Genomic DNA, 57,671 nt, shown 5'->3' on the forward strand with positions numbered 1-57,671 from the left:
TGCTGCGGAAACCAGCAGATACGCATATGCGTAATAATGAAGCGAAAGCACGGTGATAATCGCGACCGGGCCGTATGCCAGCCAGTCGGGAACATTGATGCCGAGACTCATCAGGAAGCCTGGCGAACCGCCGATGCGTTCGGTCTTGAACATGGTCAGCCATGCCTGCGATTTACACCAGCTCGGGATCATATAAGGAATGATAACTGCCAGCGAGAAGAACGGCTTGAAGGGAAGATCCGTGCGGACCATCAGCCATGCAAGAACCGATCCGATCAGGATGGCGAAGAACGATACGCAGACACCGATCAGCAGCGAATTGAACAGCGGCTGGAGCAGCATCTGCTTGGTCAGTGCGCTGCCGAGCAGGCGCTGCCAGTAATACAGTGTGAACGATCCCGCTGTGCCGCCCGCCAGTCGTGCATCCTTCTGTGCCAGCGTAAACGAGGTCGAAATCATATCCAGCAGAGGAAGAACGATCAAGTAGGTCAGCAGCACAATCGCGATCAGCACGATCAGGTTATATGGGTTGGTGACAACCGCCTTGATCTGGTTCTTTAACCTTCTGGATTTGGAGTAGTTCTGATCTTTTGGTTTCATTTCAGTTTTGCCCCTCCTTCAAATTCCGATTGTATTGTTCCACCGCGGTCACCACTTCGGGCAGCGAGCCGATCTTGACATCCGGCTCATACCCCATGCCGCGGTACTTTTCGTCTTTGTGATAAATGCGAGGGTTATCGATCTGAATCATCAGCGGCCATCCGGCGTTTCGCACACCGCGCACATCGCGGGAGATGGTATCTCCGACGTAGGCCGCCTGTTCTTTCCCGATTCTCATTTCGTTCAGCGCGATCTCGAAAATCTCCGGCCGCGGCTTGCGGATACCGCAGACGCTGCTCATCGTAATCGTTTCAAAATACTGCGCTATGCCGTGTTCCTCCAGAATGCGCGGTACGAAGGTCGTGCTCATAATGTTGGAGATTACACCCAGCCGATACCCGCGCTGCCTGAGAGCCTCCAGCGTTTCCTTCAGCCCCTCACGTTTGACGATGTGCTTGCGGTATCGGTCGAACATGTAGCAGAGCTCCTCGCCCAGTCCCGCAAGTTTTTCTGCCGGAATGTCAAAGTCCTTCAGGAAGAACTTCTGCCAGATCACATCCGGCGGCAGCTCGATCAGTTCCTGTTCGGTATAGGCCTTGTATGCTTTGGCGCCTGCATTGATGTGCTCCAGAAGCTGCTCCGGCGTTTCTGCTGTGTAAATATGATTCATATGAAGGAAGCACCACAGTCGGCGGATATAATCGCGGTCACTCTCCGGGGTAGCGTCCTGTGTATGTACGGTTCCTCCAATATCGAAGAAAACAGCTTGTATCATAACAACTCCTCTCTCTTCCCTTTTTTCTTTACTCCTGCATTTTCATTTGCATCACGTTTTACGCAAACGTTTTCATTTCCTGATTCAACCGTACCACTATCTCCCGGCTATGTCAATAAAAAATCACATTCTCCTATCAAAGTTTTATGATATTCACAATTTACATCCAGGTGTTTTCGTTAATTATGCACAGTTGCTTTTCTCTCCATATTCCCGTATACTGTAATCAACGCAAACGTTTCCGTAGAAATGAGAAAGAAGGATTCGTATGAAATATGATCTTATGCTGATCGGACCCGCCACGCGGGACATCAATATCGACTATACCGGTCAAGAAGTCCGCGAAATCGGCGGCGCTGTATTCTTCTGTGCATACGCTGCCGCAGCCGCTTCCGCAAACCTTTTCGCTTCAGTCAAGATCCATCCGGACGATACCGATGTACTGGATGCATTTCATCTGGACAGCGACCATATCGCCGTGCTGCCCGCCCAATGCACCACCCTGATGCAGAACACCTACTTCACCGCCGACCGCGAACGCCGCAAGGCCGAATGCCTGGCACAGTCGGATGCCATCACTCCCGATCAGATCCCCGATGTGGACTGCGGCCTGTATCATCTGGCCGGTCTGCTGTACGGCGATTTCCCCAACGAGCTGATCCCCGCGCTTTCCAAAAAAGGCAAGGTATCCGCAGATATTCAGGGATTTCTCCGGCACAACGAAAACGGCCTGATGAACTTCCACGACTGGAAAGACAAGCTGACCTATCTCCCCTATTTTGATTTTCTCAAAACCGATGCGGCGGAAGCCGAGATCCTCACCGGTCTGACCGACCGCCGCGCTGCTGCCAAGCAGCTTTATGAATGGGGCGCAAAGGAGATCCTGATCTCGCACAACAGCGAAATGCTGGTCTATGACGGCAAGGACTATTATACCTGCCCGGTCAAGGCACGCAATCTGTCCGGCCGTACCGGACGCGGTGATACCACCTTCGGTGCTTATCTTGCCAAGCGCATGATGGGCGTTTCCATCCCGGATGCGCTGCTGTTCGCTACCGCAGCCGTTTCGCTCAAAATGGAAACCCCCGGTCCGCTGCAGGGTCCCGAACAGGCTGTCCTCGACTATATCAAGGAATTTTACGCCTGAGTCCATCCGGAACCGCTTCGACACCCGGAACATATCTGATATTTTTCCCGCCTTCTGCCGTTATCCTTGTCTTTCCCCGGCAAATACGGTATTATATTCTTATTAAAACTACTATGGGAAGGAAGCGGCATCTATGCGACAGCACATTACCATCAAAGATATCGCCCGCATTGCCGGTGTTTCGACTTCTACCGTCTCCCGCGCACTCAGCAATTCGCCTGAACTGAGCGAGCAAACCCGCCAGCGGATCCTGGAAATCTGCCGACGGGAGGGCTACCGTGTCAATGCACTCGCACGCAGTCTGATCTGCAATAAAACCAACGTCATCGGCCTGATCGTTCCCGAGGTGACCAATCCGTTCTATGCCGAACTCTCTCTCGGCATCGAAACGCACGCACGCAGCCTCGGCTACAACATGATCCTGTGCAATGGGCAGAATGATCCCAAAGTGACCGAAGAGCTGTTCGGTTTCCTGATCAGTCATCAGGTTGACGGCATCATCCTTGCCAGCTCACAGCAGGATGCAGGAAGCATGATCCAGAATTTCGCTCCCCGACTGCCTGCCGTTCTGCTCGGAACGCCGGCACTCGTCAGCGGCGATGAGGTCAACTCGGTCTGCATTGATAATCTGGCAGGCGGCCGTCTGGCAGCAGAGCATCTGCTGGAGCTCGGCCACCGTGACATTGTCTATCTGGGCAACCGCCCCAACAGCCTGACGCACCAGCTTCGTCTGCGCGGCTTTACCGAAACACTGGAAAAAGCAGGTATCACCCCGCAGGTCATCGACAATCCGCATGGTTGCTCCTCGATCGACATCGGCTGTGCACTCAGCCGGGAGCTGTTCGCAAACGGCTGTTCCGCCACTGCGATCTTCGCCTCGACCGATTCCATGGCGCTCGGCGTATTGCAGGCAGCAGACGAATACGGCATCTCTGTCCCCGATGATATTTCCCTGCTCGGCTTTGACAACATCATTTATTCCGCGCTGCCAAAGATCGAGCTTTCCACCGTCGATCAGCGCAAGCAGCTTCTTGCAGAAGCCACCGTTGATCTGCTCACGCGCATCATTGATTCGGATGAGCAGGACGAGTTCACGCACCGCATGATCCGTCCGACACTGGTTTCGCGCAGCTCATGCCGCGCATCAAAAAAATAAATCCACAGCACTGCGCACCGACCGCTTTTCTCTCTTAACCCTTTTATCACACACAATACACCAACAGGTCAACCGCAGCGCTGCTGATTGAGAATGCCGCAGGATTCTGCGGCATTCTCATACACCAAAAGGAGGATCTCATGTACCGCATTGAAACCCATCTGCATACCACCTACATCTCCCGCTGCGGCTGGCTTGGCGCAGAGGCCATTATGAAGTATTATACCGCTTGCGGCTATGACGCGATCTGCGTCACCGACCACTACAACCGCGAATGCTTCGACTATGCCGAAATTGATCTGACCACCCCCGGCAGTAAAACGCAGGCCTTCCTGCAGGGCTATCACCGGCTGAAAAAAGTGTCCGAAAAATACAATATCCGCGTGTATGCGGGTGCTGAACTGCGTTTTGACGAATCGGACAATGATTATCTGCTGTACGGCTTTCACGATGCCCTGCTGGCCGATCCGGATCGCGTCATGCGCGAGGGTCTGGCGGCCTTTGCCCCGCAATACCGCGCAGACGGCGCACTGCTCGTGCAGGCACACCCGTTCCGCAAAAAATGCACCCCCGCTCCGGCGGAATATCTGGACGGCGTCGAGGTGCTCAACCTCAACCCCCGCCACGACAGCCATAACGATCTTGCGCTGGCCTATGCCAAGGAGCATCATCTCATCATGACGGCCGGATCGGACTGCCACCGTCCCGGTGATCAGGGTACGACCGGTATTCTGTCCGACACCCTCCCCGAAGACAGCTTCGGTCTTGCAGATCTGCTGCGTTCGGGCAACTATACCATCATCCGTCCCGAATGCACCGAGGATTGAGACAAAACGATATCATGTAAAAGCTGCTGTTGCCCCAACGCAACAGCAGCTTTTTTGTCGTACATCACGCTTTATTCCCGGTTCACCGCAAACGTTTTCTGTTTGTATTTCACCTTTTATTCTTCTTGTTTCATGCAGTTTGCCTTTTCTATTGTTCATTCTGCATAAAAGTATTTTTATTTCATTGTATATTCCGTATACGTTTGCGCTTGTTTTGCACAAAATAATCTGGTAGAATATCATCAGTAAAAAAAACAAGACTGAATTGAGGTAATTGTAATGCGTAAGAATTTTTCCAAGTTTCTGATGAACACCGCTATGTTTGAGCTGTCCTGCGATCCCGGCACCACTAAGCTGTTCACTGCACACCGCACCAGCCGCAAGTAAGCTGCTCCTCAGAAAACACAAACTCCGCAAGCGAAAACGCTTGCGGAGTTTTTTCTGTTCCGGGCAGCGGCAGCCGTCGGCTGCGCCCCCGTTTATGGTTTATCTTTCAAAGGATCATGCTGCAATGCGCTGCATGATGGTCGCCATCTCCGCGCGGGTGATGGTAGACTTCGGCGCAAATACCTTGCCCGGCTTGCCCTGCACCAGACCGGTCTTTGCACAGTAGGCTACGCCTGCTGCTGCCCAGTCGGCAATCGTGCCGCCGTCGGTAAACTGCTTGACGATACTGCCGTCTGCCGCGGTATCCTCACCGCTCAGCTTGCGCTGACGGGTCAGCAGCGTTGCGGCCTCCTGACGGGTGACGCTGCGGTCCGGCGAGAACTTGCCGCCGCCGACACCCTCCATGATGCCGGTCTTTTCCGCCCACGCGATAGCCGTGCGAGCCTGATGCGTTACCGGAACATCGCTGAAGCTGTCAGTCAGCTCGGTCTTGGGCTGACCTGCCAGATTGTACAGCGCCTGTGCGACCTGTGCGCGGGTCAGTGCCTTGCTCGCGCCGAACGTATACGCCTTATCGCCGGAGAGCAGACCGTTCTTGGTGACGTAATCCGCCGCCTTGTAGTACCATGCGTTCGCCGGAACGTCGGTATAATCGGTAACGGATTTGCCTTCGCGCAGGGTATTGCGGATCTCGTAGCTGTCCACTGCCTTGAAGCTGTTCCAGTTGTCCGCATCCTGCTTCTGGTAAGCGGTGCCCTTGATGGAATCCTCGCTGAACTCGATGATGGAGAATACCTGCTTATCCTCTTCATCGGTGTAGAAATCGGTGGAGTAGTCCGAACGAGCCGGAATGTACTCGTAGAACTTGTTGCCGACCGTGCCGCCGGTCAGATAGGTCGTGCCGTCACCGGTATTGACCTTAATGTCGTTCTTCACGGTAGAACGGATATAGATATGGTCATGGCCGTTGAGGAACAGGTCAACGCCCATGGCGTCGAGCGAATACTCGCTGTCGTTGATATAATAGTCGCGTACATCCATCGGATCATGGTTGGAGGTATACGGGCCTGCGTGCGTCATAACGATGCGCCATTTCTTGTCGGAAGCATCCAGCACGCTCTTGCACCACTGCAGCTCTTTCTTCATGATCTCTGCCTTCTTGTCGGCCGGCGTAACCTCGCCGTTCAGGATGACGAAGATCGCGTCGCCGTACTCAAAGTAGCCCATTGTGCGGTCAAACTGCGGATAGCCGGTGTTCGCGCCCGACATATTGAAGCGCTGTGCGAACGATACGAAATTCCAGTCGCCCTTCATCTCGTGGTTGCCCGCAACGGTAACGGTCGGATACTTGGCATAGTAATCGCCCATAACGTCAAAGCATGCCTCCCATTCGGTGGACTTATAGCCGTTCTGGGTGGTGTCGCCTGCGGAGATCATCAGATCCGGGTTCGGGCAGATCTTGAGTGCCTGGTCGATGGAGTACTTGAAGCTCATGTAGTTCTCTACGGACTCAGACTGCGGGTCCGAGTAGAAGATAACGCTGAAATTCTTATCCGAAGCGGACTTCGGTGCGGTGAACGACTTTTCCTCGCTCATGAAGCTGCCGCCGTCGCCTACGCGGTATACATACTCGGCAGACGGTTTCAGACCGGTGATTTCCACACGATGTGCGGCTTTTTCCTTATAGCCTGCGGTTACGGATTCTACATAAGAGGTGCCGGACTTGCTCTCCCACTTGGAAGTGCCCTTGACCTTGTACTGAATAACGCTCTTGGTGACAGCGGGGTCAGTCAGCCAGCTGAAGCGCAGGCCGCCCTGCTTGGTATCCGGCGTAATGGTGATCTGATCGGGTTCGCCCTTTACCTTGCCGTCATCAATATTCAGCACGATCGGCTCGGACTTGGTGTACGGCTTGGTTACGGTTTCCTTGTCGGTCTTAACCTCGATATAGTAGAACATATCGCCGGTCTTATCGGTCGGCAGAGAAGCGGTGTAGGTGCCATTCGATTCCTTCATGGCAACAGCGGTATCGACCTTGGAAGAATCATAGCCGTAGTACAGGGTCGCGCTCTGTACCTTGTCGCTGGTGACGATGCGGGCAGAGACCTCGGCCTTGCCTTTATGCGGTGCGGTGTTCAGCGCGCGGGAGATGATGCGCGTGCCGCTGACGGTGTAATCCACTGCCGGGAAGATAGAGGCATCATAGCCGCGCAGAACAGGCTGCTTGCCGGAGACACTCCAGTCCCAGACCTTGCTCATATCCCAGCCGAGTGCTTCATAGGTGGACTTATCCTGCATTTTTGCGGCGGAAACATCCTCCCACTTAATCGGCTGCTCGGTCGGCTCGTTGCCGGACAGCAGCGTGCCCTCCCATGCAATATTGCCGGTGATGTTGGTAGCTGCCTCGTCGTCGAGCTGACCGACGATCTTATCCACGTCCGCAACGCCGTTGATAACGGTCTGTGCAGAAACGCTGTCCTTGAGCGTTTCACCGGCGTTGAACGAGCCTGCAATACCGCCCGCATGACCTACCGTGCCGCTCTTTGCGATGGTATCGACCGTACCGGCTGCAAAGCAGCGTGCCAGATAGCCGCCGCCGTCCTGAATGCCGGCAACGCCGCCCGCATCATACGGAGCGGAAACGTCTGCGTTGACATAGCAGTCCTCAACATGACCGACGATCGGGCCTTCGCCCTCCTTCAGCTTGCCGCAGATACCGCCTGCGGTGTGCGAGTTGGACAGATCCAGGCACTTTACCTCACCGGTGACAACACAGCCGGTAATCGTACCGTAGTTGACGCCTGCCAGCGCGCCGACGTTCTGCTGACCGGTAACGTAGCAGTCGAGCAGCGCAACATCCTTGATATACGCCTGATCGTCCTGATTGCCGACATAGCCGAACAGGCCGGCATATTTCTTTTCATATTCTACGCGCAGTCCCTTGATCGCATGGAACTGACCGTCAAATGTGCCGGTAAAGCCCTGATCCTTTTTGGAAGCAATCGGCTTGAACCCTTTGACGCCGGTCATATCAATATCGGCAGTCAAAACATAATGTCCATCGCGGGGAGCGCCGTCCCTCCAGCTGCCGGACAGATAGAGCAGCTGGTCCGGGGTAGAGATTTCATAGCAGCCTGTTGCCTTATTATATACCGGCGGCTTTCCCTTGTCGCTGGCAGCAAAGGCTCCCGTCGGTAGCATCGTCAAAGCCATTGCAGCAGACAGCGCCAAACTGAGTATGCGTTTTTTCATGTATCTCGGACCCTCTTTCTTAAAATTCTGTTTCTTTCCCGATTCTGCAGCGAAATCTCATTCCTCCTCCCCGTGCAACAGATTCGTGTGGTTATGCATTCCGTTTTCTTTCTCGCAAACGTTTGCGTAACTTGTACTTATAATTCTATCCCTGTTCCGTCAGAAAAGCAATCTCACTTCTCACCAATCTTTTCAAGCAAAAATTATGCATTTCTTCCTCAACGCGTGTCCGCTGCTGTGCGCAGAAAAGCTCCCGCCGGAACCGATCAACCGTTCCAACGGGAGCTTTTCTGTAATTATCCCTGCTTGCGGGCAATGGCACGCAGAGCTGCCGCCGCAATATCCTCTGCAGTGAGGTTATACTGCTGCATAAGGAAATCCTGCGGGCCTACCTGACCGAAGCGGTTCTGGATGCCGATACGCTCCACCGGAACCGGATTCTTTGCGCTCGTCAGGTTGGTGATGGCAGAGCCGAGGCCGGTGCCGACCTGATGGTTCTCTGCGGTGACGATGCAGCCGGTCTCTGCAGCCGCACGGAGCACCAGCTCCTCGTCAAGCGGCTTCCAGGTGTGCATGTCGATCACGCGGGCAGAAATGCCCTTTGCTGCCAGTTGCTCCTCTGCCTTGAGTGCCTCGTCTACCAGAATGCCGGAGGCAATAATGGTTACGTCCTTGCCGTCGCGCAGCGTAACGCCCTTGCCGATCTCAAAATCCGAGCCATCCGCGTAAACCGTGGTGAAGCCCTTGCGGATCAGGCGCATGTAGGACGGACTGCCGCAGGCAGCCAGCTTCCTGGTCAGTGCCTTGGTCTGTGCAAAGTCGCACGAGTCGATAACGACCGCGTTCGGGATGTTCATGTACAGCGCGCAGTCCTCAAACGGCATGTGAGTTGCGCCGTTGAACGCTGCGCAGACACCCGGGTCGGAACCGATCACATGCACCGGCAGCTCAGAGTAGCCTGCTGCCAGAAATGCCTGATCGAACATGCGGCGGGCAGCAAAGCAGCCGAACGAGTGCGCGAATACGGTCAGGCCGGTGGCGGCCATGCCGGAGGCAACGCCCATGGCGTTCTGCTCCGCGATGCCTGCGTTAAAGGTCTGGGCCGGGAACGCCTTCAGCAGCTTTCCGGTGTTAATGCAGCCCATCAGGTCGCAGTCAACGTGCATCAGCTTGGGATTTTCCGCCATCATTTCGAGCATGGCTTCTACATAGCCGTCGCGATTGGCGCGGCTGTCCTTTTCATGCTTGCCGATCAAAGTAAAACTCATTGTGTTCCCCTCCCTTACTTTTCGTTTTTCACTGCAGCCAGAGCGGCTTCGGATGCGGCGATCGCTTCATCCCACTGCTCCTTGGTCGGCTGAGAAGAATGTGCGCCGGACGGCTCGGCAAAGGTTGCGCCCTTGCCCTTTACGGTGTTCAAAATCAGGCAGGTCGGCTTGCCCTTGCACGCCTTCGCCTGCTCGAGCGCGTTATAGATCTGCTCAACATCGTTGCCGTCGGCTACGTCAATAACATTCCATCCGAATGCGTCAAACTTGGCACCGATACCCTTGCCGTGGCTCATAACGTCGGCAACCGCGCCGTCCAGCTGACGGCCGTTGTTGTCCACGAGACAAACGAGGTTATCCAGCTTGTAGTGTGCGGCAAACTGCGCGCCTTCCCAGATCTGACCCTCGTCACACTCGCCGTCGCCTACGGCAACGTAAACACGGCTCGGACGATTCTGCGCACGATTGCCGAGCGCCGCGCCGATGGCTTCGCTCATGCCCTGACCGAGTGAGCCGGTCGTCAGGTCAACGCCGATGGTCTTACTGCGGTCGGTATGCGACGGGAAATTCGTGTTCGGCTGGTTGAGCGTGTACGCGCTCTCCATCGGGTAGTAGCCCTTGAGACCGAGCGTCGCATACATGACCGGGCCGCCGTGTCCCTTGGACAGAACGAACCAGTCGCGGTCCTCCCAGCGGGGATTCTTCGGGTCGATATGCATAACCTCGCCATACAGCACCGCCATAGCATCCGCCATCGACATCGAGCCGCCCACATGGCCGAAGCCGCGCGACGCGATCACCTTGAGCGTTTCCAGACGGATTTCCGCCGCAAACACACGCAGCTCGTGCAGTTTTTGCTTATCCATTGCTTTCCTCCTTGAAATTACGGTTTGCAGAACAAAACCCGCCCTTCCGCAATAAAAAGGACGGGTCTTGTTAGTTTTTATCGGTGATATTGCCGCTTTCGTATCGGTCTGCCGGTTAGACATACTCCATTTTGACATGGAACCGTCAGACCTTCCTTATGCAGCAGTTCTCACAGAATTTACTTTATGTTTTAGCCAATGCGCGCGATCTTCTTCGCCAGTTCCTTCTTCATTTCCATGTTGGACTGACGGGCGATCATAATGCGCTGTGCCTGCGGCGAGCCTGCGCCGTGCATGGACTCGGGCAGGTAGCCGACAGCGGCGGTGCCCATGGTCATGTTCTCGATCAGGCGCAGCAGACGCATGCGGTCCTCGGTCGGAACGGAAGCCACACCCTTGAGGTACTTCTCGATGTAATCGTGGGTTGCCGGGTTGCGGTAATCTGCCTCGGACGGCTGAGTAACCATGATGCCGCCGGCCAGATCCTGTGCCAGACGAGCGATCTCATACGGGAAGCGGGTGACATTCTGCTTGCATACGTTCGCCAGAAGCAGATCGATCAGGTAGTTGCCGGACTTGGTCTTGGTGCCCTGAGACGAGCACGCAATGCCGCAGCAGTACAGGGTTTCATTCAGGTGGGTCATCTCGATCAGCTTATCCTTAACATGAGAAGCCTTTGCAGAGCCAGCCATCTCACCTGCCAGTGCGGTAGCGCCGATGAGCACATCGCCTACACCAACCTTGCAGCCGCCATAGGACTGACGGTGATAGCCTGCAAAGCGCTCTACCATCATGCCGGCGAACTGGGTCTCGCCGTTGAGGAAGATCATGTCGTTCGGAATGAACACGCGGTCGAAAATAACCAGAACCTCGTGACCGCCGTAAACCTTGTTGCCGACATCAATGTCGTTGTATTCCTCGGTCTTGCGCGTGTCGCAGGACTGACGGCCCAGAATCAGGGTAATGCCTTCTGCGTCGGTCGGGCACGCGAAGGAAATGGCATAGTCCTCGTCACCCTCGCGCATGGAGATAGTCGGCATGACGAGCACATAGTGGCTGTTCAGATAGCCGGTCTGGTGTGCCTTCGCGCCGGTAACGTAAACACCGTCAGCGGTGCGCTCGACAACGTGCAGGAACAGATCCGGATCCGCCTGCTTGGACGGAGACAGACCGCGGTCGCCCTTAACGTCGGTCATCGCGCCGTCAACGCCCCAGTCGTTGTTCTGTACATCGGTCCAGAACTTGACGAAATTCTCGTGGTATTTGGTGCCGCACGCTTCATCGGTCTCGAACGTAGTCGAATAAACCGCATTTGCTGCATCCATGCCGACACAGCGCTGGAAGCACGCTGCGGTCTTCTGGCCGAGCAGACGCTGCATCTTTACCTTCTTAATGAGATCGTCCGTAGACTGGTGCAGATGGGTAAAACGATTTACTTTCTTGCCGGTCAGGTTGGAGGTCGCGGTCATCAGATCTTCGTACTGCGGGTCCTCTGCCAGCTCGTACGTTGCCGCAAACGAGTTGAGCGACGGACGAACGATCGGGTTGTCCACGACGTTCTCGACCTTCTTGCCGAAGCTGTACAGATTGAGGTGCAGCTTTCGCAGGGATTCGATGTACTGGTCTTTTGTCATCATGATATCATCTTCCTTGTCCTTTTTCTTTCTTTTCAATGGGAAAAAGCGCCGATTCACCGATTTTTATAACATATTTGAGGAGACATGAAGGGAATAGTCTTTGTAATGGGAAAGTTCGGTTTCTCGGCGCATATCCACAGAATTTATACGCCCATGAGCAGATGTGTGAGGTAAACACAGCAGCCGGAGAGCACGATCAGCAGCAGCAAAATCACATGAATATAGATGATTTGAAAACGTGAGAATGTCTTTTTCATCGTTATGACCTCCTGCTGTATGTTGAATCTTAATTGGTTACACCTTGAGTTTTTCACCGAAGCGCTTCTCGAATTCCTCGGCAAGTTCTTCGCGGAATTTCGGGTGTGCGATAGCAATCAGACGCTTTGCGCGCTCGCGGAGCGTTTGACCGCGAAGCTGCGCCACGCCGTACTCGGTGACAATGTAATTGACATCGCAGCGGCTGGTGGTAACCGGACCGCCGGTGGTAATGGTTGTAACAATCTTAGACGCAGACTCGTCCTTGGTGGTCGAGTGCAGCGCAATGATGGAGCGACCGCCCTTGGACAAGTTTGCGCCGCGCACAAAGTCCATCTGGCCGCCAATACCGGAAATCTGGCGCAGACCGATTGCCTCAGCGCAGACCTGACCCTGCAAATCCACCTCAACGCACGAGTTAATGGAAACCACGTTGTCGTTCTCCGCGATAACCGCCGGATTGTTGCAAACATCGACCGGAAGCATGTTGATAATTGGGTTATTATCCACAAAATCATACAGCTTGCGCGTGCCCATCAGGAAGGTTACGCTCACCTTGCCGACGTCGCGCTGCTTGCGCTTACCGTTGATGTTTCCATTTTCAAGCAGCGGCAGCACGCCGTCCGAAATCATCTCGGTATGCAGACCAAGGTCGTGCTTGTCGCCGAGGAACGAGCAGACCGCATCCGGCACCGCACCGATGCCCAGCTGCAGGCAGTCACCATCACGCACGAGTTCAGCGATATATTTGCCGATTGCACGGTCTTCCTCACCGATTTTCGGCGGCGCGGACTCCGGCAGCGGCTCCCACGAGCACAGGAAGCCGTCAATCTCGGATACATGAACGAAGCTCTCGCCATAGGTGCGCGGCATGTTCGGGTTGACCTCGGCAATGACCGTTTTCGCGGATTTGACCGCCTGTGCGCCGTAGTCGCAGGACAGACCGAGCGACACATAGCCGCGCTCGTCCGGAGGCGAGCAGGTAAACGCAAAAACATCAACCGGCAGCGTGTTGTCGCGGAACATACGCGGCACGTCCGAGAAAAACGCCGGAGTGTAGTCTGCACGGTTTTCCGCGATCGGCTTGCGGGCCGGACCGCCGACAAACAACGCGTTGTGGCGGAAATGACTTTCCATGCCCGGCTGCAGATACTCGCCCGAGCCAAGGTATACCATGTGTGCAACTTCCACGTTATGGAACTGCTCTGCCATTCGCGCCATCGTGCGCTGGAATACAATGGGTTCGCCAACCGCGTGACCGAACACAACGCGGTCGCCGTCATGGATCACACCAACCGCCTGCTCAGGCGTCATCGTGTGCTCTTTATAGTATGCTCTCCAATCCATTTCTCGTCCCTCCCGCGCTCAAAATGCCTTGCGGTAGATGTCGAGCAGATCGTCTTCTGACAGCTCCACATAGTTGTTGCCGAGCAGGCGCTGCTGGGTTTCGATGACATTCTTTGCAAAGACCGGCAGTTCATCAGCGGTTACCCCGTGTTCGTGCAGGGGATCCTTTTTCAGTACCTCGTCCATCAATTCGTACAGATTTTCGAGTGCAAATACCGGTTCAACATCCAGTTCTGCGCTCAGAAGTTCTTCCAGCTGATTCAACTTGCCGATGGGCTTCTTTTCCTGATACTTGCGCATTACGTCCGCGAACATCAGCTGATTTGCCTGACCGTGCGGAATGTGGTGCACGCTGCCGAGCGGATATGCCATCGCGTGAACAGCCGCACAGCCCGCGTGACCAAATGCGATGCCTGCATAGTTGGAGGCGCGCAGGAACTCAAGTGCATGCTTCTTCCACGCATCCTTGCCGCCGCTTGCTACCGCGTCCTTCCAGCAGGACAGGATCAGGTGCAGCGCCTTTTCGGAGAACAGCTCGCTCAGTGCGCAGGCGTTCGGAGAAAGGTAGCTTTCGACCGCGTGGACCATGGCGTCAATGGAAGAAGTTGCAAAAACCGGATACGGCAGGCTGAGCAGCATGCCTGGAACGAGCGCCGCCTCGTCCGCAAACATCGCCGGAGACACCAGACCAACCTTGACGCCCTTAGTCGTACGGTTGATGATGGAAATGTTGGTAACCTCAGAGCCGGTGCCACAGGTAGTCGGCACGATGATCAGCTCATGCTCCTTCTCGAGGTTTGCCATGCGGTCGTACAGATCGTCCACACGGTCGGTGGACTTGGCAACGGTCAGCACCTTTGCGATGTCGATTACTGTGCCGCCGCCGACCGCGATAATGCGGTCAAACTCCTTGCCGCGCAGGTCGTCGAGGATGGCGTCAACCATGACGTCGGTCGGCTCACCGCCGCCGAACTTTTCCTGAAAACAGGTGTGGCAGCCGAGATTCAGCGCCGCGATTGTCGGATTGTAAATATATTCATTTGTCAGAATCAGGTCTTTCGCGCCAAGGCTTAATTCCTTCGCCAGCGTGCGAAAATCGACGTATTCCGCAATAGAAGGTACGATTTTGAAGGCTTTCATGTTATTTCACCGCCTTAAATATCCGGGAAATACTTCGCGTCGGCCTTAGTTACCCACTCATACTCGGGCACAACGGTCGTCACGATGTTCTTGTCGTCCTGCAGGCGGATGCACCACAGGTAATACTCCGCGTAGCCGGGAGCCGCGGCCTGAGAATGGGTCACGTTTTCCGGCATGCCGGTCAGGTCGTTGTTCTTTACCTTAAAGGCATCATCGCCATATTCTGCCAGACCATAGCCGTTTTCCGGCAGGAACTTATAGTAGTACAGCTCCGGTTCAACGTGCTGATGCGGCGGATAAGAGGACCACTTTCCGGGAAAATGCACCACTTCACCGATGAAAAAGTTGGTTTCCGGGCAGTTGGAGCGGTCAAAGAAGGTGCGTACCAGACGGGTCGAGCACTCGTTCATCTGACCGGCGCCGCGCTCCTCGTTTGCGCACAGGCAGTCCTCCGGACGCAGCAGACGAGCTGCGAAATCACGCTTGTTTTCCGTGCGGGAAACGGCGATTTCCACATCGCTTTCGGCAGAAATTGTCACCTTGGTGTTCTGCGGAACGTGCAGCAGGATTGCACCCTCGTGGAACACATCACGGCGGGTAACGCTCTCGGACTTGCCGTTCCACTCGAAGGTCACGCTACCGCTCATCAGGTCGTAAACGACCTCCTGCGCGTAGTCGAAGTGCATCACGTCGCCCGCTGCCATCTTGACAACACCGAACTCCATGCCCATCATTTCCGGGTTCTCGACTGCGGAGACCATGCCGTTGTAGCCCTTATCGAAGGGGGCCTTGTGCGTATATTTCATAATTCTTGCTCCTCTTTTCTTTGCTCGATACCTTATTATATAAGCGATTATATAAGCGAAGCCGCCCGTCCGAAAACGGGCGGCTCATATTGAATCTGCGTTTAATTAGTACATGCGTGCTTCTGCCAGATGATCGTCGATGCGCTTGCGTGCAGCCTTTACCTCGTCAGACTTGGAGGTGGACGCTACGCCGATGTGCCACCAGGACTCGTAGCCCTCAGCCATGGTCTTGGGCAGAACCTTTGCGTCGATGATGCAGGAAACACTTTCCTTCTTGGCGTCCTGAACGGCCTTGCGGAATTCGTCCGGGGTCTTGGCGTAGAACGCCTTCATGCCGAAGCCTTCACCGATCTTGCCGAAGTCGGTGTAGCAGTAATCGCCGTCCAGCTTGCCGGTGGTCTCGTTGCGGTGACGCATTTCGGTCGCCAGAGAGCCAACGCCGTTGCCCATCTGCAGATTGTTGATGCAGCCGAACGCGCAGTTGTCGAATACAACAACGGTGATCTTCGCGTTCTCCTGCATTGCGGTCGGAATCTCGGAGTTGAGCATCATGAACGAGCCATCACCAACGAGTGCGTAAACTTCCTTGTCCGGCTCAGCCAGCTTGGCGCCGAATGCACCTGCGATCTCATAACCCATGCAGGATGCGCCGTATTCCATGTTGTAGGAGTTCGGTGCGTCGGTGACCCACAGACGCTCGAGGTCTGCCGGCAGCGAGCCTGCTGCTGCAACCACGATTGCGTCGTCGTCTGCCTCCTCGCGAAGAATGCCGACCGCGTTGGACTCAGTGATGGTGCCGCCGATCTGGGAAACGAAATCGTTCATGATCTTCTCGGTCCAGCTGGGAACGCACGGCACGAACTTGCCCTCGCCAAAGCCTTCGCCCTTGTACTGAACGCCCAGAACACGCAGACGCTCCTCTTCCCAAACCTTGCGGATATCCTGAATTTCGGTGGTGTAGCCGGACTTATAGCCGTCTGCCTTGAGCTTTTCCATGATAGCCTCGAGCGTTACCTTTGCGTCGCCGATGCAGCGGGTCGCGTCCAGCTTTTCCGCGTGGAACTCAGAGGTGTTGATAGCGAGAACCTTAATATCCGGGTTGCGGAACAGCACCCACTTGGAGCCGGTTACGAAGTCGTTGAAACGGGTGCCGACACCGATAACGAGGTCGCAGTCCTTGCAGAGTGCGTTCGCCGCCAGACCGCCGGTTACGCCGATGCCGCCGACAGCCAGTTCAAACGAATCCGGCAGGCAGGAGTGGCCGGCCTGTGTCTGAGAAACCGGAATGTTGAACGCCTTGCAGAAGTCCATTGCGGTCTGACCGGCCTCGGAGTAACGAACGCCGCCGCCTGCAATGAACATCGGCTTCTTGGAAGCCTTGATCATCTCAACTGCCTTCTCGATATCGTAGTCATCCGCTACGCGGCGTGCAACGTGATGTACGCGCTTCTGGAAGAAGTAATCCGGGAAGTCGAAGCTCTCACCCTGTACATCCTGCGGAAGCGAGATAACAGCGGTGCCACAGTTTGCGGTGTCGGTCAGGACGCGCATTGCGTTGACCATCGCGCTCATCAGCTGCTCCGGACGAGAAATGCGATCCCAGTACTTGGCAACCGGCTTGAAGCAGTCCGAAGCGGACATGGACAGGTCGTTCGGAACCTCGAGCTGCTGAAGAACCGGATCCGGCTGACGGGTTGCGAAGTAATCGGACGGGAACAGCAGCAGCGGGATGTTATTGATGGTAGCGGTCAGTGCTGCGGTTACCATGTTTGCTGCGCCAACGCCGATGGACGAGGTGCAGGCGATGATCTTGCGGCGGTTGTGCTGCTTTGCGTAGCTGATGGCGGCGTGTGCCATGCCCTGCTCGTTGCGGCCCTGGTAAACTCTCAGGTGGCCCGGATCCTCTTCCAGCGCCTGACCGAGACCGACGACCATGCCGTGACCGAAGATCGTGAACATGCCGTCTACGAAGGGTTCCTCTTTGCCGTCCATCTCGATGTACTGCTGATTCAGGAACTTTACGATTGCCTGACCGACTGTCATTCTGGTTTTGCTCATTGTGTTTTCCTCCTCAAATGCTTCTGCTCTTTTTTCTGCTCGCCGCCGCGCTTTCGCTTGGTCTCGGCGGTGTTTTCTTTTGATGATTTAAGTTTAGCATTTGAGCGTTTGCTTTTCTTCTAACATCTTGAGAAATCGCCTTTTTTCTTATATTTTTACGTTACATACGAATATTTTCACATTTTATTATAGAATCCAGAACTTTTCTCTCCCCTACCGCATTGTTTTCCGTGTCTGCCGTTCCCGCCTGCGGCCTGCGCTTTGCACCTGTTTTTTTAATATCTCGCTATCGTGCGGAAAACGCGGCATACTGTCATTACAGAATTTCGCATTTTCCGTCCTAAACAACAAACAAAAAAAGCATATATCTCAACATTTTATAAAAATACGCAATCTTTCTCCCGCCTTTATTTTTCACTCACAGGCTGCATTTTCACCACTTTTTATAGGTTGTTGCTGCCGTTTTCCGCGTATGCTGACCGTCTGTGCCGGTCAAATTATAGATTCTTGCTCAACTCTATGAAATACAAGAAGTTAGAAGAAAAACCGCGTCCAAGGGACTACAATAGAATCATCAAAGGAAAGCCGAACGCAAACGGCGAAAGAACGGATAACGGAGGAATAAATATGTTATTCACCATTTTTCTGTAGTAGTTATCCTTGCAAACATGGTCTTTACGCAGACCGTGCTGTATAAATAAGATAATTATGCTCCGGCAAACGATCATCACACACACTCTCTAATTTCACGCACATCTCCATTTCACCGGCGCAGCCACCCTCTCTCTCGGCTGCGCCATTCTTCTATTTGTAAGTAAGATAGAAAAACACCGTGCCAAGCGTTACTGCTCTGCATGGTGTTTTCCGTTTTACGATTCCTCTTCTTCACTTTTTACTTTTTCGCTGTGCGTGATGCTCTGCTTGAACGACTGCCGGAACTTACCAGGCGGTGTGCCGGTGTACTTCTTAAACATGGTGTTGAAGTGACAGATACTGCTGAAGCCGAGTGTATCCGCAATCTCGGCGATCGGGATGCCGGTATTCATCAGAAAACCCTGCGCCTCACCAATCCGGCGCTTCATCACATACTGCATAGGCGGCACGCCGAACTCCTGCTTGAACACATGCGCCAGATAATACTCGCTCACGCGCAGTCGCTCCGCCACCATACGCAGCGTGATCGGCTCACAGTGGTGTGCATCCAGATAGCGCCGCACGCGGTGCGCCAGCACAGACGGCATTTCACGCTGCTGCTCCTGCTGGTGGATACGACTGCGGAGCAGGGAATCGGTCAGATTCAGCATTGCCTCTGCCAGACTGCAGCACACGGCATGCAGCTTTCCCGCATCGGCGCTGAGCAGATACAGCAGGTGCATGGTCTCGCCTACCTGCCTGGCAAGCTGTCCGCACGAGACGACCGGACACTCCCCTTCCGCGATCAGGCAGTTGGGCGGCAGACCTTCTACATTGACATCGGTAATTGCGACGCTATACGACCGGATCTGCCGCACCTGATCGGGTTCCTCGCCGTGCAGCACACCCTGATTACAGATAACAATGTCGCCCTCTCCAATCGGATAATACCGATTATCCACCATGTACTGTCCTTGTCCGCTGCACACATAGAACAGCTCCAGACGGTTGTCGTGCATATGCGGAAGTATAGACTGCTGGTTGTTGTAATTGCGATCGATCGAAATGCAGTTGAAGAATGTTCCGCTCAGTTTACAAGGCTTGTTTCCCATGTATGCTCCCTCCCAAGAATCACAAGATTACGAAATCCTTCCCTCGATTTTCTTTCTTACCCTCGGAAAATCCTGCTGTTTTTTCCACAAGAACACGATAACGCTCTCACGGACTTTGTTTGTATAATAATCACAAGAAAAGCGTAAATGATTCAAAAACAGCAGTTTATATCGTTGTTATATTCGATATTTCAACGTTGTTCTTCTCTGTGTGCAGTTATTATATCATAGAAGCACAGAAAAAAACTTCTAACATACTGCTTTTTGAGCAAACGCGTCAATTCAGGTTTCAGAGTAAAAAAGGAGTGCAAGAAAAAATGGCAAACAAGGTAAGAATCGGTCTGCTGGGTGCAGGCAGAATCGGCAAGCTTCACGGCGAAAATCTGGCACATGCAGTGCCGAACGCAGACCTCTACGCAGTGGCTGATCCGTTCATGAACGATGCGACCCGTGCATGGGCAGCGGACATGGGTATCGAGAAGTGCTACGATGATCCCGAGATGATCTTTGGCGATCCGACCATCGAGGCCGTGTTCATCTGCTCCTCCACCGCAACGCATGCAGACTTCATCATGCGCGCTGCGCAGACCGGCAAGCACATCTTCTGCGAGAAGCCGATCGACACCAAGCTGGCAAAGATCGAGGAAGCACTCGCTGCGGTGAAGAAGGCAGGCGTTAAGCTGCAGGTCGGCTTTGTGCGCCGCTTTGACCACAACCACAAGGCCGTCCGCGATACGGTCGCTTCCGGCAAGCTGGGCAAGCCCAATCTCATCAAGGTCACCTCCCGTGATCCCGATCACCAGCCGATGAGCTATATCAAGGTTTCCGGCGGTATCTTCATGGACATGACCATTCACGATTTCGACATGGTCCGCTATCTGGCAGGCAGCGAGGTTACCGAGGTTACCGCTTACGGTGCAGCGCTCTCCGGTGCAGGCTACGAGGAATACGGCGATGTGGACACCGCCATTGTAATGATGAAGTTCGAGAACGGCGCACTCGGCGTGATCGACAACTCCCGTGCCGCTCACTACGGCTACGACCAGCGCACCGAGGTTCACTGCGACCAGGGCTGCGTGCAGGTTGCAAACGATCTGAACAACACCGCCATGATCTCCTCCGCCGCAGGCGTCGAGGTTGCAAAGCCGACCTGGTTCTTCCTCGAGCGCTACAACAACGCATTCATCGCAGAGGCAAAGGCGTTCACCGATGCCGTTCTGAACGACACCGACACGCTGGTTACCGGCTTTGACGGTCTGCAGCCGGTCAAGATCGCAATGGCAGCAAACCTGTCCATGAAGGAAGGCCGTCCGGTCAAGCTGAGCGAAATCGAGTAATTTATCCCCCGCATATCACAGGAAAAGAGAAGGAAAAGAGTTATTCGGCAAGCCGCCGCACTCGGCGGCGGCTTCCGTTTTTTGAGAAAAGAAAGAGGGGTTGCTCCTTATGAGTGAAAAGAACAACACTGCCTCCCTTGGCTGGGGAACCCGTATCTCCTATGGTTTAGGCGATACCGCCTGCAACATTGTGTTCGGTATGATCACCGCGCTGCTCACCCTGTTCTATACGGATTACTGCGGTATTCCGGTCGTTACCGTCGGTCTGGTCATGCTGATCTCGCGTATTTTTGATGGCTCGTCCGACGTTATCATGGGCATCATCGTAAGCAAGACCAAATCCAAATGGGGCAAGGCCCGTCCGTGGATCTTGTGGATGAGCGTACCGTATGTTCTGTGCGCGGTTGCGATGTTCTGTGTGCCGCACAGCAGCAGCACGACCGTTCAATTCTGGTACATTTTTGTTACTTATAACCTGTGCACCACCGTATGCTACACCGCAATCAACGTGCCCTACGGCACCCTGTCCACCATGATGACCCGCTCCTCGCACGAGCGCGACCTGCTGTCCGTTGTGCGTATGTCACTGTCTCCGATTGGCAAGATCATTGCCGTAACCTTCACCATGCCGGTCGTCAAGCTGTTCGGCAACGATCAGGCCGCCTGGATCAAGACCATGAGCATCTGGTGCGCCATCGCACTTGCTCTGCTTGTCATCTGCTTTGTCCGCTGCAAGGAAACCGTCAATTTCGAGGCCGCGCAGCAGGAGCAGCCCAAGGTTCCCGCTTCCCGCGCGCTGAAAGCCCTGCTGGGCAACCCGTATTTCTGGGCAACGCTCGTTCTGTGGACCGTCACCTGCGTACATACCACCATCATCGGCACCGATCTGCCGTATTACTGCAAATATGTTCTCGGCAACGATGAATGGTATTACAGCGTCATTTACACCTCCGAGATCGTCGCACTGATCGTTGGCGCGCTGATGTGTCCAATACTGCTGCAGAAATTCAACAAGCGCAACCTGTCGCTCGCCGGCTGTATCGTAGTTGTTATCGCCCATGCACTCATTATGGTAAACCCGATGAGCTTCCGGTGGATTCTGGTAATGACCATCATCCGCTCGCTCGGTCAGGCTCCGCTGACCTCTCTGGTATTCGGCATGATGGGCGACGTTGTAGAGTACGGTCAGTGGAAGAGCCATCTGCGTCAGGAAAGCCTGATCTTCGGCGGCGGTTCGCTCGGCTTTAAGATCGGCACCGGTATCACCAGTGCGGTTATGACTGCCATGCTCGAGGGCGCAGGCTTCCTCAGCTCGGTTACCGGCGGTGCTATGCAGCCGGCTTCCGCCCAGCAAATGATTTCCTCTATCTTTAAGTTCGGTCCGATTCTGGTCTGGATCGTTGCCATCATCGTCCTGCTGTTCTACAAGCTGGATAAGATTTACCCCACTATTATGAAGGAACTCACCGAGCGTGAAGCACGCGGTGAAATGTAAAGGAGACTGTCTTATGCTGAAACTCGGATATAACGAAGCAACCTGCAAGGAAAATTCCACAGTTGAAAACGACCTGCTGCTGTGTGAAAAGTACGGCTATGACTATATCGAGCTGCGTCTCGATATGCTGCAGGAGTATCTCAAGACCCACACCACAGACGATCTCAAGGCGTTTTTTGCAAAGAGCCATATCAAGCCGTTTGCATTCAACTCCATTGAAAACATCAACTTCTGCACGCCGGAGGAGTGGGAAAAGCTTGTAGAGCTGTTCACCTTCGGCTGCAAGGTGGCTCAGCAGATCGGCAATCCGTACATTATTGTTGTGCCGACTGTTACCAACGAGATCTGCACCAAGAACGAGAAGGAGATCTTCGACGACTCGGTGAAGGTGCTGAACGAACTCGCTGACATTGCTGAACCGTACGGCGTCAAGCTGTCCTTCGAGCCGATCGGTGACAAGAAATGGTGCGTCAACAGCGTTCGTCAGGCGCTCGAGATCGTAAACGCCGTCAACCGCGACAGTGTTGGTCTGACCGTGGACTGCATCAATGTTTACCTGCACGACAAGTGCGCGGACGTTGATTTCATCCGCAAAATTTCCAAGGAGAAGCTGTTCGTGTTCCACATCAACGACTGCGAGGACCTGCCGCTCGGCATCCTCGACCACTGCCACCGTCTGATGCCCGGTCTGGGTGCCATTCCGGTGCAGGAGGTTGCTGATGCGGTACAGGCAGTCGGCTACGACGGCCCTGCGTGCCTCGAACTGTTCCGTCCGGAATACTGGAGAATGCCTGCTGAGGATGTGATCCGCATGGGTGCGGAAACCACCCGTCCGTTCCTCGGCTAATTTTCCCGAATCGCAGATCAAATTCCACATTCAATTTATTCTCTCTTATTTATATTCAAGTCTCCAAACAGAATACAAATATAATTTTCTCCTCAAAAGGACGGAAGGTACTTGGGCCCTTCTGTCCTTTTGCTTTCCATCACATCAGACAATCCTGCAAAACCCCAAAGGGCGCTCCTTCGAGCGCCCTTTGGGGTTTTGGAAAGACCTGACTTTCGCCAGACCGATCGCACTTGTCTTTACCGCAGCGTGAGCACCATCAGCACAACTGCCGACACGCTCAGCACAAGGCCGATAATGCGCGTCAGCCGCGTTACACCGCGGATGCTCATCGCGTGAAAGCTCTCAAACGAGGTGACCGGATACGGAAACGCGATAAACGCCAGTCCCGCAACAAGCTGACCGGCATACGCACCGATCATGCGCAGCGGACTGTCACCGCCAAAAAATGCACTGATAACAAATCCGATGCCGCCCAGAAAGACCAGAAGATACAGTGCGGTCTTGAATCGCTTATCCAGCTTGATATACTGTTCGGTCTTTGCCGCACAATCCGCGCAGCACACCTCAAACGAGCGCGTGCGCACCTTTACCTTAGTCGGCTTTTCCGGCAGATCACCGCCGCAGTATACGCATTTTTCCTCCATAATGGTCCCCTCCTGCAAAATTTATTTCTGTCGGTAGGTCTGGAATGCCTCCAGCACCGAGCTAATCTGCTCGTCATTCAACAGCTTCGGCTCCTGACCGGCTGCCTTACAATTATAATAGAGCTGTGCGCAGAATTCGATCTGCTCGGACACATCCAGCGTGTAGCTGATATTGCCGCCGACGCACAGCAGACCGTGATTTCCGAGAATGCAGGCGTAATTATCGCCCATGCCGTCCAACGCCGCCTGTGCCAGTTCATAAGTGCCGAACGGCACATACGGAATGCACGGCACCTCTCTGCCCGAATACGCCACCAGATAGTGCAGCGGCGGAATGCTCCAGCCGAGACACGCCAGCGTAGTAGCGTAGCGCGGATGCGTGTGCACGACCGACTTGATGCCCGGGCGCTTCTGGTAGAAAATACGGTGCATGTCCACCTCGGAAGATGGCTTGCGGTCGCCGTCCGCCTTTTCGCCGTCGAGCGTCATAACGACCACATCGCTTGCGTCGGTCTTAAAATAGTCCATGCCACTCGGACTGATGGCAAACAGGTTCTCCTTCTCGTTGTAAATGCTCAGGTTGCCGAAGGTGCCTGCGGTCAGACCGCGCTTGAGCATTTCCTGTCCGTATACAACGATTTTCTCTCTTTCTTCCTGCAAAAGCATTGCGTTTCCTCCTTACTCCAGTGTGATGGACACATGATTTACCACCCGATCGGTTACTCCGTCAGCCAGAAACCGATCAACCTCACGCATGAGCAAAAACGGCGCCCGTGGGATCGCGTCTACCGTGGTGCCCGCAATGTGCGGCGTTAGCAGCACGTTGTCCATCTGCAGCAGCGGATCGTCCACGGCGAGCGGCTCGCTGTCGTACACATCCAGTGCCGCGCCTGCCATGCAGCCCTGCTGCAGCGCCTCGACCAGTGCCGGCTGATCGACCAGACCGCCGCGCGCGGTGTTGATAAAGTACGCCGTTTTTTTCATGCGGGAAAAATACTGCATGTCGATCATATGCTCGGTATCCGATGTCAGCCGCAGGTGCAGCGATACAATATCGCCCTGTTCAAACAGAGTTTCAAGTGAATCGACCAGCTTGATTGCACCGAGACCGGCCTTTTCCAGCTTTTCCGGACTGGTGTATGCGTCATACGCGATCACCGGCACGCCGAGTGCCAGCAGACGGCGCGCCAGCGCGCTGCCGACGTTGCCGATACCGGCCAGCGCCACCGTATGGCTGGAAAGCGTCATCAAATGGTCCGAGTTGTAAAAGCTCTTCATCCATACACCTTCGCGCATTTTGCGGTGCGATAGCGCGATATCGCGCGTCAGATCAAGCATCATGCCGAGGGCAAAGTCCGCGACCGGCTCTGCATTGCGGATAACGTTGAGCACCGGAATATTGCGCTCACTTGCAGCTGCAAGGTCAATGTGCTCCATGCCGCCGCGGCAGGTCAGGATGACCTTGAGGTTAGGCGCTTTCTCAATCAGCGCACGCGGCACCGGATTGAAATGCACGAGCAGAACCTCTGCCTCGCCGATCACCTCGTCCAGACCGTCCGCATACGGTACGGCTTCCGGACCGTTCCGCTCGAGTTTAAGCTGCCGCGAGGTGAATTCCTGCTTGTCGGAGCCGCCCCACATCAGCTTAGTGATCCTGCCGCAGCAGAGTGTGCTTTGCTGCACCGCCTGCTCCATCGTGTCCGGCGAAACAAAAGCATCGCCGACCAGTACGATATTCTGCGGCTTTTGTGTCAGTTCCTTCATCTTTTCCTCCTCTTCGGAATAAAACAACAGCCGGCTGCGCTGCATTTGTTTGCAGCAGCAGCCGGCTGTTTTCAGTTTAGAAGCAATCGCTTAGTATGCCGAGTAAGCAGCAGCAGCGTTCTCCAGATAGCCAACGAAACGCTCCTTGTTCCTCTTGAACAGGAAGTACAGTACGAAGTATGCAATGACAACCGCACCGATGATGATCGGATTCTGAGACCAGAATGCATAGAACAGACCGGCGATCAGCGGGTGGCACATAATACCGAAGCTGATGATGAATACGCCTTCCTGTGCCAGCTGGAAGCCGGCGTCAACAGCGACCTGCGTAAAGGTCGGCGCGAGAACGGACGCAACAACCAGGCCCAGAGAGAACCAGATCGCACCGGAAACAACGCTCTTTGCGATATTGCCGTTGGATACGCAAACAAATACCTCAACCATGTACGGCAGAGCGCACAGGTCAGCCATCGGCAGGATGGTGTTGCCCGGAAGAACAAATGCTACAACCAGCATGATCGGGATCAGCAGGATGCCGGTAACCAGTGTATTCGGCTCGCCGTAACCGCATGCATCGTTAACAGAGAGATACCATTCACGGCCTTCGCCGGACTTGGCAGCCTTGGACTTGTACGCATCAGTCAGAGTGGTAAATGCGCTTGCGAAGATACCGGCTACCTTCGGGAATACTGCCATGATCGCTGCGGTGGAAACGGCTGCAGAGGATACCGTACCCCAGGCCGTCAGCGCACCCTCGCCGACCAGAGCGTTAAAGTTGCCGATGATGCCGATCAGAGCGCCGACAACCAGGCCGATGAACATAGGCTCACCGAGGATGCCGAGCTTCTTCTGCAGGGTCTGTGCATTCAGCTTGATCTTGTCAAAGCCGATCTTGCCGAGGAACCAGTTCATGAATACCGCAAACGGCAGGCTCTCCAGATGATGAGGAGCGGTCATGCAGCAGTTATCGTAATCATAATAGGTAGACCAGCGCTTTGCGCAAGCCTCAGAGAACAACAGGATGTACAGCAGCTGAACGACCATCAGAGCCATGGAGAGCATCATGTTGTCGGTCAGAGCATACAGCATGGAGCCCCAAACCATGAAGGAGTAGTTGTTCCACAGATCGGATGCCATAAATACGTTTGTCCACTTGGTGAAGAACAGCACAAGCTGCAGAATGATTGCAACGCCGATGAAGATCAGGCCGACCTTGGTCGAATACGCGATAACCGACGTGGACTGCCAGCCGGTATCGAGCGTCGGCAGATTTACGCCTGCGTTCGTAACCATCTGGTTGACAACCGGTGCGATAATCGCGGAATAGCTGTTGATAACGAGGTTGAAGCCCGTCAAGCCGACTGCACACAGCAGTGCCGTGTTAAATGCCTTCTTGCCGGTAACACCCATGCACTTTGCGATGATAAACAGAATAACCGGTACGAATACTGCAGCACCGAATGCACTGAACACATCACTTAATGTTTGAAAGAAACTTGCCATGCTTGGAACCACCTTTCTTTTTTACCCTTTTGCCTTTACTCTTTGCTATGGATGACTATGAGAAAATGCGCCTTACCCTTTACGCATTTGCCTCCAGGATCTTCAGGCAGTCATCGACTACCTTGTCCTCGGACAGACCGGTCAGCATGCCGACTGCCTTTACCTTCGGGATGCCGAAGTCCTCGTAAACCGGGCTTACACATGCAATCAGATCAAACTTCTTGCCGGTGATCTCGGTCGAAATGCTGTTCGGGCTTGCCTCTACCATGGCAGCGTCCCAGCCCTTTTCCTTCAGGCGCTCCTTGAGCTTGCCTGCTACCATTGCGGAACTTACGGTACCCGAACCGCATACACACAGAATGTTACAAGTTTTCATTATTTAGCCCTCCAATAAATTAAATTTAACCGTGTTTTGAACAGAACCGCAGTCCTGTAATCAACCAATGTACTTCTGAGCCGCCTCGAACAGCTCGTCTTCATTTTTTGCTGCGCGGAATGCAGCAACGACCTCCGGCTGCTGGAACACGCCGAGCACCTTCTGCAGCAGCTCGACCTGCCCATCCGGATTCTTGATGGCCATCATGAACAGCATTTCCGCCTGCACCTTGGTATCCGGATCGCCCATATGCTCAAACTCGACCGGGTGCTTAAGCTGTGCGATGCACACGCCCGGGCGGTTAACATGCTGCGGATCGGTGTGCGGCATAGCTACCGCGATATCCGCCAGCTGCAGACCGGTCGCGTAATTCTTCTCACGCGCAACAACTGCATCAATGTAGGTATCCTTTACGAAGCCTTCATCGTAAAAACGCTGACCGACCTTGCGGATTGCCTCCTCGGCGTTTGCCGCTTCCACATCCCGCAAAATCAGATTGCGAAAGGTTGCCTGCTCCATCTTCATTTCTCCTTCTCTTCTCAGTCGGTCAAGCCTTCCAGGAATTCCATGATCTTTGCACCGGATTCCTGCTCGTTGGCGCCTTCTACCTCGATTTTGATCGCTGAACCTTTTTTCAGACCTGCGGTCAAAATTCCAATTACATTTTTGGGGTTAATCGTGCCTTTTTCGCAGATCAGACGAATATCATCCGGAATATCCTTGCACAGCTTGGCCAGCTGGCTGGCCGGACGTGCGTGCAGACCGGTTGGATTTTTTACAACAAATTCACTGGTGAACATGGATGTTCCTCCTATTCCTACTATTCCTATGGAATATTATCGCAATTCCTATGGGCAATATCATATTGGATTTTTCGCTTTTTGTCAATACGTTTATTGACATTCTATACGAAAAACGCTATACTTTGTGTTGTGAACAAATGTTCATCTAACTTTTCAAATTTTTAAGGAGGCCTATTATGAGCAGCCGTACCGATTTGCTCGTACGAATCTCCGAGCTTTATTATCAGCAGAATCTCAGCCAGCAGGATATCAGCAAAATCACCGGCATTTCCCGTCCCACCATCTCCCGACTTCTCGATGAAGCGAAGGAAACCGGCGTGGTTGAAATCATCGTTCATAGTCCGATCAACAAAAATCCGCAGCTTTCGCACCTTGTTCGTACGACCTTCGGTTTACGCGATGCGGTCATCGTTGCCGGAGATTATGAATTCGACCAGTCCCTGACACGCTGTGCACACTGTGCAGTAGATTTTCTTTCGACCGTACTGGAAAACAACATGTCTATCGGCATTTCGTGGGGCCGTGCACTGGAAGCACTGTGCGATGTCCTCGAACCGACCGATTATTCCGACTACTATAATGTAACTGTTGTGCAGATGGTCGGCTGCCTCGGCACCGGCAATCCGCGTGTGGACGGCCTCGAGCTTGCGCTCCGGCTTTCCAAAAAGGTGCACGGCACCTATTCCAACATCTATGCACCGGTCTATGTGGACAGCGAGTTGGTTTACTCCTATCTCACCGCCGAGCCGCAGATTGAAGCAACACTCAAGAAGGCAGGTTCGGTAGATATCATCCTCACCGGCATCGGTTCGCTGAATGACGCCAACGGCTCACTTTATAAATCCGGCTGCTACAACGCCGAGGAGCGCAAGGAGCTGATGCGCCGCGGTGCGGTTTCCAGTCTGCTCGGCCGCATGTTTGACATCAACGGCAACGAGGTTCAGCTGGACAGCCGCTACGTCATCTCCGCTCCGTTGGAGGCAATGCGCACTCCGGCGTGGTCGATCGGCATCAACGCCAGTGCCGAAAAGGCAGAGTGCACGCTTGCCGCCGTGCGCGGAAAGTACATCAACGTACTGGTCGCGGACGAGGCACTCGCCCGCCGCATGCTGGAAATGGAAGGCGTTGCCGTTCCCGAATAAGCACCCCTTTTTAGAATCAACCAATACCGTACAAGCGGTATTGGTTTTTTCTTTTCTCTCATTTCTTTATCATAATCAGTTCATTCTTTATCCATCGTGGGATTGCTTATTGCAGACTGTCATCGAGCACGATAACACCCTTGGCGCCTTCGCCGCGAATCATCTTGTCAAAGCCGTCGCGCCATTTCTCCAGCGGATCGATCGAGGTGACGATCTTTTCCGGTACGACTGTGCCTGCCGCCAAAAGCTCCAGAGCCTTGACCCACGAGGACGGCTTCTGGCTGCGGGAGCCAACATAGTTGATCTCGTGATGCAGGATCAGGTCGGTCCAGATACTCTCATGCGATTGCGGGAACACGCCCATCTGTACAACTGTGCCCTTGCGGCGTACCAGCTCAAGCGCCTTGTTGGCTGCCGGAACCGCACCCGAGCACTCAAAGCACTTGTCCGCACCGACACCGTTCGTCATCTCCATCACGATATCCTTGATGTTCTCGGTCTGCTGATCAACACAGCGGTCCGCGCCTGCACTCTTTGCAATCTCAAAGCGTTCCGCATCGTGGCTCAGTCCGGCAACGATAACGGTCGCGCCCTGACTCTTTGCCACCTGCATAACCATCTGGCCGATTGCGCCAACACCGAATACCACGCAGATATCGCCAGGCTGTACATTGCCCTTCTCGATAGCAGCATGTACGCCGCACGCAAGCGGTTCAGTGAGCGCGGCACTCAGCAGCGATACGTTATCCGGCAGGACGTGAACGCTTTCCTCTCTGCTGACCAGATACTCAGCCATCGAGCCGTTAATCTGGGTGCCAATGCCCTGCCGGTTGCCGCACAGATTGTAATCCTTGGATTTGCACATCGGGCATACGCCGCAGGTCTTGAAGGTGGTCTCGCTGGTAACGCGATCTCCCACCTTAACATTCTTTACGTCCGGACCGATCTCGGTGACTACACCGGAAAACTCATGGCCGAGTACAACCGGCGGCTTGGTGCTCGCGTAGGTGCCCTTGAACGCATGAAGATCAGTGCCGCAGATACCGGAGTACGCGATCTTGATCTTTACCAGATCTCCGGTCGCTTTGGGTTCCGGAATATCTGTATACTGCATATGATCAAAACCGGTCTCCGTTTTCACAACAGCTTTCATAATTCATCTTCCTTTCATGGAACTCGCGGGAATGTTTGAAATTTCGTTCATTGTTGTGAACCGTTTTCTAAATTCCTTTTATCTCATTATAGGCAACATAAACAGTCTCGTCAAGCCATTTCCGCGCTTCAATCGTCGTTTTTCACTATTTGACTAATTTCATCAACTCGTTTTTGGCACAAATGACAAGTTTTCTATCGTTGACATTTGTGCTTGTATATGAAATAATGTTTTTAAGAGATCGACACCACAACCCACAGCACCGGCTGTTCGTATAGGTATTGGATTCAGAAAGGAGTCATGCTCTTATGAGTGAAAAAAATTATTCCACCGCCGATATTCAGGCGGTCGCTAACGGAATCCGCAAGCAGATTCTCGGCGTTGCACTGAAAACCGGCGGCTGCTATCTGGCACAGGCGTGCTCGTCGGCAGAAATCATTGCCTCCCTGTACACCCGTGTGATGAACCTCGGTCCGTCCGTCGGCAGCTGGGAGCCGATTCCGTTCCCCGGCGTTCCGGGGCCGGATAATATGGATTATCAGCGAGGCTCCTCTTACAACGGCGCTCCCGCACCGGATAAGGACCGTTTCTTCGTATCCTGCTGCCACTATGCTTCGGTTATCTACGCCGCACTGGCAGAGACCGGCCGCATCAGCCCGGACTGCATGGACAAATTCAATGTAGACGGCTGGAACATGGAAATGATCGGTGCGGAGCACTCCCCCGGATTTGAGAACACCGCAGGCTCGCTCGGTCAGACCATCTCGATCGCAGGCGGCACGGCTCATGCCCGCAAGCGCCGCGGCGACACCGGCAAGTGCTATGTTCTGCTCGGTGACGGTGAGCTGCAGGAAGGTCAGACCTGGGAGTGCATTCAGGCTGCCGGCTACTACAAGCTGGATAACTTCATCGTTGTAATCGATGCAAACGACCAGCAGGTTGAGGGCAGGATTGAGGATCAGATGACCGAGGAGCCGCTGATCGACCGCTTCACCTCGTTCGGCGCAGTCTGCGTTGAGGCAAACGGCCACGACATTGAGGACTTCTGCAAAGCATGTGAGACCCCGCATGAGGGCAAGCCGCTCGTTGTTATCGCACGCACGCACGGCTGGACCGGCGTTAAGCCGCTCGAAAAGCCGCGTTCGATGCATTTTATCCGCATCGGCGCTGACGAGCGTGATGAATTCCAGAAGATCTATGACGAGATGTGAGAAGGAAGGAGTTCAAAATGAAGATCGAAGTTAATACACACGAAAAAAATATGATTCGCTTCGCAGCCGAGCATCCGGAGGTTCTGGTTATGTCGGCCGACCTCGGCTCCTCCTGCGAAGTAAAAAAGTTCCGCCAGACCTACCCGGACCGCTATCTGACCATGGGTATCGCTGAGCAGAACATGTGCTCCTGGGCAGCCGGCATGTGCCGTGAAGGCTACCGTCCGTTCCTGCATACCTTTGCGGTATTCCTGTATCGCCGCATCCTCGATCAGCTGGAAATGAGTGTTGCTTATCCGAATCTACCGGTTGTATTCGTCGGCTTTGTGCCGGGCATTACCACGCCGGGCGGTGTTACCCACCAGTCCATCAACGACATCGGCGTACTGCGCACGGTGCCGAACATGGCCATCTTCGACATCGGTGATGCAACCGAAATCGAAGGCGTGCTCGATCTGGCATACAACTACAACGGTCCGGTTTACATCCGCATGCTTCGCAAGGAAGTTCCGCGCCTGTTCCCGGCAAATGAGCCGATGCAGTTCAACCGTGCCCGCGTGCTGAGTGAAGGCGATGACATCGTTCTGCTGTCCTCCTCCATCTGCACCGAGGAAGCAATGCGCGCTACCGCAGTTCTGAAGGAAAAGGGCGTTTCCGTACAGCATATGCACGTTTCCACCCTCAAGCCGTTCACCGACCCGACCATCGTTGAGGCCATCAATAAGAGCAAGTACGGCGTTGTTACCATCGAAAACCATCTGGATATCGGCGGTCTCGGCTCCGCTGTTGCCGATGTTATCGCAGAGAACGGACTGGGCAAGCGTCTGGTCAAGATCGGCCTGCCGGGCTATCCGCACGGTGCGTCCAAGATGTATCTGATGAAGAAGTACGGCATTGATGCCATGCACCTCGTATCCGCTGTCGAGGACCTGACCGGCAAGAAGCTCGGCGTTGCAGAGTCCGATCTGGAAGCCGTTCGCTTTGTAGACTTCCTGGAGGTATAAATGGGCTTTCGCGCCTGCGTCTGGGATTTGGACGGCACGCTGCTCTATACCCTGCCGACAATTCACCATTACTGTAACCAGTCCCTTCGTCATTTCGGCTTTCACGGCATTACACTCGACGAGTGCCGTGACCTGTGCCGCCTTTCTATCGCGGAGTTTTACCATAAGCTGCTGAAGCTCGGCGGCTGCCCGCCTGATCGGGTTGCCGCACTTCAGCCCGCGATACGCGATTACGACTGCGCTGCGTACCTCAGCGATTTCACCTATCTCACCCAGCCGTATGCAGGGGTGTGTGAAACGCTTGCGGAGCTAAACTGCCGCGGCATCAAGAACGCCGTTCTGACGAATAAACCCAACGCCGTTGCCTGTGCGCTCATCGACCGATTTTTCGGAGATGCGATGGAGCTGTGCGTCGGACAGACGCCGGAGACCATCTCCAAACCCGATTCGCACTCGATGGACCCTGTGCTTGAGCAGCTGGGCATACCGCGTGAGCAGATACTCTACGTCGGTGACACCGATGTGGACATGCAGACCGCACGCAACACGCAAACGGCAGCCGCTGCTGCCGCATGGGGCTATCAGCCGCTCGAAATGCTGCTGCCCTACCATCCGGAATTCATCGTCCGCAGACCGGAACAGCTGCTCACGATTTTTTAGGAGGAATTCACCATGTTTTCGGAAATGAAAAAAGAAATCATCGAAGCCGGTATCCTGCTCGACCGTTATGAGCTGGTATCGCTGACCTGCGGCAACCTGAGCGTGCGCATGCCGACCGGCGAGATTCTCGTTACGCCGTCCGGCATGATGTACGAGAAGATGGTCGAGGATGATATGATCGTCATGGATATCGACGGCAATGTCATCGAAGGCACCCGCAAGCCTTCGTCCGACACACCGGCTATCCTGCATATCTTCCGCGAGCGTCCGGACATCAACGCCGTTATCCACACCCACCAGCCGTATGCGACTGCAGTTTCGCTCATTCCGGGCCTGACCGAGTTCCGCGTATGCATTACCGCACTGGCCAATGCCGCCGGCGGCAATGTGCCGATCACGCCGTATTCGGCTGCAGGCTCGATCGATATGGGCATTGATACGGTTAAGTACGTCGGCAACGGTCATGCCGTTATCCTGTCTCAGCACGGCGTTATGACGGTCGGCAAGGACCTCAATCAGGCGCTGTACGCTGCGGTCTACCTCGAAGAAGCCGCAAAATGCTATCTGGCTGCCCGCGCAGCCTGCGTCAACGGCGAGATCAAGCAGATGAGCGACGCGCAGATTCAGCAGATGGTTGACGTATTCCAGTATTACGGTCAGGGCACTGCCAAGATTCCGGAGGATCTGGTAAAGCGAATCGACTAAACTCACACAGTCTACCTATTCACTCAGATAGAAATTTCCAAACCAAACCTTAAGACAACACCCCTCTAATAAAATCAGGACGGAAGGTCTCTCGAGCCTTCCGTCCTGATTTTTTGATTTATTCTGTTAATTAATCGATCGGCGTAAATTCGCCTAACTGCTCGGTGCCGGTCACGATTGCCTTTCCGTTTTCGACCGTCACCACATAATTTTCCTCATAACTGTTATCCGAGTCGTCTATCTTCATCACATTGACATAATATCCGCCCGCCGGACGGCTTTCCACAAAATTGACGCGGCTGTTTGTCCAGCCGGTTGTCTGGCAGTAATTCAGCGCGGCCTGCGATGCCATATCCTCCGGCCGGATCTTCTCCTGCTGTCCGCCTGCACTCTTTTCGTAATTCAGAATGGTATCCACATTCGCTTTTTCCGTGGCATTCAGCATATTGTTGGAGTACGCACTGTCCGCATGATACCACTCCGCCGAGGCAAAGAAAATTTTCCATTCATCCGTGGTAAAAGTATAGCCGTGCCGCGCATAAATCTCGTTGCGCACAGCCGCAACCTCATTTTGCGTCAGCTTGGACAGATCATCCGTGGTAATGGTTTTCGTGTCCGTCGGCCACAGTTTATTGCTGCCAATTACGGTATCGGTCAGCGAAAGGTCGATAGACTTGGTCGCTGTGCCCTCGTACAGCATGTAGGTCGGCGCCGCCTGTTCCGCCGCTAGCTCCTGCTGAGTCTGCGCTGCCGCGTCACCGAACGTACAATGGAACGTAAACGGCGCAATGCCTTCGTCCCAATCATCCGACGAGCCAGTCAGCGTGATGTCAAAATCCGCCTTTTCCAGTGCCGGGAAGGTGATGATGCCGGTCGTGCTCGCGCCGACCATCAAATCCGACTGCAGCTCCGGATAATCAGCATAGGAGTTATACTCCCGCTCGAACTGCTTGCCGTTCTGCACGATTTTTGCGCTGGAATCGTAGATACTGAACGCCGCTGCACCGTTGTTCGTCACCGTAACCGCAACGCGTGTTTCCTTTTCCGCCAGCTCCACCGAGTCGACCGAAACCGTGTAGCCGCACTGTGTCTGCGCCGCTGTCTGCACCGTCGCGGTGTACAGCGTCGGCGCACAGGCCTCCTGATAAGTTACCACCTCTACCGAATCCGCAACGATCGCAGGCGCGGTGATTTTGCTGCCCAGTGCGTTTTCGCCCTCGTGTTTACCGGAAACACTGCCTAAAATATGCACATAATCATCATCCTGCAGCTTGAGCGAGGTGTCCTTGCAGGCTACGATCGTGTTGCGCTCTCCGTTCTCCGGGTCTCCCCACATCTGGAAATACACGCCGTCGTCATCGTACTCTGGCTCGTTGAACACACGGCCGTACAGCTCGAGCGTGCGGCCCTTGAACGAATCCGGATCGCTGTACATCTGCGTGATCTCGTCCTCGCTCATCGGCGAGGTGTCGGCCGGTGTGCTTGAGCCGCAGCCGGATAACAGCAGCAGCATGGCAAGCAAACCGCAAATTTTTTGTTTCATGATTCTCCCTGCTTTCTTTTACTTGTTTAATAATTCCTGCATGTGCTGGCTTGCCTCTGTGATCGACATGCCGGCCACCGAATACGTTTCGTAATCCCGTAGAATTTCATCCCGCACAGCACTGTCCATCACTCGGTAGCACTCGACCTCTTTCTCAAATCCGTCCGAAGTCGTCAGCGTGCGCGTTCCGCTCGGATACGCATACACCGTTGTTGCACCTGACTGGGAAAATGGTTTGGTGGTGATCAGAACATACTGTTCATCGCCCGGATAGGTGTTCATATCAATGTAGCCCTGTATCAACGATGGAATAAAGTCGTTCGTCACATTATTCGCCAGATACTCATATGTGCCCGTCATAGACTCCTGCGCCGCATCGATTGCCTCTCCCACAGCACTGATTACGCTATTTTGGCTGTTTGCGGCAGAACTTTTCAACTTGTACTGCAGATAAAACGCATGCTCTTCGGTTTTATCTGCGGCGCTCTTTGCACCGGACATACCGCCCGAATAGTCCGAACGGTATTTCTTGTCCAGTTCGTCCATCTTCTTCTGGTCGTCACAGATCTGATCCCACGCCGTGAGCACGTCCTTCATCTGCTCTGTCTCCGGAAACGCCTGCCTGTAGATTGTGAGATAACGGTCGAGCTGTGTGCGGTCGTCCTGTTCGATCAAATCCGGTAGCATCTGCTGATAATAGGCGTACACCCAGTTCTCCTTCACGTGGGAGAGTTTTTTCGCTGCCTTCTCGATGTTATCCTTGCCCAGCGCTTTCTCTATTTTTTTGTTGGCGCGTTTCTGTTGGCGCGCCAGCTTCTTAGCAGCTTTCTCCTCCTGCCTTTGCTGCTTTTCTGCCTCCTTCTGCTGTTTCTCTGTCTCAGCCTTCGCCGCCTGAACTGCCTCTTCCTGCTTTTTCTGTTCGGAGGCCGCCTGCTGTTCCGCCTGAGAAGTTGTTTCTTGCTCTACGGTTTTGTTTTCTGTCGCTTCAGATGTTGTTTCGGTGGCCTGCGATTCACCCTGTTCTGTTGGTACTGCCTCCGCTGAGGTGGTCGTGCTGCTCTCCGGCGCAGTGACAACCGCCCATACCACGAATGCGACACAAAGTGTCGAAACAATGAATTTCGTCCGCAGTTTCAGCTTGTACCGCGGATATTTGTGATTGAAAATCAGCCGCGCAACTGCTAATCCAATGCCCACAGCCGTGCCGAATGGAGGCATGACGAACAAAAGTATGATACTGATTGGCCAGCGCAGAATCAGCGGCAGTTTTCGCTCAGCAAACGATTCTGCTAACACTACCGCTGGTTCTGCCGATTGTTCCTGTTTTTTCTTAAAAAACATACGGTTTCACCTGCTTTATATTCATTCTGCACTGGATACCGTTCCTCCGGACGAATCCGTCTCTCCGTAAACCGCAGAGAACAGACCTGCCGAAATCAGCGCCGGTGCCTCCTTGCCGTTGATCTGCACCGAATCTACCTGGAACGTATCCCCGTAGATGCCAAACACAATGCGAACCTGTACCTGCTCGCCGGAATACGTGCAGTTTCCCTGAAAATCGACTCGCTCCTGCGTACCTTCCTCGTACGCCTTCCACTTGGGCGAGCCAAAGAAATTATCGAACGCATCGCCTACCGTAACCGTTGTGCTATACTGCGACAGATACGCATTACGCACCTTTGCCGTATCGTCCAGTGCCGGAGACAGCACAGCCATAGAATATGCCGCTGCAGCGATAATCAGCACTACGCTGATTATTAAGCCGTTACGCCGTGCATGCCGCATGCGCTTGTACAGCTGATACGGATTGACTGGTGCCGCAGGCTCGAAAATCTTGCGGATATACGCTGCCAAGCACATTGCCTCCTCGGTCTGCCGCATGTTTTTGTTCAGCTTACCGTTCGTCTCTGCCTGCACGGTCAGCAGTGTGTCCTCCATGTGGATAGTGTACGTGCCATATCGTCCTGCAATGGAAGGCTGTCCAAATTCATCATAAAACAGATTGCGATTGTCCGGATACTGTAGTCCCTCCTTTAGCTTCTGATAAATGGCTGCATAATCCAGAGGTTCAGACAATTTGAACTGACTGCCGCCTTTTTTATACTGCCCGATCACATGGAAAGCGCGTCCCCAGAATGTCCAAACCAGATACGCTACGACCGCAAGAATCATAATTGCGCCTATCATACTAATTTCCTCCGTCTCTTTTACTGTGGGGCGGTGCCCCCTGTGAGTTACTTCTATTATACGCTATAAGTTTATATATTTCCACCCTAAAAGTTCATTTTTCATTACAACTGTACGGGGTACACTAAATAGAAAGAATGAACGGAGGAACAGCATGGACTGGGTGGCTATCGGAGGACGTATCCGCAAGCAACGCGAATATTTAGGACTGACACGCGAGCAATTTGCTGAAAAACTGGATATTACCCCCAAGTTTTGTGCAGATATTGAACTGGGAACCAAGGGTATGTCCGTGCCGACACTATGCCGTATTGCAACTACGCTCAGTCTATCCACTGACTATATTCTGTTCGGAAAACAGGAGAAAAAAGATAAGTTAGGGATGCTCAAAGCACTTTCTCCGATGGTGGAGAGTGTAACACCCGGGCAGCTTCCGTATCTGGAATCCATACTGAAAACGGTTATCAGTGCCATGAATCATAAAGATACAAAGTGAAAGAAAAGCCGTATGCTGAGAGCATACGGCTTTCAATTACTTGTTCAATAGCTTTGCTCTTTCATAAAATCGCGTTTTGCTCATACCGAGCTGCTTCATCGCTTGCACCGCAGTGATTTCTCCATTACGCCAGCGAGCAACTACGCACTCAAAATTGGGATAATCCTTTGCCGGTCTGCCTCGATATTTCCCTTGAGTCCTAGCGATGGCGATACCTTCTCGCTGGCGCTGTAAGATATACTCACGTTCCAGCTCTGCGACTGCTGCGAATACGGTCAGCATAAACTTGCCGGTCGGCGTGGTAGTGTCGATCGCTTCTTTGCGGCTGACAAACTCTACCTGCTTTTCGGTTAGATGCTCTACCAGATCGAGCAGATCACGAGTGTTGCGGGCAAAGCGGCTGATGGACTCGACGATAACAGTATCACCGCGCCTCACATATTCCATCATACGACGCAGTTCGGGACGGTCAGCGTTCTTGCCGCTGGCCTTGTCGATGAACAGTTCATCGACACCGAGTTCGCGGAGCATAATTTCCTGTCTTGCGGTATTTTGTTCTTCTGTGCTGACACGCACATAACCAATTTTCATAATACGTTCTCCTGTCAAAAAAGAATTTCCCGTTTAAGTCGGTTAAAATTTCGGGACGTTCCAAAACTCCAAAACCGACTTAAACGGGACGATTTCCAAGCGTTCCGTATAGGTATACCCAAACGGAACTGTTCGTTACGGTTGTTTTCAGTATTCGTCACGCTCAATGAATTCGAGCATTGCCTTACGCTGAATACGCCAGCGATTCCCGACGCGGAACGCCGGGATTTCGTTTTCATGCAGAAGCCGCAGCATGGTGCCGCGGCTGACCTGCAAAATCTGCTGACACTCATACAGTGTCAAAACATCGGGATATTGGTCCAGATTCATGCTTATCAGCCTTTCTATGCAGTTTATTGTACTGTTTTGCACAGAAAAGGCTGAGCTGTTATTTGGACACATCCTTATCGCGCAGCACATGAATTGCTGCCGCCACCGCCGCGACAAACTTAATGCCAAACAGCAGCGTGTTCTTGATTACCTTCATTGAGTCACCACCTTTCTTAATACGCATAGAGCAGCTCACCGGTCATTTCGTGGAGCAGGGTCGGATCGTAGAGCATTTCCTCAATCTCCTCCTCCGAGCAGCCGTAGTCGAGTAAAGCCTGTATCTCATCAGCCGAAACGCCAAATGCCTTGGCAACGCTGAACAGGTCATCGTAGTTTGCGGGCGTATCCTCGTAGTAGCTGCGATAGTACGGATACTTACGCCACCAACGCTCGAAAGTCGTGTGCGGTGTGAAACTTCCGGTCGTGAGTTGTCCCGCTCGGTCGATTTTCAAAATCTCGCCCTCCTTCGGTTCGAGAATGTCAGTGAGTGCTTTCAGTCGCAGCTTCTTTATAGCTTTGCAGAGGATTTCCTGCGTTGAAGCATAAATCAGAAAACCATCGTAGAACATAACGCAAAGCGGGTTATCGCCAACGATGAACCAGATAGCGTTATCCTTATCCAGAACGGTAAACACAAATGAACCCTCGACCTTTTCAGCCATAGCTTTCAGGCTGTCAAAGTCGAGGGCTTTCTGCTGCTCGAGAAGCTGAACGGCAATATAGCTGTCCGTTTCAACGCTCGTCAGCGGCAGGTTTTCCGCTATACGAAGTTCTTTGTCGTTCCAGAGTACACCGTTATGTGCAAGAGCAAATGAATTGCCGTCAACTTTACCGAGAAACGGATGATTGTTCTGGTTAAACTGCGCGTTGCCCTGTGTCGTCATACGGGTATGTCCCATCACGACATTTACACCGTGCGGAATATGAATCTTCATCTTCCGAGCGGGAATCGGACGCTTGTAAATCCGCAGGCGGTCGTTGAAATTGTAGGCGATGCCCGTCGCGTCCGTGCCGCGCACTTGACACTCTCTGGCGAGCGTGTTCAAGATTTTGTTCTTCGTGTGGGTGCTCAGGCACTCCTTAAAGTCGATTAAACCGAATAAACTGCACATATTATTCCTCCTCTGCGCCAGCAGTAACGGGTTCATTGACATATAAACGGCGTTCCTTGAGATACTGGATAAGTTCCGGCTCTTTGATTTCGTCAAGGAAATCAAACCAACTCATGTCCTGTACCTGACAATCGGACATAGAAACAGCCACCTCTACAAGATGGTTGACCATCTGCAGGGTGGCTTTGAGAGTGTTCAGCTTGAGCGTACCGCGGAACATGCGAATTTCCACAGTATCCGAGTTGGTAAGGTTGACCGCTGTGTAACGTCCGGCACACGAATTCTTTGCGTGGCTCATCTGTTCGGACGGCGTGAGGCGGATACCATACCGTGCCGCCCAGCGGTTCATCTGGGATTGCGTGCGGCGGCTGAACCGCAGCAGCTCCGCCCAGAACTTTTCGACGAAGTAGAGCAGGCGGGCAATCGCGGCTTCCTGATGTTCATAAGTACAGCCAAACGCCAGACGGGAAATGTGAACGTGAAGTCCGCAAGTGCCTGCCGCATGGCTGAGATACCCCATGCGCTGTGCTTTACAGAGTACCTGTTTCCACGGCATTTCATTCAGATGGTATTCCAATGTCATGGGATGCGTAACAAGTTCTAGACCTTCATCCAGACTGCCGTCCGTCTTGATGTAGAGATTTTCGGCGTCCTTGTTCGCAATATCGAGCAACTTTTGCGCGTTGCTGTTTACTGTACCGCCGTCATCAATTTCGAGCTCAACGCCGAAATGACGCAGGCCTTTGCCGTGAAACACGAGGTCGGGCGTGTAATTGTACTCGTGAATGATGTTGCAATGCTCATCCCAGCAGGACGAACAGTAGGCATTGTCGTCGTTGTCCCAATAGGCGCGGTCGCGGCTGATAATGCGGCCGCAGTCCTCACAGCGGATGTAATACTCATCAAAACAGTGATCGCAGAGCGTGTGTGTATCGTCCTCGACGGCATTCTCCTCATAAACCCGCTCGGCACAGTGGTCGCAGATTACGGTCAAACGCTCCGCACAGTCCTCGCAGAGCCAATCTCCTTCCGCTTGATACATATCCTCAATCTGGTACTCTTCACCGCAGTTTGCACAAATCCTTGTTTCGTTCATTGTCTGTTCCTCCGTTTCATTTGGTGAATGTTAATACTCTTCAGCAAGCAGCATAGTGGAATGCGTTAAATCGTCGATGACGAACACCTTCGCGTTTACGGCATCGCCACACGGCACATCGAGTTCGTAATGGTACGGTGGCTGCTCCTGCTCGTGGACGATGTGCTGACCGGTCGGCGTTTTCATCAATGTAAACACTTGCAGATAATCTTTTTGTGCAGTCTGCATAGCAGCAATCATTTGCCACATGAGAACCATCAAAGCGTCTGGTATTTCGCTCTGCACGCCGCATGTGATATACTTTGGATTTTCAAACATAATTTCCTCCTCAAAACGTGAAAATCCCACTGAAAGCATTTGCTCTCAGTGAGATTTCTTCAGGATTTGTCCACAGCATTGTGGACAAATTGTGCGACTATTGACTTGTAGAGCATCTCTGCGGTACACCCGCTCACCGCAGCGGTCGCAGAGTGTGGTGTACTCCTCGACGCAGGCATAGCAAAGCGCATCCCCGCCGAGAAGGATACGCTGCATGCTCGGTTTGCTTTTTCCGCAGCAGGAGCAAATAAAGCACTTTCCCGCCACGATTCTCCCTCCTTTCCGTTATATATAGATAATATATCAACGAAAAGTCGGTTGTTGCGGTACTGCGCTACTGCAGTCTGCTGCCCTGCATATTCTCCAGATACTTCCTGCGATACCGAATCGGCGGCAGACCGACCAGCTTCGCAAAAATGGCGTTGAAGTGATTGACATTGGTATATCCGACAATAGCGGCAATCTGCGTTGCGCTGTAATCGGTCGAAATGAGCAGGTTCTGCGCCTCACCGACACGGCAGCGTATCATATAATGGATGGGCGACATACCGGTGATCTCCTTAAAGATATGCGCCAGATGATACGGCGACATGGACATCGCCTCTCCAATATCCTCGAGCGTCAGCTGCTCGGTAAAATGCGTGCCGATGTACTGCCGGATACGGTTCGCCAGCACCAGATTATGCGGCTGATCGGCGGCGCGCGCATCCGGCGGCAGATTGGCCGACAGGAGCACCAGCGCAGGCAGCAGCTGTGCGACGATTTCATCCGAGTAGGACGTTCTCCGTTCCGCGTGCTCGTAAATCAGTTCGCTGAGCGACTGCATGTGGTCAATCTCGTCCATCGCCGGACGCACAAATCCGTTTTCTGCCTTGGTGAAATGCCCTTCCGGCAGTCCGCACAGCTGCAGACCGGAAATGCCAAAGCAGAACGTACCGATCTCGTGTTGCAGGGACGAGGTGACTTCATGCAGATCGCCTTGATTATATAGTAAGATATCCCCCGTGCGGATCGGATAGCTGTAGCCGCCTGCGATGTACTGTCCGGCACCCTGATAAACATACAGCATTTCCGTGAACCGCTCATGCCGATGGATGGCGCGTGTGATAGTCGATGCCGCTACGATCTGCTTGGTGGCGTACAGCAGACTCGGCATCTGACCGGATACAAAACGTACTTCTTCCGCCATGCTCTTTCCCCCTGTGTGAATATGGGTATAGTATATCGTATTTTTGCGCAGACCGCAAGAATCCGTATAAACCAAATTGACACCCCTGCTTTTTGTGCAATATTTCGAGATTTTTCACAAAACAAAACGCAAGAACAAAGAAACACATTACCACTCGAAATAGTATAATAAAACCATCAAAAAGAACAAAAACTTCACAGAAACAGCGAAAGGAGTTTTCGATTATGAGCATTCAAATCTGTGGTGCACCCTGTTGCTGGGGTGTGGACGACCCCAAGAATCCGTATTTACCGCCCTGGACGCGCGTACTGGAGGAAGCCGGTAAAGCCGGTTACAGCGCCATCGAGCTTGGCCCCTACGGCTACCTGCCGATTGACGCAGAGCTAGTAGCCAACGAGCTTCGAAAGAACGGTCTTGCCATCGTGGCAGGCACCATTTTCCATGATCTGCTCGACGCGGACAATCAGGAGAGCGTGCTGCACGCGGTTGACGACATCTGCCGCCTGATCACCGACCCGAAGCTGCCGGTGCTCAAAACCCACGACGGCCAGAAGTTCCCCACGCCGTACATGACCGTTATGGACTGGGGACACGATGAGCGCGACTACGCCGCAGGCCATCCGGACACCGCGCCGCGTCTTTCCGATGAGGAATGGGCGCGATTCATGGGCAACGTCCGCGCTGTATGTGAACGCGCGAACAAATGGGGTGTGCGCCCAGTCATCCATCCGCACGCGGGCGGCTACATTGAATTTTCCGACGAGATTGCAAAGGTCGTGCGCGATATCCCGTATGAGGTCGCCGGTCTGTGTCTGGATACCGGTCATCTGTATTACTCTCACATGGACCCGGTGGAGTACCTCAAAAAGTACGCCGATAAGCTGGATTACGTCCACTTCAAAGACGTAAACGAAACCGTTTACCGTCAGGTGCTCGGCGAGCGCATCCGCTTCTTTGACGGCTGCGGCAAGGGTGCGATGTGCCCGATCGGAACCGGTTCGCTCGACTATCCGGCGATCAAGCAGGCACTGAGCGATATCGGCTACGCCGGCTACATCACCATCGAGCAGGAGCGCGATCCGCGCAACTCGGATACCAGTCTGCGCGACGTTAAGGCAAGCGTTGATTATCTCAAGTCGGTCGGCTACGAGATTTAACAAGAATATGATATAATTACAGGAGGTTTCTTCGATGTATTACGGTGAAAAACGAGTAGAAAATCCCATTCGCTGGGGCATGGTCGGCGGCGGTCGTGGCAGCCAGATCGGCTACATCCATCGCTCGGCTGCACTGCGCGACTTCAACTTTGAACTGGTTGCCGGTGCGTTCGACATCGATCCCGAGCGCGGCAAGGACTTCGGCAAGCAGCTGCACGTTGACCCAGACCGCTGCTATCCGGATTACAAGACCATGTTCGCTGAGGAGGCCAAGCGTCCGGACGGTGTACAGGCGGTGTCCATCGCAACGCCGAACGGCATGCATTACGAAGTCTGCAAGGCTGCTCTCGAGGCCGGTCTGCACGTTGTCTGCGAAAAGCCGCTGTGCTTCACTTCCGAGCAGGCAGACGAGCTGGTCAAGCTGTCGGAAGAAAAGCACCGCGTTGTCGGCGTGACCTACGGCTACTCCGGCCATCAGCTGATCCAGCAGGCGCGCCAGATGATCAAAAACGGCGATCTCGGTGAGATCCGCGTTATCAACATGAGTTTCGCGTTCGGCGGCTACAACTTCAAGATCGAGGACAAGGTTCCGTCCGCAAAGTGGCGCTTTGACCCGTCCAAGGCAGGTCCGTCGTTCGCACTCGGTGATGTCGGCACGCACCCGCTGTTCATCATCGAGGCGATGATCCCGGATATGAAGATCGACAACCTGATGTGCACCAAGCGTTCCTTCGTTGAGGGTCGTGAGCTGGAGGACAACGCCTTCGTTATTATGAACCTCAAGGGCAGCGAGAACGTACAGGCAGGCGCGCAGATCTACTGCTGGGCAAGCTCGATCAACAGCGGCGCACGCCACTACCACAAAATCCGCGTGGTCGGCTCCAAGGCATCTCTCGAGTGGGATGACGAGCGCCCGAACCAGATGCTGTACGAGATCGAGGGTGAGCCGTCCCGCGTGCTCGAGCGCGGCGCAGGTTACCTGACCGACGAGGCGCGTGTCGAGGATCGTATCGGCGGCGGCCATGCCGAGGGTCTGTTCGAGGCGTGGAGCAACCTGTATGCACGTTTCGCAGTCGCTATGGCTGACGCGGACAAGGGCGCTTACGGCGACTTCTGGTATCCGGATGTCAAGGCCGGCGCACAGGGCATCAAGTGGATTGAAAAGTGCGTAGAATCCGCAAATAACGGCTCTGCTTGGGTCGATTACGAGTAAAAATCAACTTTCTTTCCTCAGCACCTCTCTCTTCTCTCCGGCAACTCTCTCAAAAGTAAAGAAAAAAGATAAAGAACTGATTTTGGAGGAAAAAGATTATGAAAAAGAGATTACTTGCTGTATTGATGTCCAGTGCAATGCTGATGAGCGCACTCGCAGGCTGCGGCGGCAACACCGCACAGACAAATAGCGGCGGTGACACGGCCGACCAGACCACACAGCAGGATTACCATATCAAGGTCATTCTGAAAACGCTCGCATCCGAGTACTGGCAGTATGTCGGCAACGGCTGCAAGCAGGCCGGCAAGGATTTGGGCGTGACCGTTGATGTTCTGGGTGCAAGCTCGGAGACCGCATATGACGAGCAGCTTTCCATGATTGAAACCACGCTCAGCGCGAACGACTGTGATGCAATGGTGGTTGCGCCGCTTCAGGCGGAAACCGTTGCAACACAAATTGCAAATACCGACCTGCCAATCGTGGCGATTGATACCGCCATCGACTCGGACAAGGTGCTCAGCTTTGTCGGCTTCAATAACGAGGAGCTGGCCGCAATGGGCGGCAAGGCCGCTGTTGAGGCGGCAAAGGATAAGGGCTGGGATAAGATTACCGCCATCGGCATCATGGGTGTGCAGGGCGACTCCACCTCGGAGGCACGCATTGCAGGCTTTAAGCAGGGCATTGCAGAAGCTGGCGGCGAGTATCTCTCTGCGGAAACGCAGTACGCAGACAGCGTAGCGGACAAGGCCGTTACCTGCATGGAGGCCATCATTCAGGCACATCCGGAGGGCGTATCCATCATCGTAGCGAACAACGATGATATGGCAGCCGGTGCCGCTCGTGCAGCAGCCGCATTTCCGGCGTACAAGAACACCATCTTTGTCGGCGTCGGCGGCAATCTGGCGGGCATTGATGCTATTCTTGCCGGTCAGGAGACCATGACCGTCGCCGTTGACGGCTACGATGTTGGTTATCTCGGCGTGCAGGCCGCAGTCGATGCGCTCAACGGCAAAAAGCTGGATGAGTTCATTGCAACTGATGCTACCGTTGTAACGGCTGACAACGCCGCAGAACGCCGCGCTGAGGTAGAAAAGCGCCTGGGAACCTCTTAATCAAACTCGCACCAACGAAATACCGCGGAAAACCGCCTCTTCAAAAGGGGGAGGCGGTTTTCCGCGCCCAAAAATCAGCCCACACAGTAAAAAAAACAAGGGGGAAAACAACAAAATGGCATTTACTGTCGCAACCTTTATCGCGTTCACCGTGCTTGTCGCGGTGCTCTCGTGGTGGAAAACACGCGATGACGACCTGTCCACCAAGGAAGGCTACTTCCTCGCAGGACGCGGACTGCCCGGCATCGTTATCGCCGGTTCTCTGATGATGACCAACCTTTCCGCAGAACAGCTTGTCGGCACGAACGGACAGGCGTTTGCGGGCAACATGAGTACGATGGCATGGGAGGCCACCTCGGCGTTCGCGCTGATCGTGCTGGCGTTCGTGTTCCTGCCCAAGCTGCTGCGCGGCGGCATCGCAACCATCCCGGAGTTCTTCGAGATGCGCTACGATACCTTCACCATGCGCCTGTTCTCGCTGCTGTTCCTGATCGCGTATGTCGTTACTATGCTGCCGACCATCCTGTATTCGGGTGCGGTCGCACTGGTTAAGATTTTCGACCTCGAGAGTATGTTCGGCATCAGCTATTTCAGCGCCATCACCATCATCTGCATCGGCACCGGCATCATCGGTATGTGCTACGCAGTATTCGGCGGCCTGAAAGCCGTTGCCTACTCGGATACCATCAATGGCGTCGGTTTGATCATCGGCGGCTTCGCTATCCCGATCCTCGGCATTCTTGCCCTCGGCAAGCTGGACGGCGGCGGCTTCATGGCCGGTCTGGATCACCTCATCTCCGCAACGCCGGAAAAGATGAACGCATGGTCCGCGCCGAATGCACTTCCGCCGGAAGTACCGTGGCCGCTGCTGCTGACCGGTATGTTCGTCAACAACCTGTTCTACTGGGCGACCAACCAGTCCATCATCCAGCGTTCGCTCGGCGGCAAAAACCTCGCTGAGAGCCAGAAGGGCGCGATCTGGGCCGGCTTCTTCAAGTGCCTTGACGTATTTGTCATCGTTCTGCCGGGCATCATCGCGTTCCAGCTGCTGGCTGCAAACGGCCAGATGGACACCTCGGTCGGCATGGCGGCTGACCAGGCGTACCCGCTTCTCGTTATGAAAGTGCTGCCCAAGCCGCTGATGGGCTTCTTTGCAGCCGTTATGTTCGGCGCGATCCTGTCCTCGTTCAACTCGGTGCTGAACTCCGCATCCACTATCTTCACGCTGAACGTTTGGCAGCCCATCTGGGGCAAGCAGGCCTCCAACAACAAGGTCGTTAAGGTCGGCCAGATCTTCGGTACGGTTGTCGGCGTGGTTTCCATCGCCATTGCACCGTTCGTTATGTTCTTCGGCACCGGCATTATGAACTTCATCAATGAGTGCTGGGGCTTCTTCTCCATGCCGCTGCTGACCGCTGTTCTGTTCGGTCTGCTGAGCAAAAAGGCGCCTGCCATCGCCCCAAAGATTGTTATTCCGGTCCACATCGTGCTGTACGGTCTGACCAAGGTCATCCCGTTCTTCAGCCGGTTCCACTATCTGTACGTTGTATTCGCGCTGTTCGTCCTCGAGTGCATCATCTATGCAATCTGTATCAAGGTAAGTCCGCGTCAGCTGGCGTGGGAGATGCCGGATGCCAAGGTCATGGATATGACCCCCTGGAAGAGCGGCAAGGTCTGGGCGATTGCCGGTGCGGCAGTTGTTGCGATCATGTACCTTATCTTTTCGCCTCTCGGCATTGGTGCATAACGTCCGACTCCCCGTGCACTGCTGCCGTTAGACAGCGCCGCTGTGTCCCTCCGCAGTGGTGCAAAAGGCTCCTGTGTCTTGTGACACAGGAGCCTTTTGTTATTGCTCACACCAGCTGATCAAACCGCTCAAAGAACCGGAACAGCGTATCGCCGCTCATGGCCAGCGCACGGACACATATGCCCTGCACAGCGCGGCTTGCACCGGACATGCCGCCCGAATAGTCCGAACGGTATTTCTTGTCCAGTTCGTCTACTGCGGTGTAATCCTCGCCTGCCAGAACGTTCGCCTTGCTGCCGTTCATGCAGATGAAGTGTCCGGTGCCGCCGTTTGCATAACGGTCGCCCGCGAAAGAAGCGCCGTCCGAGCCGCCGGTATTGCGTACCGAAACGCGCATCGCGGTTGCCGGACCGTAGTCCACGATGTTCTGTGCGGCGGTGATCAGCGTATCCAGATGACCGAGCAGATCGTGAATCTCGTAGTCATCATGGCCGCTCCAGACGACCAGCTTGTCGAGGTCGATCTCGCCCGCTTCCGCCAGTGCAGTTACCTTATCGCGGAAGATGCGCAGGCTTGAAAGCAGTACGCGAACGTCATTATTTATCAGAGTCAGCGAATCTGCAACGCTGCGGCGGTTACAGCCCAGCTGATCGGACGAATAAAGAATGTTGTGTGCCTTGTCGAGCAGCATCATGCAGCCCGGCGTATGTCCCGGAATGTCGTAGTTATCCAGCACAACGCCGCCGAGGTCAAACTGATAGCCTTCGCTGATGCAGGTAAAGTCGCCTGCCGTTACGGTCTTGTCGTTCACATACTGCAGCGCCATCGGGATATCCTTTTCGTTGATGTAGACCTTGCGGCCTGCCTGAACGAAATCGCCCAGCTGCGTGGTATGATCCGGATGACCATGCGAAATGTAAACATCAATATTATCCGTACCTGCCAACTGCTTACAGTATTCATACAGGTTGTTTGCGCCTTCCGGTGCCATGCCTGCGTCGATCAGCAGTGCGCCCTTAGAGCCTTTGATCAGATACATTTTATCGCTGTCGTAATCAATGACGCTCCAAACCTTCATGCTGTCCATATCGTACATCAGACGGCTCTTGTGCTCCATCTTGGACATGCGGTCGATCGTGTAAGTAAAGGTTACGACTTCACTGTCCTCCATGCCTGCCTTGGAGGCATAGGCTTTCAGTTCTACCTTGGTCTGCTTTGCAGTACCGTCCCAGTTATCCGTATCTGCACCGATGGTGATCAGTTCTTTCACTTCTGCACCGCCGAAACCAGAATCAGCCTTGAACTTGGTCTGATCAAAAACCTTCGCCGTATCCGAAGTCTTGGGGTCAGAACCATCTACTGTGTACTTGATCTCAGCACCCTCGGTATCCGAGAACAGCGCTATGTACTGCGTTACCGTAAAGTTGCCCGGCGTATCCGGATAGTACGGGTCGGTATAGCTGTCATAATCCGTGTAGGTGTACGGTGCTGCGACCTGATTGCTGTTCTTCTTGCTGACGTTCAGTGTATAGGTCTTGCTGTCCGAACCGTTCTTCGCCGTTACCTTGATAACGAAGCGCGTAGTACCGCCGGTGAGTGTGCCCTGATAAGCCTTGCCGGACTCTACTGCATTGCCGTTCACGGTAATCTTCGCACCGGAGGAAGCTGCGGTCGGAACGATCTCGATCGAGGTCGTATTCTCGTCCACCTCAGCGACAAAGCTGGTCGTGGTCTTGCAGGTCGGCTTGGTGCCGTCCGTCGGGTACTGCCAGTTTACATTGATGCCGAAATTCGGGTCGTTCCACAGCAGATTGCCCTTCTCGCCCTGCTTGTGTACGGACAGATTGGACAGGTCTGCAATCTTATCTTCGTTGCCGTTGCGATAGCCGTCGGACAGGTAATTCTGCAGGTTGACATTGATGCCGACCCAGTTGATGTCCTTCAGGCGGTCGCCGACGACCACGGTCTTGGTGTTCTCGAGGTAGCCGTTAATGCTGTCCAGCGTGCGCAGAGTAGGCGTCATAGCATCTGTGCCCTCATCAACAACCTTCTGTACAGCCGTCTGCAGGATATCCAGATAGCTTGCCGTACCGTCCAGTACAACATCGTTATGACCGGTGAGAATGCGCTTTACCGTGCCGAGGCTGTCAACGCGCTCCAGTGCGATCTGAAGCGAGGACAGGTAAACGTCCATCGAGTCTGCGAAGAACGTCGAAGACAGGTTTGCGAACTGCATCCAGAACGAATCCATGATGTGTGCACGGTTGTTGCCGATCTGGTCGGTCGTGAACAGGTTGCCGGTCGCGGTATCAAACAGCATGATGCCTGCTACCTGATGGCCCGGCAGCTCGATCACGTTAAACTTGGTGCCGCCCATGTCGTAAACGTCACCGTTTTTCAGGGTTTCCAGCTGTGCGTCGTAAGCTTCGCTTGCTGCAGCCTCATCCGCAAACATTTTCGACGATACGCCAAACCGCTTGACATAATCACGCAGAACCTCGATACCACGCTCATTGACATAAACCTTAGCGCCCAGCGCCTTGTTTTCTGCGCACAGGAACTGGTGCGTCATCTGCACGTGGTCGGGATGCGGGTGACCGATAATCAGGTCGATCGGCTTGCCTTCGCCGACGATCTCTCGTGCGGTCTCGTACAGATTGGCCGCGTCGTCTGCGTCAAAGTAGCCGGCATCCAGAACCATTGCGCGCTTGGCACCCTGCACCAGATACATCTTATCGCTGTCGTAATCCTGAATGAGCGTTACGTCCGGAACCTCGTTGCCGTCCAATCCTTGGGGTGCGCCTACCTTCAGCTCGTGGTGCGGAATGCTGGTAACATCATAATTCCAGTTTGCAACACTGCTGGTCCTGCCGTTCTGCACCGCGATCGCCTTGACGTTATAGGTCTTGGTGACCGGACCTTCCGCGCTTGCGGTCGGCTGGGTGATCTCTATCTGGCGGTACTGGTAGGTTTCAAACTTTTTGCTTGCCGTGGTCGGAACGGCTGCCTTGTCCGCACCTTCCGCGACCTCGTAATAAATGTCTGCGCCATCCTGTGCAGTCAGCGTGACGAAATAAGTCATGTCGTAGTTGAATACGCCCAGGTTCTTGGAGGTCTCTTGACCTTGGGGAGCGGGTATGCACTCGGTGCTGCCGGTGCAGACGAGCCGCCACCGGAGGAACCGCCGGAAGAACCGCCGGCCGAGCCTCCCGTGCTCGTGCTGCCGCTGGTCACCAGCGTGGAGTTGTGGATCTTAACGACCTTGCCGGTGATCTCGCAGTCGGTCGCCTTCACTTCGCCGGCCTTGCCGCCGAGAACAACCGTACCGCTCAGCTTAGTCTTGTTCAGTGTAACGCCAGACGTCTTGACGATGACAATACCGGTACCCTTGGGCGTTGCCGTGCCGGATTCGGTGATGTAATCCGAAACCATGTTATCGAGCAGTTTGACGACCTCTGCGCGGGTGATATTCGCCTTCGGCTCAAAGCGGTTGCCGCTGCGGCCTGCGATGTAGCCGTTCTCCGCAAACGCTGCCACGTTTGACATTGCCCACGAGGAAATGCGGCTGTTATCCGCAAAATTCGTCGAGCTGCCGCCCACTGTTACCGACAGTGCACGTGCCAGCATGCTGACCGCCTCTTCACGGGTGATCTTGTCCTTCGGGCGGACATTTTTGCCGTCACCCTGCATAATGCCCGCCTGCGCTACACGCAGAATCGGGTCCGTGTAGTACGCCGTACCCAGATCAGCGAAGTTGTTCTCCGCCTTAGTCTGGTAGTCCATTACGCGGTCTATTATAACCGCATATCTGCTCTTGTTATCGGGCTGTTCGGCTCAAAATCGCCGTCGTGGCCCTGAATGACACCGCGGTCGCTCCAGCGGTTGATCTCGTCTTTCGCCCAGTGTCCGCGGGTGTCCGCAAATGATACGGCAAAAGCTGACGGCAGCATCGTCAGCAGCATTGCCACAGTGATAAACCATGCACATATCCGTTTGCGTTTCATTTTCATTCTCCCTTCTTTACTCGTGTCGGCTGAATTTCATCGGTTTCCCTACTGGCATTATTGTACCGTGTTCGTACCAAAGCGAAAATGAAGAAAAGCCAGAATTGTTGCACGATACGCAAGAGTTTCGCCTGCCTGCGTTCTGTGTTGTACGATTCCTATGGGATTCGTTGTCCGATTGTTAGATCCCCCGGTTATTCGGCAAAGCCGAACACGCTCTGCAGACTCGGCAGCGCCTTCCGTTTCCATGCACGACCGATCGTCACCGGGTTGATCCCGCTCGTGCGCTGATAGACCATCAGTGCGGCATACTGCGAGCCGGAAAGTTCCGCGCAAAGCGCACGGCGTGCCTTGCAGGCGCTGCCCATGCGTGAGGTCTGCGCAATCCATGTGCCCAGCCGCTCCCTCTGCACGGATTTTCCCACTTGGGCAAGCTGCTCCTGCACCGCCGCAAGCGAGTAATATGTTCCCGCCGGAAAGCAGTCCTGCATAGCTTTGCACAGGATACACGGAGATTCCTGCAGAAATCGATGCAGCAATTCCGGTGAATAATTTAGATTGGTTATCCCGAAGTGCTTTTGCAGCATGGCGACTCCGTATTTTGCCTCAAACCGGAGCATGCCCTGCGCATCCTGATAGTCGGTGAACTGCGCATTGTAATCGTCCCGCAGCTGATCTGCCTTGGAGTACAGCAAGACAGCATATTCCTCTGTGTTGTGCTTTAAATCGTAGGAATAGGCGTAATGAATCGTTTTATTCCGCTTTTTGTTGTCAAACCGCGGATAGGTCTGTTTAAAACCGTTCGGCACACCGCCTCTGTGTGCCAGCGCGATATAAGCGAGCGGGTCCGGCGTTTGGGCGTTCACACTGAAATCCACCCGCGCAAACATGAAGGTCTCCGGTGCGCCGAGCTGTGCATCCCGCAGTATATCGCGCAGATTGCAGTCCAGTGTTCTCATATAATCTCGGCACGGGCTAAATAATGCTACTCTCTGTATCTCCATATAGAGCAGCGAATTGAGATTGATTGTTAATTTGATAAAACCGCAGTTTCGTGCGGCCCGCAGGTTGATAATCACGCCCTGCGGTGCGTACATGTAAAAATAGTATTCATTTTCTGATTTTCGATAGCTGCCTGTTCCATATCTGTCAGACAAGCCATACAGCAGACTGCGATAGCTGCTTACTTCCTCAAGCGGAATCTTCCGCTGTAACGTGATTGTATGTATAGAATGATAAATGTCCATCTCATATACCTTCTTCTTTTATAATTTTATCAGACTGTTGTGCACAGATAAAAAGTTATATCGTCCGAACAATACAGTAATAAACAGTAATCATTCAAGAACGATATTTGTTATACAAGATAGAAATATATAGCAATTACTATCCTGTCAGTTTATACTATAACTGAGAATTGAAAATATCCTATGGATAGATCATTTATATCCTATAGGATTGGAATAAATATACTTTATATATAGAGGTGATACTCTTATGATTACATTTAAAGAAACTCCTCAATTTCTATCCCCTTCCGAATCGTTTAAACTCCGAAAAAATATTCAAGAGGTCGAAGATGATCTGCGGTTTTTCTTTGCTTGGAAACCATCTAAATCTAACGCTAAGACTCTGCCAAATTGGCTTGATAAAAAACTAAAAAAATTTCCGTATCTGCAGAAACATACAAAAAATTTCCTATCTTTTCTGCACACACAAACCTCAACTTTTAACGGAACACAACAATCCTTATACGACATTTTGATCAGCTGTGTCATCACAGACTGGATCATGGCTGCGCTTCAAAAATATGAAAAGCAGTACCGTATAAAAGAATTTCGCACTGTCCTGCACCCGCAAACTACTGAAAAGGATCCCCCGAATAACTATATTCTGGAATCCAAAGCCTATTTTGATTGGCTGTTCCCCAACCTATCCGACAGCATCAAAATGTCAAATCTCCGGCGCAAACCGCTGCACAGCTATTATAACGACACAGACGACAATTCGTTCCTGCCGCGAACGCTGGACATGGAATTTCTCCAAGCAATAACCGTTCTGTATAACAACTATCTGCGTAAAGGCGATCTGCGCTATATGTTATCACCTGCCTGTTTCCTGCCTCTGATGAAACAGCACCCCTATTTCGTCTATTCACTTGAAAAATATTTTGGTTATTACCAGGCACATTGCAAGCGAAATGATTTCTCTCTTTCTACATGTGACGAACTTATTCGTTCTCTGTATGATGATTATGATCATTCTCCACATATTTACAATTGCTTGCAAACCTTCTATAGGTCTGTCTGCGTTTCATATACGGATCTTCTATCTTACTATGAGGATTTCTCCATTGTATGTAAAAAAAATCAGCTACGCTATGATGACTTTGATTTATACGATAATCTTCAGACTGCTCATCAAGACTTCTCTACTTCTTATGAAAATCTTCTGGCCTATTATAACGATTTTCCGGTCGTATGCGAGGATTTGCCAACCTCTTATGACGATATCACAGATTTATATGAAGCCCTTCAAACAGAAACTTCATACGATCTCAAAGATGCAACCCGTGATTACTATTATTCGCTTTTCCAACTTGTTCAGCTGCTGCGAGAATGGCTCCGACTATTTTCCAATCGGTATTACAGTTTCGCATTTCAAGATGAAGGCAACAGCAATTCACTTCTCCGCTTTCAAAACGCCGATGATGCTGTCGCAATCGATCCATTGATATACAACTGCTTTACTACAAAAGAGCGACTTAAGCATTACCGCTTTGCCGTTAATCTTCTCAAAAAGCGTGGTCATTCACTCTCTCCCGACTTGGACAAGCAACTCTATTATTCTTTTTTCTGTACAAGCTATGATGAGGATCGATACAAGATTCTTTGCAGCTTAAAAAAGCAACTACATAAAAACGATATTCCTACCAATATCAGCAAACTATTTTACCTTTGCTTTTCCACTCTTGAATTCGTAGAAAATCCTCAATTCTCCGCATTACGCCAATTCCGTGAACTGGTTTGTTCCCCAGAGATCACGCGACGATTGGCCTATACTTTAAATGAAGCCAGCTTAAAAAAGTATCCTCGGATTCCAATAAAGATACCGATACCAATCTGCATGTTTATTTGCAAAAACTGCAGACCGCATTGGAATCTGCAAAACGTAGCCATCAGTATGATGATATCTTCTGTACGCTAAGTGCATTGTTCTCGGATTCGAAATCATTTAAAATACCGCCAATTCCATCAAAACGATGGATAACAAAACATTGAACAAAGAAATCAGCAAATACCGCAAACAGGCACAGGCAGCCAGAAAAGAGCTTCCCTCCGCTGTTGCCTCTTTTGTTGCAGCACTAAATGATTTTACCGCTGACGCACTCGAGCTGTCTCTGGAGCACAAGAAACAACATCACTCGTATGGATATACCCACCCCTTCTGGTTTCAATGTGAGCCACATGCCCTCGATATGCTTGAAGGGGATCCTCCATCTGTTCCGATACTGTTTGAACCGAATGACTATGTGACCGGACCCTGTACCAAGATGTTTTTTACCCGTCTTCATCGTATCATTTGGCCAAAGGCATCTTCTGATCCAAACACATCTTACTCCACCGCGGACTATTTCATCGGTGCTTTTGTAACAGCGCATCTTCTGGAACAGCAGATGGTCTCTGCTCCATCACCTGCACTTGATGAAGTTTACTTTCCGGGGGATTCTTTTCTGGACGAAGATGAAGAATCTGAAGTTACAAATCTCTGGCTGTGGGCACAGAACTTTTTGAAAACCGCGCAATCTTATCCCCAGTATGTGGATAACTATGAAGGACATGCAGCACAAGTACCTCACAAACTGCCGCTGAAGATGTCCGGTACCGATTTTCCATTACTGACCCATACAATCCAATGGTTCTATCCAGAAGATACTCTAACTAACCTGATGTACGATATATTGCTTTCCACAGAAGACAAACTGCTTGATTCATGTTGGTTCTTGTTGCCGTCTGATCAGCTTATCTCACGCGCTGAAGACTATCTTTCAAAAGGTGCTGATTACTGGAACTCCATTCGCCAGAATCAAGATCCTTTTGCGAATGATTAAACATTCCCATTTCCTATTTTTCACTGCGACCGTCTGCCTCGTGCAGACGGTCGTTTTTTTCATAACATAAATTTACCTGCTGTGAGCACACATCTTCTTTTCTCCCTGCTCATATCATTACACATTACATTTCCCGAACAATATTTCTATTTAAAATCGTATTATATCTATTTTTACTTTTTTTCAAAACTAGCTGTTATATTTCCCCTGCTGTGAGCACGTTAACTCGATTGGAGTTTTTTCATTATGTATAATAAAATCACAAACAGCGAAAAACGTTTTTCAAATCATCAACCCCACAAAAGGAGCAAAATCATGAACAAAGAAGAGCTTATCCGTACCCTTGCCGCGCATGCGGCTGACGCTGTCGTCCTGCTTGAAAAAATCTGGCCCGACGACGCATTTCCCGCCAAGCTCTGCGATCGTGTCGATGCGAGCGATTACTTCATCACGAACCGCGGTGCGGTGATCGCCAACGACATGCGCGTGCCCTTTCTCGCCGAGCAGGTCGGCGCGGTCGGCATTTCGTCCGATGATGTGCACGTACGTTGGAAAATTATCACAGTATACTGGCCGTACCTCCGTCTATCGTACGCCGTCCGCACGACCGCATGGGACAAGAAACCGCGCTTTCCGGGTCTTGATCTCAGCGACCGAGAGGTTGACCTTGTATACGAGATGTGCGACACCTTATCCCGCAATCGTGCGTACATTGAGAAAGATTTTTCGACGGAAAAGACGCTTTTTGCCGATATTCTCAGCAACACGCACGCTGCCAAGTCGCTCGGTACTTTCGACGAATCCCGATTCATCGAGCTGCTGCAGAATGACCCGCTTGCCCTGCCGGTTCTCGAGGCTGTACTGCTCGCAGGTGTGTGGAGCGAATCGACACTGGAAAGCGTCCCGAATTTCCTCATGGTTTTCACGCTGCCGAACGCGCAGGCACTTTCGGTTCGCGAAAACCTCGAGGAACACTTCCATACGGTTGACCTGCTCCGCTCTCCATCTGCGCCGTTCGAGCGCCCACTTACGCTGCGCCTCGAAAACAGCCAGCCGCCGGTGTACAGCCCCGCCGCAAGCGGGCGGCTCGTGCTACTCGAGCCGATCGGAGACGCACCGCGCAAGCTGCTGATCGACACGATCGAACAGCATTCACGGATTCAACTGCTCACCAGCAACGCCGAGGCACGCCCGTTTGCCGCGTTCCCCATCGTCATCTCCACGCGCACCTTCCCGGCAGCGTATGCATACACCGTCACTATCCCCAAGCAAGCGCACTCTCTGCGCGAGTCAGACGCAGACTGTCTTCGCCTTGCAGCCGCCAAGCTGCTGTGCTGCATTTCTGGAGCAGCAGGCACGCTCACCGAGGCCATTGATGATCTTGCCGGCAATCCACATGCCTACCGGCTGAATCTTCCGGAGCGCTGGATTACCATTGCACGGCAGTTTATCCGCCACGCTCTGCTGACCAATGAAAACAGCCGTGCTGCATTCGACCGCATCTCCGGCGAAGCTGAGCGCGTCGCAAAAGAGGCACAGCTTTCCCGCGCGG

General features: G+C 53.3%; 51 protein-coding genes (2 of these 51 cut by a window edge). 19 read left to right on the forward strand and 32 right to left on the reverse strand.

Going from position 1 to position 57,671, the window contains the following annotated elements:
* Positions 1-600: the 5' end (the start) of an ABC transporter permease gene (locus tag PGS25_RS06480; protein ID WP_118729043.1), read on the reverse strand. 1,233 nt of this gene lie to the left of the window's left edge; 600 of the gene's 1,833 nt are visible here — the first part of the coding sequence; it begins with the start codon at positions 598-600; its stop codon lies beyond the left edge, outside the window.
* Between the two features lies 1 nt (position 601).
* Positions 602-1,375, reverse strand: a complete 774-nt coding sequence (locus tag PGS25_RS06485) for an HAD family hydrolase (protein ID WP_118284896.1) — start codon at positions 1,373-1,375, stop codon at positions 602-604.
* A gap of 268 nt (positions 1,376-1,643) precedes the next feature.
* On the opposite strand from PGS25_RS06485, the gene PGS25_RS06490 reads away from it, so the two are divergent.
* The 3 genes from PGS25_RS06490 (at position 1,644) to PGS25_RS06500 (ending at position 4,505) form a co-directional block, all read left to right on the forward strand.
* Entirely contained in the window at positions 1,644-2,522 is an 879-nt protein-coding gene (locus PGS25_RS06490; RefSeq protein ID WP_192924436.1) for a PfkB family carbohydrate kinase, read from the forward strand.
* Positions 2,523-2,655: 133 nt separating this feature from the next.
* Positions 2,656-3,678, forward strand: a complete 1,023-nt coding sequence (locus tag PGS25_RS06495; protein ID WP_270418043.1) for a LacI family DNA-binding transcriptional regulator — start codon at positions 2,656-2,658, stop codon at positions 3,676-3,678.
* 140 nt (positions 3,679-3,818) lie between these two features.
* On the forward strand, positions 3,819-4,505 hold the full coding sequence (locus PGS25_RS06500) for a PHP domain-containing protein (RefSeq protein WP_117751218.1): 687 nt from the start codon (positions 3,819-3,821) through the stop codon (positions 4,503-4,505).
* Between the two features lie 501 nt (positions 4,506-5,006).
* Here PGS25_RS06500 and PGS25_RS06505 read toward each other — a convergent pair.
* From PGS25_RS06505 to PGS25_RS06545, 9 genes are all read right to left on the reverse strand, one after another.
* Entirely contained in the window at positions 5,007-8,144 is a 3,138-nt protein-coding gene (locus PGS25_RS06505; protein WP_270418044.1) for an S-layer homology domain-containing protein, read from the reverse strand.
* A gap of 296 nt (positions 8,145-8,440) precedes the next feature.
* Positions 8,441-9,412, reverse strand: a complete 972-nt coding sequence (locus PGS25_RS06510; RefSeq protein WP_118360247.1) for a transketolase family protein — start codon at positions 9,410-9,412, stop codon at positions 8,441-8,443.
* Positions 9,413-9,426: 14 nt separating this feature from the next.
* Positions 9,427-10,278, reverse strand: a complete 852-nt coding sequence (locus PGS25_RS06515; protein ID WP_270418045.1) for a transketolase — start codon at positions 10,276-10,278, stop codon at positions 9,427-9,429.
* A 191-nt stretch (positions 10,279-10,469) separates the two neighbouring features.
* Positions 10,470-11,915 carry a 4-hydroxyphenylacetate 3-hydroxylase family protein gene (locus PGS25_RS06520; RefSeq protein WP_118479034.1) on the reverse strand — a complete coding sequence of 482 codons (1,446 nt, stop codon included), beginning with the start codon at positions 11,913-11,915 and terminating at the stop codon, positions 10,470-10,472.
* Positions 11,916-12,209: 294 nt separating this feature from the next.
* A complete protein-coding gene (locus PGS25_RS06525) occupies positions 12,210-13,517 on the reverse strand; it encodes an acetyl-CoA hydrolase/transferase family protein (protein WP_118360749.1) in 1,308 nt (435 codons plus the stop codon).
* 18 nt (positions 13,518-13,535) lie between these two features.
* Positions 13,536-14,657 (reverse strand): iron-containing alcohol dehydrogenase, encoded by a 1,122-nt coding sequence (locus tag PGS25_RS06530; RefSeq protein WP_270418046.1) that lies wholly within the window; start codon positions 14,655-14,657, stop codon positions 13,536-13,538.
* Between the two features lie 14 nt (positions 14,658-14,671).
* Positions 14,672-15,463 carry a 5-deoxy-glucuronate isomerase gene (locus PGS25_RS06535; protein ID WP_270418047.1) on the reverse strand — a complete coding sequence of 264 codons (792 nt, stop codon included), beginning with the start codon at positions 15,461-15,463 and terminating at the stop codon, positions 14,672-14,674.
* Positions 15,464-15,568: 105 nt separating this feature from the next.
* The gene (iolD, locus tag PGS25_RS06540; RefSeq protein WP_118360746.1) at positions 15,569-17,521 is read right to left on the reverse strand and encodes a 3D-(3,5/4)-trihydroxycyclohexane-1,2-dione acylhydrolase (decyclizing); all 1,953 of its coding nucleotides are present in this window, start codon (positions 17,519-17,521) and stop codon (positions 15,569-15,571) included.
* 869 nt (positions 17,522-18,390) lie between these two features.
* Positions 18,391-19,266, reverse strand: coding sequence for an AraC family transcriptional regulator (locus PGS25_RS06545; protein ID WP_270418048.1), 876 nt, complete (start codon positions 19,264-19,266; stop codon positions 18,391-18,393).
* Positions 19,267-19,583: 317 nt separating this feature from the next.
* On the opposite strand from PGS25_RS06545, the gene iolG reads away from it, so the two are divergent.
* The 3 genes from iolG to PGS25_RS06560 all read left to right on the forward strand — a co-directional run bounded on the left by iolG (position 19,584) and on the right by PGS25_RS06560 (position 22,945).
* Positions 19,584-20,603, forward strand: coding sequence for an inositol 2-dehydrogenase (gene iolG, locus PGS25_RS06550; protein WP_118729049.1), 1,020 nt, complete (start codon positions 19,584-19,586; stop codon positions 20,601-20,603).
* Between the two features lie 109 nt (positions 20,604-20,712).
* A complete protein-coding gene (locus PGS25_RS06555; protein WP_270418049.1) occupies positions 20,713-22,098 on the forward strand; it encodes an MFS transporter in 1,386 nt (461 codons plus the stop codon).
* 13 nt (positions 22,099-22,111) lie between these two features.
* Entirely contained in the window at positions 22,112-22,945 is an 834-nt protein-coding gene (locus PGS25_RS06560) for a sugar phosphate isomerase/epimerase family protein (RefSeq protein WP_270418050.1), read from the forward strand.
* 239 nt (positions 22,946-23,184) lie between these two features.
* On the opposite strand, the gene PGS25_RS06565 is transcribed toward PGS25_RS06560, so the two are convergent.
* The 7 genes from PGS25_RS06565 to PGS25_RS06595 all read right to left on the reverse strand — a co-directional run bounded on the left by PGS25_RS06565 (position 23,185) and on the right by PGS25_RS06595 (position 28,035).
* On the reverse strand, positions 23,185-23,592 hold the full coding sequence (locus tag PGS25_RS06565; protein ID WP_270418051.1) for a TRASH domain-containing protein: 408 nt from the start codon (positions 23,590-23,592) through the stop codon (positions 23,185-23,187).
* A gap of 21 nt (positions 23,593-23,613) precedes the next feature.
* A complete protein-coding gene (locus tag PGS25_RS06570) occupies positions 23,614-24,258 on the reverse strand; it encodes an L-fuculose-phosphate aldolase (protein WP_118479018.1) in 645 nt (214 codons plus the stop codon).
* 12 nt (positions 24,259-24,270) lie between these two features.
* Positions 24,271-25,356, reverse strand: coding sequence for a 2-hydroxyacid dehydrogenase (locus PGS25_RS06575; protein ID WP_270418052.1), 1,086 nt, complete (start codon positions 25,354-25,356; stop codon positions 24,271-24,273).
* Between the two features lie 90 nt (positions 25,357-25,446).
* Positions 25,447-26,859, reverse strand: a complete 1,413-nt coding sequence (locus PGS25_RS06580) for a PTS galactitol transporter subunit IIC (RefSeq protein ID WP_270418053.1) — start codon at positions 26,857-26,859, stop codon at positions 25,447-25,449.
* Between the two features lie 79 nt (positions 26,860-26,938).
* Entirely contained in the window at positions 26,939-27,235 is a 297-nt protein-coding gene (locus PGS25_RS06585) for a PTS sugar transporter subunit IIB (RefSeq protein WP_118284905.1), read from the reverse strand.
* A gap of 60 nt (positions 27,236-27,295) precedes the next feature.
* A complete protein-coding gene (locus PGS25_RS06590) occupies positions 27,296-27,754 on the reverse strand; it encodes a PTS sugar transporter subunit IIA (protein ID WP_270418054.1) in 459 nt (152 codons plus the stop codon).
* A 20-nt stretch (positions 27,755-27,774) separates the two neighbouring features.
* Positions 27,775-28,035: an HPr family phosphocarrier protein gene (locus PGS25_RS06595; RefSeq protein WP_118284907.1), complete on the reverse strand. Its 261-nt coding sequence runs from the start codon at positions 28,033-28,035 to the stop codon at positions 27,775-27,777.
* Positions 28,036-28,214: 179 nt separating this feature from the next.
* Here PGS25_RS06595 and PGS25_RS06600 point away from each other — a divergent pair, with 179 nt between their 5' ends.
* On the forward strand, positions 28,215-29,180 hold the full coding sequence (locus PGS25_RS06600; protein ID WP_118479010.1) for a sugar-binding transcriptional regulator: 966 nt from the start codon (positions 28,215-28,217) through the stop codon (positions 29,178-29,180).
* A 106-nt stretch (positions 29,181-29,286) separates the two neighbouring features.
* Here PGS25_RS06600 and PGS25_RS06605 read toward each other — a convergent pair whose 3' ends face one another.
* Positions 29,287-30,333, reverse strand: a complete 1,047-nt coding sequence (locus PGS25_RS06605; RefSeq protein WP_118729055.1) for a zinc-binding dehydrogenase — start codon at positions 30,331-30,333, stop codon at positions 29,287-29,289.
* Positions 30,334-30,641: 308 nt separating this feature from the next.
* Between PGS25_RS06605 and PGS25_RS06610 the strand changes: the two genes are divergently transcribed.
* The 4 genes from PGS25_RS06610 to PGS25_RS06625 are packed head-to-tail and all read left to right on the forward strand — an operon-like array spanning position 30,642 to position 33,913.
* A complete protein-coding gene (locus PGS25_RS06610; RefSeq protein WP_118284910.1) occupies positions 30,642-31,544 on the forward strand; it encodes a 1-deoxy-D-xylulose-5-phosphate synthase N-terminal domain-containing protein in 903 nt (300 codons plus the stop codon).
* A 17-nt stretch (positions 31,545-31,561) separates the two neighbouring features.
* Positions 31,562-32,548 carry a transketolase family protein gene (locus PGS25_RS06615; RefSeq protein ID WP_118479004.1) on the forward strand — a complete coding sequence of 329 codons (987 nt, stop codon included), beginning with the start codon at positions 31,562-31,564 and terminating at the stop codon, positions 32,546-32,548.
* Complete coding sequence (locus tag PGS25_RS06620) at positions 32,549-33,208, forward strand: HAD family hydrolase (RefSeq protein ID WP_270418055.1); 660 nt, start codon at positions 32,549-32,551, stop codon at positions 33,206-33,208.
* A gap of 12 nt (positions 33,209-33,220) precedes the next feature.
* A complete protein-coding gene (locus PGS25_RS06625) occupies positions 33,221-33,913 on the forward strand; it encodes a class II aldolase/adducin family protein (protein WP_110436230.1) in 693 nt (230 codons plus the stop codon).
* 130 nt (positions 33,914-34,043) lie between these two features.
* Here the strand turns inward: PGS25_RS06625 and PGS25_RS06630 are convergent, their stop codons facing one another.
* The 3 genes from PGS25_RS06630 to PGS25_RS06640 are packed head-to-tail and all read right to left on the reverse strand — an operon-like array spanning position 34,044 to position 37,643.
* Positions 34,044-35,456 carry a YARHG domain-containing protein gene (locus PGS25_RS06630; RefSeq protein ID WP_270418056.1) on the reverse strand — a complete coding sequence of 471 codons (1,413 nt, stop codon included), beginning with the start codon at positions 35,454-35,456 and terminating at the stop codon, positions 34,044-34,046.
* An 18-nt stretch (positions 35,457-35,474) separates the two neighbouring features.
* Positions 35,475-36,797 carry a hypothetical protein gene (locus PGS25_RS06635; protein WP_270418057.1) on the reverse strand — a complete coding sequence of 441 codons (1,323 nt, stop codon included), beginning with the start codon at positions 36,795-36,797 and terminating at the stop codon, positions 35,475-35,477.
* A 21-nt stretch (positions 36,798-36,818) separates the two neighbouring features.
* A complete protein-coding gene (locus PGS25_RS06640) occupies positions 36,819-37,643 on the reverse strand; it encodes a hypothetical protein (RefSeq protein ID WP_270418058.1) in 825 nt (274 codons plus the stop codon).
* A gap of 154 nt (positions 37,644-37,797) precedes the next feature.
* On the opposite strand from PGS25_RS06640, the gene PGS25_RS06645 reads away from it, so the two are divergent.
* A complete protein-coding gene (locus PGS25_RS06645) occupies positions 37,798-38,139 on the forward strand; it encodes a helix-turn-helix domain-containing protein (protein WP_117751228.1) in 342 nt (113 codons plus the stop codon).
* 36 nt (positions 38,140-38,175) lie between these two features.
* Here PGS25_RS06645 and PGS25_RS06650 read toward each other — a convergent pair whose 3' ends face one another.
* The 6 genes from PGS25_RS06650 to PGS25_RS06675 all read right to left on the reverse strand — a co-directional run bounded on the left by PGS25_RS06650 (position 38,176) and on the right by PGS25_RS06675 (position 42,775).
* Positions 38,176-38,730, reverse strand: coding sequence for a recombinase family protein (locus PGS25_RS06650; RefSeq protein ID WP_270418059.1), 555 nt, complete (start codon positions 38,728-38,730; stop codon positions 38,176-38,178).
* 147 nt (positions 38,731-38,877) lie between these two features.
* Positions 38,878-39,060, reverse strand: coding sequence for a helix-turn-helix domain-containing protein (locus PGS25_RS06655; RefSeq protein ID WP_119194729.1), 183 nt, complete (start codon positions 39,058-39,060; stop codon positions 38,878-38,880).
* Between the two features lie 173 nt (positions 39,061-39,233).
* On the reverse strand, positions 39,234-40,172 hold the full coding sequence (locus PGS25_RS06660; protein WP_270418060.1) for a class II glutamine amidotransferase: 939 nt from the start codon (positions 40,170-40,172) through the stop codon (positions 39,234-39,236).
* Between the two features lies 1 nt (position 40,173).
* A complete protein-coding gene (locus PGS25_RS06665) occupies positions 40,174-41,268 on the reverse strand; it encodes a zinc-binding protein (protein WP_270418061.1) in 1,095 nt (364 codons plus the stop codon).
* 30 nt (positions 41,269-41,298) lie between these two features.
* Positions 41,299-41,586, reverse strand: a complete 288-nt coding sequence (locus PGS25_RS06670; protein WP_158575078.1) for a DUF960 family protein — start codon at positions 41,584-41,586, stop codon at positions 41,299-41,301.
* A 334-nt stretch (positions 41,587-41,920) separates the two neighbouring features.
* Complete coding sequence (locus tag PGS25_RS06675; protein ID WP_118729057.1) at positions 41,921-42,775, reverse strand: helix-turn-helix domain-containing protein; 855 nt, start codon at positions 42,773-42,775, stop codon at positions 41,921-41,923.
* 224 nt (positions 42,776-42,999) lie between these two features.
* On the opposite strand from PGS25_RS06675, the gene PGS25_RS06680 reads away from it, so the two are divergent.
* From PGS25_RS06680 to PGS25_RS06695, 4 genes are all read left to right on the forward strand, one after another.
* Positions 43,000-43,932, forward strand: a complete 933-nt coding sequence (locus PGS25_RS06680) for a sugar phosphate isomerase/epimerase family protein (RefSeq protein ID WP_118729058.1) — start codon at positions 43,000-43,002, stop codon at positions 43,930-43,932.
* Between the two features lie 34 nt (positions 43,933-43,966).
* A complete protein-coding gene (locus PGS25_RS06685; protein WP_270418062.1) occupies positions 43,967-45,145 on the forward strand; it encodes a Gfo/Idh/MocA family protein in 1,179 nt (392 codons plus the stop codon).
* A 98-nt stretch (positions 45,146-45,243) separates the two neighbouring features.
* Positions 45,244-46,257 carry a sugar ABC transporter substrate-binding protein gene (locus PGS25_RS06690; RefSeq protein WP_270418063.1) on the forward strand — a complete coding sequence of 338 codons (1,014 nt, stop codon included), beginning with the start codon at positions 45,244-45,246 and terminating at the stop codon, positions 46,255-46,257.
* 115 nt (positions 46,258-46,372) lie between these two features.
* Positions 46,373-48,004, forward strand: a complete 1,632-nt coding sequence (locus PGS25_RS06695) for a solute:sodium symporter family transporter (RefSeq protein WP_117751237.1) — start codon at positions 46,373-46,375, stop codon at positions 48,002-48,004.
* 106 nt (positions 48,005-48,110) lie between these two features.
* Here the strand turns inward: PGS25_RS06695 and PGS25_RS06700 are convergent, their stop codons facing one another.
* The 4 genes from PGS25_RS06700 to PGS25_RS06715 form a co-directional block, all read right to left on the reverse strand.
* Positions 48,111-51,086, reverse strand: coding sequence for an MBL fold metallo-hydrolase (locus tag PGS25_RS06700; protein WP_270418064.1), 2,976 nt, complete (start codon positions 51,084-51,086; stop codon positions 48,111-48,113).
* Positions 51,083-51,787, reverse strand: coding sequence for an S-layer homology domain-containing protein (locus tag PGS25_RS06705; RefSeq protein WP_270418065.1), 705 nt, complete (start codon positions 51,785-51,787; stop codon positions 51,083-51,085). Before PGS25_RS06705 ends, PGS25_RS06700 begins: the two co-directional genes overlap by 4 nt.
* 11 nt (positions 51,788-51,798) lie before the next feature.
* Positions 51,799-52,008, reverse strand: coding sequence for an S-layer homology domain-containing protein (locus PGS25_RS06710; RefSeq protein WP_158578270.1), 210 nt, complete (start codon positions 52,006-52,008; stop codon positions 51,799-51,801).
* A gap of 194 nt (positions 52,009-52,202) precedes the next feature.
* Positions 52,203-53,255, reverse strand: a complete 1,053-nt coding sequence (locus PGS25_RS06715; protein WP_270418066.1) for a hypothetical protein — start codon at positions 53,253-53,255, stop codon at positions 52,203-52,205.
* Between the two features lie 250 nt (positions 53,256-53,505).
* Here PGS25_RS06715 and PGS25_RS06720 point away from each other — a divergent pair, with 250 nt between their 5' ends.
* From PGS25_RS06720 to PGS25_RS06730, 3 genes are all read left to right on the forward strand, one after another.
* The gene (locus tag PGS25_RS06720) at positions 53,506-55,215 is read left to right on the forward strand and encodes a hypothetical protein (RefSeq protein WP_270418067.1); all 1,710 of its coding nucleotides are present in this window, start codon (positions 53,506-53,508) and stop codon (positions 55,213-55,215) included.
* 70 nt (positions 55,216-55,285) lie between these two features.
* Positions 55,286-56,119: a hypothetical protein gene (locus tag PGS25_RS06725; protein ID WP_270418068.1), complete on the forward strand. Its 834-nt coding sequence runs from the start codon at positions 55,286-55,288 to the stop codon at positions 56,117-56,119.
* Between the two features lie 315 nt (positions 56,120-56,434).
* Positions 56,435-57,671, forward strand: the 5' portion of a protein-coding gene (locus tag PGS25_RS06730; protein WP_270418069.1) for a hypothetical protein. It continues 350 nt past the right edge of the window; only the first 1,237 of its 1,587 coding nucleotides appear in the window; its start codon is at positions 56,435-56,437; the stop codon falls past the right edge of the window.

The organism is Butyricicoccus sp. AM78-15b2TA (assembly GCF_027665985.1).
Taxonomy (GTDB): Bacteria; Bacillota; Clostridia; order Oscillospirales; family Butyricicoccaceae; genus Agathobaculum; species Agathobaculum butyriciproducens.

Excerpts from the sequence above, each read along its gene's own strand:
- PGS25_RS06535 (WP_270418047.1), bottom strand. The coding sequence starts at position 15,463 with ATGAAATATACGCACAAGGCCCCCTTCGATAAGGGCTACAACGGCATG.
- PGS25_RS06695 (WP_117751237.1), top strand. The coding sequence starts at position 46,373 with ATGGCATTTACTGTCGCAACCTTTATCGCGTTCACCGTGCTTGTCGCG.
- PGS25_RS06635 (WP_270418057.1), bottom strand. The coding sequence starts at position 36,797 with ATGTTTTTTAAGAAAAAACAGGAACAATCGGCAGAACCAGCGGTAGTG.
- PGS25_RS06640 (WP_270418058.1), bottom strand. The coding sequence starts at position 37,643 with ATGATAGGCGCAATTATGATTCTTGCGGTCGTAGCGTATCTGGTTTGG.
- iolG (WP_118729049.1), top strand. The coding sequence starts at position 19,584 with ATGGCAAACAAGGTAAGAATCGGTCTGCTGGGTGCAGGCAGAATCGGC.
- PGS25_RS06565 (WP_270418051.1), bottom strand. The coding sequence starts at position 23,592 with ATGGAGGAAAAATGCGTATACTGCGGCGGTGATCTGCCGGAAAAGCCG.
- PGS25_RS06655 (WP_119194729.1), bottom strand. The coding sequence starts at position 39,060 with ATGAATCTGGACCAATATCCCGATGTTTTGACACTGTATGAGTGTCAG.
- PGS25_RS06560 (WP_270418050.1), top strand. The coding sequence starts at position 22,112 with ATGCTGAAACTCGGATATAACGAAGCAACCTGCAAGGAAAATTCCACA.
- PGS25_RS06500 (WP_117751218.1), top strand. The coding sequence starts at position 3,819 with ATGTACCGCATTGAAACCCATCTGCATACCACCTACATCTCCCGCTGC.
- PGS25_RS06555 (WP_270418049.1), top strand. The coding sequence starts at position 20,713 with ATGAGTGAAAAGAACAACACTGCCTCCCTTGGCTGGGGAACCCGTATC.
- PGS25_RS06700 (WP_270418064.1), bottom strand. The coding sequence starts at position 51,086 with ATGACTTATTTCGTCACGCTGACTGCACAGGATGGCGCAGACATTTAT.
- PGS25_RS06530 (WP_270418046.1), bottom strand. The coding sequence starts at position 14,657 with ATGAAAGCCTTCAAAATCGTACCTTCTATTGCGGAATACGTCGATTTT.
- PGS25_RS06600 (WP_118479010.1), top strand. The coding sequence starts at position 28,215 with ATGAGCAGCCGTACCGATTTGCTCGTACGAATCTCCGAGCTTTATTAT.
- PGS25_RS06705 (WP_270418065.1), bottom strand. The coding sequence starts at position 51,787 with ATGGACTACCAGACTAAGGCGGAGAACAACTTCGCTGATCTGGGTACG.
- PGS25_RS06490 (WP_192924436.1), top strand. The coding sequence starts at position 1,644 with ATGAAATATGATCTTATGCTGATCGGACCCGCCACGCGGGACATCAAT.
- PGS25_RS06645 (WP_117751228.1), top strand. The coding sequence starts at position 37,798 with ATGGACTGGGTGGCTATCGGAGGACGTATCCGCAAGCAACGCGAATAT.
- PGS25_RS06585 (WP_118284905.1), bottom strand. The coding sequence starts at position 27,235 with ATGAAAACTTGTAACATTCTGTGTGTATGCGGTTCGGGTACCGTAAGT.
- PGS25_RS06685 (WP_270418062.1), top strand. The coding sequence starts at position 43,967 with ATGTATTACGGTGAAAAACGAGTAGAAAATCCCATTCGCTGGGGCATG.
- PGS25_RS06620 (WP_270418055.1), top strand. The coding sequence starts at position 32,549 with ATGGGCTTTCGCGCCTGCGTCTGGGATTTGGACGGCACGCTGCTCTAT.
- PGS25_RS06715 (WP_270418066.1), bottom strand. The coding sequence starts at position 53,255 with ATGGACATTTATCATTCTATACATACAATCACGTTACAGCGGAAGATT.
- PGS25_RS06675 (WP_118729057.1), bottom strand. The coding sequence starts at position 42,775 with ATGGCGGAAGAAGTACGTTTTGTATCCGGTCAGATGCCGAGTCTGCTG.
- PGS25_RS06485 (WP_118284896.1), bottom strand. The coding sequence starts at position 1,375 with ATGATACAAGCTGTTTTCTTCGATATTGGAGGAACCGTACATACACAG.
- PGS25_RS06595 (WP_118284907.1), bottom strand. The coding sequence starts at position 28,035 with ATGTTCACCAGTGAATTTGTTGTAAAAAATCCAACCGGTCTGCACGCA.
- PGS25_RS06605 (WP_118729055.1), bottom strand. The coding sequence starts at position 30,333 with ATGAAAGCTGTTGTGAAAACGGAGACCGGTTTTGATCATATGCAGTAT.
- PGS25_RS06515 (WP_270418045.1), bottom strand. The coding sequence starts at position 10,278 with ATGGATAAGCAAAAACTGCACGAGCTGCGTGTGTTTGCGGCGGAAATC.
- PGS25_RS06520 (WP_118479034.1), bottom strand. The coding sequence starts at position 11,915 with ATGATGACAAAAGACCAGTACATCGAATCCCTGCGAAAGCTGCACCTC.
- PGS25_RS06650 (WP_270418059.1), bottom strand. The coding sequence starts at position 38,730 with ATGAAAATTGGTTATGTGCGTGTCAGCACAGAAGAACAAAATACCGCA.
- PGS25_RS06575 (WP_270418052.1), bottom strand. The coding sequence starts at position 25,356 with ATGAAGGAACTGACACAAAAGCCGCAGAATATCGTACTGGTCGGCGAT.
- PGS25_RS06615 (WP_118479004.1), top strand. The coding sequence starts at position 31,562 with ATGAAGATCGAAGTTAATACACACGAAAAAAATATGATTCGCTTCGCA.
- PGS25_RS06495 (WP_270418043.1), top strand. The coding sequence starts at position 2,656 with ATGCGACAGCACATTACCATCAAAGATATCGCCCGCATTGCCGGTGTT.
- PGS25_RS06510 (WP_118360247.1), bottom strand. The coding sequence starts at position 9,412 with ATGAGTTTTACTTTGATCGGCAAGCATGAAAAGGACAGCCGCGCCAAT.
- PGS25_RS06625 (WP_110436230.1), top strand. The coding sequence starts at position 33,221 with ATGTTTTCGGAAATGAAAAAAGAAATCATCGAAGCCGGTATCCTGCTC.
- PGS25_RS06720 (WP_270418067.1), top strand. The coding sequence starts at position 53,506 with ATGATTACATTTAAAGAAACTCCTCAATTTCTATCCCCTTCCGAATCG.
- PGS25_RS06505 (WP_270418044.1), bottom strand. The coding sequence starts at position 8,144 with ATGAAAAAACGCATACTCAGTTTGGCGCTGTCTGCTGCAATGGCTTTG.
- PGS25_RS06590 (WP_270418054.1), bottom strand. The coding sequence starts at position 27,754 with ATGGAGCAGGCAACCTTTCGCAATCTGATTTTGCGGGATGTGGAAGCG.
- iolD (WP_118360746.1), bottom strand. The coding sequence starts at position 17,521 with ATGAGCAAAACCAGAATGACAGTCGGTCAGGCAATCGTAAAGTTCCTG.
- PGS25_RS06680 (WP_118729058.1), top strand. The coding sequence starts at position 43,000 with ATGAGCATTCAAATCTGTGGTGCACCCTGTTGCTGGGGTGTGGACGAC.
- PGS25_RS06570 (WP_118479018.1), bottom strand. The coding sequence starts at position 24,258 with ATGCTTTTGCAGGAAGAAAGAGAGAAAATCGTTGTATACGGACAGGAA.
- PGS25_RS06660 (WP_270418060.1), bottom strand. The coding sequence starts at position 40,172 with ATGTGCAGTTTATTCGGTTTAATCGACTTTAAGGAGTGCCTGAGCACC.
- PGS25_RS06670 (WP_158575078.1), bottom strand. The coding sequence starts at position 41,586 with ATGTTTGAAAATCCAAAGTATATCACATGCGGCGTGCAGAGCGAAATA.
- PGS25_RS06710 (WP_158578270.1), bottom strand. The coding sequence starts at position 52,008 with ATGAAACGCAAACGGATATGTGCATGGTTTATCACTGTGGCAATGCTG.
- PGS25_RS06580 (WP_270418053.1), bottom strand. The coding sequence starts at position 26,859 with ATGGCAAGTTTCTTTCAAACATTAAGTGATGTGTTCAGTGCATTCGGT.
- PGS25_RS06665 (WP_270418061.1), bottom strand. The coding sequence starts at position 41,268 with ATGAACGAAACAAGGATTTGTGCAAACTGCGGTGAAGAGTACCAGATT.
- PGS25_RS06525 (WP_118360749.1), bottom strand. The coding sequence starts at position 13,517 with ATGGATTGGAGAGCATACTATAAAGAGCACACGATGACGCCTGAGCAG.
- PGS25_RS06630 (WP_270418056.1), bottom strand. The coding sequence starts at position 35,456 with ATGAAACAAAAAATTTGCGGTTTGCTTGCCATGCTGCTGCTGTTATCC.
- PGS25_RS06545 (WP_270418048.1), bottom strand. The coding sequence starts at position 19,266 with ATGGGAAACAAGCCTTGTAAACTGAGCGGAACATTCTTCAACTGCATT.
- PGS25_RS06690 (WP_270418063.1), top strand. The coding sequence starts at position 45,244 with ATGAAAAAGAGATTACTTGCTGTATTGATGTCCAGTGCAATGCTGATG.
- PGS25_RS06610 (WP_118284910.1), top strand. The coding sequence starts at position 30,642 with ATGAGTGAAAAAAATTATTCCACCGCCGATATTCAGGCGGTCGCTAAC.